Genomic DNA, 57,671 nt, shown 5'->3' on the forward strand with positions numbered 1-57,671 from the left:
TCCTTTTCTTATTTGTGTGGTTAAATAAATTTGAAATAAAGTTAAATATTCAAGAGATATTAGAGTACAAATCTACACCTATGCTGAAAAAATTTTAAATTTGTGTGATGAAGCAAAGCAGAGTGTGGCTGGGATACTAAGTCCAACGGGTACTCTGAATATTGCTACCGCTGAAACTCTCTGTGTGTTTCGATTACCAAATTTATTTAAAGAATATTGCAGTTGCTATCCAGATGTAGATGTTAAGTTGAAAATTGGTAACTGTGAAAATTTCCCGGATATCATAAGGAAAAATAAAGTAGATATTGCCTTTACTTTGGGTAAAGAAACAGTTTATTCAGATATCATATCAAAGACTTTGTTACATGAACCTTTAGTTATGGTTTGCAGTAATGATGATTTATTAGCGAAAAGAGATATGATTGAGATGTCAGAATTACAAGGAAAAAATTTAATACTTACTCAAAGTGGATGCAGTTATAGAGATACTTTTGAAGAGTACTTATCAAGTATTGATGTATGTCCAAGTTCTATTTTGGAATTGGAGAGCATAGAAGCTATAAAACAGTATGTTATCAGTGGTTTCGGAGTTTCTTTTTTACCACGCATTACGGTTAAAGAAGAAATAGAAAGTGGACAATTAGTTGAAATAAAGTATAAAGGTCCTAAATTTTATACTTCAGCTCAAGTGCTTTATCATAAGGACAAATGGTTATCACCAGCATTAAAAGCTATATTAGATATGTCATCAGAGATGTTTAAAATAGAGAATTAATATAGACAACTGGAAATACAGAGAAGAATTTCACGAAAAGGCAAAAATGATTCCTACTGAAGACGTGGAGACAGTAATCGGTCATGCCCCAGGTGGTGTGTGTCCATTTGGCATAAATGAAGGGGTAGAGGTTTATCTCGATATTTCCATAGAACGATTTTCTACAGTATATCCAGCTGCGGGAAGCGGAAACAGCGCTGTAGAATTAAATATAACGGAACTAGAGAAATATTCAAACTCAAAAAGATGGATTGATGTATGTAAAGGATGGGTTGCGAACCAATGAAAATATTTATTTACTGTTTCAGGGAATTTGATGAAAAAGAATTTTTTGATGAGCTGACAGAAAAATATGGGTGTACCTATGGCTATACGTCAGATTATTCAAAGAAGCAGGAACTGATTTTACAAAATCAGTTAAGACAACCTGTTACCTTGCAGATATGTCTGATTTTGCAGCATTTAATGCGGTGTATTCAAAATATTTTAAGGAAAAGCCGGCCAGAACCTGTGTTGCGGTAAAAACACTTCCGCTTGGCATTCTGTGTGAGGTTGAAGTAATTGTTTATTTAGGAGAATAAAGGAGGAAATTAAAATGAGACAATATGTAGTAGATGCTTTTTCGGACAAGGTATTTGGGGGGAATCCTGCAGCAGTATGTGTGATGAATGACTGGCTTCCGGATGAAACTATGATACAGATAACAAGGGAAAACCATCTATCGGAGACAGCTTTTACAGTAAAAGAAGAATCAAATTATAAATTAAGGTGGTTTACTCCTGGAGGAGAGATTGATCTATGCGGACATGCCACTCTTGCTACGGCGTATATTATAACTAAGTTTATTGAACCTGAAGCAACTGAAGTACGTTTCCAGACACTCAGCGGACTATTAACAGTTGTTAAAAAAGGCGAGCTTTTTGAAATGGACTTTCCGTCTTACGAATTAAAAAAAGTAGATGTAACAGAGGCAATGGCCGAAGCTATTGGAGTCAGACCTTTAGAAGCATATATGGGAAGGGACTTGCTCTGCATTCTTGAATCTGAAGAAGAAGTCAGGAATTTAAATCCGAACCAAGAAAAAGTAAAGGCATTGGAAGGGCTCCTTCTGCAAGTTACCGCACAAGGCAAAGAATTTGATTGTGTGTCCAGGTCATTTGCACCGAAATGTAATGTTCCAGAAGATCCAGTATGTGGTTCAGGCCATTGTCATATCATCCCATTTTGGGCTAACAGGCTAGAAAAGAAGGATTTGGTTGCCTATCAAGCTTCACCAAGAGGTGGCACATTATATTGTGAGTATAAGGGAGATAGGGTAAAACTGAGTGGTAAAGCAGCTTTATATTCCGTTGCAGATATTAATTTTAAAATGAACCCTTAACAGCTTTTGGCGTGGTTTTACCACGCCTTTTCTAACTCTATTTTGAGTAAAACATTAATACAAAAGCTTTAGCTAGTTTTCTAGTTTCATTGCAATAGTAATGCGGTTTATCAGCAATAAAATGTATTACTTCACCTTCATTAACCGTAAATCTTTTGTTTTCTAAACATACAGTTAAACTTCCAGAGCCAACTTTGGTTATGTTATTCCTGAAGGTGGTGATTTTGATGAATAAGGCAGATTTTCCGAGGCATCTATCATATTTTCTATCAAAATACCTTCCTGGACAGAAAAATGCAAGTACACATACCATAGCATCATATCGTGATACTATTAAGCTATTCTTGATGTTCTGCCAAGAAGAAAAATCAATGCGTCCTGAAACAATAAGGATGTCGGAGCTGACAAAGGAACTAATTGTAGGGTATCTTGACTGGCTTGAAGAAAAAAGAGGATGTTCAATTTCAACCCGTAACCATAGGCTAGCTGTACTACATTCGTTTTTTCAGTATGTACAAAAGGAAACACCTGAGAACCTATTTGAAATCCAAAGGATTCTCTCTATCCCAAGTAAGAAACACCCAAAAGCAATAGTTCCATATTTAACTGGTACTGAAATGAAGATTCTGTTGGAACAGCCGGATTCTTCTACGTATGAAGGATTTAGGGATATGGTGCTTCTATCGGTCTTATATGATACTGGTGCAAGAGTACAGGAGCTTACGAGCATCAAAATTAAAGACGTGAGACTGTCAGAACCTGCTGTCATCATCCTTCATGGAAAGGGCAGCAAAGTACGCCAGATTCCTCTAATGGGAAGAACTTCAGAGTTGATTACAAAGTATCTTGAAATTAAAAAATATAACTATGGACTAGCAAAGGCAGATAATTATCTTTTTGTAAATCAAAAGCAACAGAAGCTGTCTCGGTGGGGAATTTCCTATATCTTAAATAAATATGTAGAGATAGCTAAGGAAAACCCTTTGTTTTCAGTTAATTTTCCTGTAACACCTCATGTCCTTCGGCATGCCAAGGCAATGCATTTGCTTCAGTCAGGTGTTAACCTCATATATATACGTGATTTTCTAGGTCATGTAGATTGCTCTACAACCGAGGTATATGCAAGGGCAGATAGTGAAATGAAAAGAAAGGCTATTGAAAATGCCTATACTGACCTAGTTCCTAATACTGCACCCAAATGGGAGGAAGATGGTGACTTAATGAACTGGTTGAATACACTATGTGAATAAGTTAGTGTATAGGTATTATGGTGAGTGATTTTAGAGAAGTTGTTCGTCAACACAAGGAAAATACTCTACACTCCCCATAATACTTGGCTCTACATAATGTCTTAATATATGGGCTGTCACATGTTTACCTATTCCGGCTTCTTTAGTAGATAAGTGCAGAATCCTATTGACATATGATGGAGAAATACTACCTGTTCTTGTATAAAAGAACCTATTACTTTCTGTGTTACCTCTTACATGTCTTATATAGCTACTTAAAATAATTTTGAGCTTCTTACTTACAGGAATATTTCTATCTTTTTTACCCTTTCCGCATTTAACATAAATTATGTCATTTTGAAGATCAACATGATCTAGCTCAAGGTGAGTACATTCACCAATTCTTAAACCAGTGTAATATAAAGTGCTTATTAAAATTTTAAGTAGGGGAGATTTAACGTAACAAAGCAATGTAGATATTTCTGTTTCAGTTAAAAATGTTCTTTCTCTTTGCCATATTTTTATATGATCGATTTCGTTAGTAATATTGTACATGCATAGTTTTCGCTTTATACAATAGTTATAGAAACTTTTAATTGAGTTTAGAGATCTACGCCGACTATTAGGTGCATAATGCTTTTCAGACAAGATATAATAAAGAAAATCTTGAACATCATCTGAAGTGATCGATTCAAGATTAATACTTATAAAGTTGTATTTGTCCAACAAATATTGATTAAAGTATTTTAAATCCATTAAGTAACATTTAATAGTTTCATTAGATCTTTCAAGTAATAATAAGTATTTTCTAAATTGTTCAACAGCTGCTGTTAATATCATAAAATCATCTCCTAAAATAAATTTAGAATGAACTTTAAGTACATCCCTAATATGAATTCTTTCAGGAGTGTTTCTTTTTATTATTCCAGATAAAATTAATACTTAGAGTTATGTTTGCTTACTTTGAAGTTATTACTTTTATACACAGAAATATACAAAAATATGTTAAAATATAAGAAAATAAAAGCTTATTATTTTCTCTAAATATATAGTTAATTAGAAACTATAAAAGAATAGGATTTGATAAAAGTTAAGAGATAAGAGTAAAGAGCTATAATTTATAGAATGGGAGTGATAGTAATGAAATGGAATGAAGCAAGGAATATATATCCTAATAAATGGTTACTTTTTGAAGCTATAGAGGCTTATTCAGAGGAAGGAAGGAGAATTGTTGAAGAGCTTTCTGTTATAAATGTATATGACGAAGGGAAGGAAGCTCTCAAAGCTTACTCAGAGAAGCATAAGAAGGATAAAAGCAGAGAAATGTATGTTTATCATACTAAAAATGAAGAATTGTTAATAGAGCAAAGAAACTGGATTGGAGTGCGAAAAAATGGTTAAGCTTGATTTGAAATATGGACTTCCTTTTTGCACTGTTAAACTTTCTTATAATGGAAACTGTATATCTATTGATAATGTACTTTTAGATACAGGTTCAGGAGGGACTGTATTTAAAATGGATATAGTAGAAAAGATAGGGGTAACTATAGAAGACAATGATATTATTGAAACTATATCAGGTGTAGGTGGTTCAGAATTTGTATATAAGAAAAATGTAGATTCAATTATACTTGGAGATTTAGAACTTCATAACTTCAAAATAGAAGTAGGAGTAATGGATTATGGATTCGATATAAATGGGATATTAGGAATGGATTTTTTGAAAAAAGTTGGGGCAGTAATTAATTTAAATGAGATGAAAGTAACTAAAGGTAATAGGTAGATGGTTATTTAATGTACAATTCACAATTTGCAAACACTACATAATTAGAATTCTGAAGCACCGAGTGATAAAGGGAAAAAGATATAGAAAATAGAATGAATATAGGAACTGAAAGATATATCAGTTCCTTTTTTATTTGAATGTTATTGTTATGTGAACAAAAAAATAAATCTAAGCTGATTAGATGAAAGAAAAACTATCCAAAATTCTTAACGATTAATTCGTACTTTTTAATATTTAATACGGGTATAGGTATGATACCGACACAGGATTGTATTATTTGAATGCAAGATATTATAACCCTGAGATTGGTAGATTCATGAATATGGATACGAAATTGGGTAAGGATGGGAGTTTGCTATCCCATAATGCGTTTGCATATTGTCAAAACAATCCTGTAATGAATAGTGACCCAAGTGGACAGTGGTTTGAAACATTATTAGATATAGTAGGTGTTGTAATAAGTTTTGTGAATTTTATAAGCAAGCCTTCATGGGGAACAGGAGCAACTCTTGCTTACGATTGTGTTGCAGCGGTAACGCCAATAGTGCCAGCTTCAAGTACATTAAAGGTAGCTAAAAGGGCTGCAAATACTTTAAAATTTACTAAAAAAGCTTCTGCTAGTAAGAGTGTTGTGAGTAAGACTGGTAACATGAGCCGAAATGCTGCATTTAGAGCTGCTAAAAGAAAAGCGGGTATCCCTAATTCTATTCAAGGGAAAAAACCAGTAACCGTTTATGATACTGAAAATAGGATAGTACATGAATTTGAAGTATATGGGAATAAAAAATACATTATAGAGCATAGAGAAGATAAATTTGGTAGAGGGTCGCATTTTCATGCTGCAGATGATGCAAAGGGAAATCCTTTGAAAAAAGGTAGATATAACGAATTTGATGGTCGTTTTCCAGAGATTTTTAGTGGTTATACAAAATAGTTAAATTGAAATAGGTGATTAGAATGAATCAAGATAATAAAAATAGGATGGAGATTTTAAAAAGAAAATGTCGAAGAAAACAACTAATTAAAGAATTGTCTCATTTGTCAATTGTCAACTGAGTAAAGTATTACTACATAAGAAATGCACAAGGTGATATAATTGGATTATTCGATAAAACAGGAACACAAGTAGTACCATATATTTATGATACTTTGTGGCTTGGCTTTACCTGTATGGATGGAGAATACTAAATTTATAATATAATAAATTTAGGACACTAATTTTAAATTATAGTATAAAAAAGAAAGAAGGAATATTTTTGAATAATATAAAATGTGAGCGTAGAATATATAATTTTAAAATTAATACCCATGCTCATGAATATGGACAATTAATTTTGCCACTTCATGGTGTGCTTTCTATAGAAACTGATTATAAGAAATTGAAGTTAAAAGATGATTCATTATTCTTTCTTCCTCCAGATTGTAAGCATACTTTTAATGCTCATAATAATAATGAATTCTTAGTTTTAGATATACCTAATAAAATGCTCAACAAGTATGATATGGAAAAAATGTGTGGTGGAAGAGATTTTTTATTTGATGAAAAATGGAAAGCAATAAGATATTTATTATTAAATGAAACTGATATTAATCAAAATTCTAGTTCTATAAATAATTTGTTTCTCTACTTTTATAATTTTATTACTACTGAAAATTTACCCAATTCTATCAAATATATAAATGAACATTTTACTGAAGATATTGATTTAAAGAAATTAGCAGATATAGAACATTATAACGTTAGCTATTATAGTGAATGGTTTAGACATAATATGAACGTTTCCCCTATTGAATATATACAAAATTTAAGAGTAAAGAGAGCAAAAGAACTCCTTTTAAATACGAACTTAACAATTTTACAGATTTCTCAGATGGTAGGCTATGAACACAATTCATCATTTACCAAAGTATTTAAACACATAGAAAAATTATCACCAGTAGAGTTTAGAAGAAAAATCAAAAAATAGACTAAAAACTAACTATATTTTCAGCAAAGACTTATCTAATTGAAAAGATATAATAATATATGAATAACATTTTAAAAGACTGTTTAAAAATAGTCTTTTTTTCTTTAAACAGCAAAAACCTTACAATTAATAATATATTGGTAAAGGATAACTGTTAGAAAAAATATAACAACTTTTTAATTATACAAAGTTATAAAAAGAAAGGAGACGCTTTAACATGAAAGAAAAAATCACTAAAATGATACGAAACTTTGTTAAGGAATATGAGCAGAAAAATGATATTTCAACCAAATGGGGTGAGCCTTTAGTGGGCTTTGCTGATGCTAATCATCCTTACATTTTAAATTTGAAAAAACTTATTACACCAACTCATAAATTACCCACTGATGTACTTTCCGATGCATCTATTGTAATAGCATATTTTATTCCATTTACTAAAGAATTGGCTAATACAAATCGAATGGCTGGAGCTATTGCCTCTCCCGAATGGGCACTAGCTTATGAAGAAACCAATGCAATGTTTGTTAAGCTAAATGAATATATAATATTGGAACTACGGAAAATAGGGTATCATGCGGATGTTTCATCTGAAGCTTCTACCTTTGATCAAAAGATATTAAAAAGCAATTGGTCTCATCGACATTTTGCAAAAGTTGCTGGTCTTGGAACCTTTGGTATCAATAATATGCTTATAACTAAAATGGGGTGTTGTGGAAGATATAGCACTATTGTAACCAATCTAGATGTTAACGCTGATTCACCTTTAGAAGATGAATTATGCTTATATAAAAAGAATAGAAGCTGTGGTATATGTGTAAAACATTGTCCATCAGGCGCATTGACTTTAGATGGATATGATAGACATAAATGCTATGCTGTACTAAGAAAAAATGCGGAATTATATACAGAATTTGGAAGTTCTTACACCAATGAATCTGGTGATCATCCAAATAGTGTAGGTAGCGAAGTATGTGGAAAGTGCGTAGTAAATACACCATGTACCTTCTTTTATATTAATACGTTAATTTGTTATGATATACGATAATTAAAGGTAATAAAAGAATATAAAAGATTAAACGAGCCTCATGAACACTATATTAATTATTAGAGTATTATGGTCAAGTATAATGAAATATCGGTAATTTTAGCAAAGTAGAAATTATTGAAATTCCATAGTGTAGTGGTACGCGGCTTCGTCCTATAGATTGTTTCGGAAATTGAGCAGTTTTTGATTTAAAGCATAATTTTAGCTTAAAATCGAACTGCTTTCTTTCTTCGGCTCAACTTCAGAATCCAACTCTATTCATAAGGCGAAGCAAAGGTAATTAACATTTTTTGAATAGGAGGTCTGAATAGAATGAACAATATTGTATTATTAGAAAACAAATTAACTGCGGAACAGTTTTGCAATTTAGAGGAAGCGGTAGGTTTTGGAAAACCAAATACCAGGCAAAGTGAGAAGGCTATTGAAAATAGTATATATTCTGTTTCTGTAAATATAGAAGGAGAAGTTGTTGGAATGGGTAGATTAGTTGGCGATGGTGCAAGGATATTTTATATACAAGATGTTTGCATCAAGCCAGAGTTTCAAAGAAAAGGAATTGGAAAATTGATTGTTGAAAAGTTACTTGATTATATTAAAAATAATAGTATACCAAATTCAAGGGTTACAGTCGGGTTAATGGCTGCAAAAGGTAAAGAAGGATTCTACCAAAAGTTGGGGTTTAGAATCCGTCCCAATGAAAAAGAAGGTAATGGAATGATGCTAAACATACAAATATAATAGGGAAAATCAATAAGTTCTTTACTATGTATAGTTCACAATCTTCTTAAAATGCCTACTAACGCCTGAGATTTTGGAGGGATTAAATATGAGTATACCTGATGAACTTTCTCTGCTATCTCTATTTGGTTGTGAACCCAAACTTTTAGATAGTAATGTTTCTTTCTTTTATAATGAAGCAACATATGAGTTTAATAATTCTACCAGTGAAAGGTTTGTTGTAAGTATTTGTCCATCATATTCTGATATAAAAATACAGGTTTACTCTACTGATAATAATGAACTTCTTTCATTGTTAGATTTTAAGAGTGTAGTTGGAAATCCTCTCATAATAAGTAGTGGTTTAGGGGATTTTTGGGATTTATGAAAGGAATATGTTATGGTGGTCGTTAAAGAAATTATTTCACAAAGCAAACTCTATAAGGCAGAAATTATAAATAACGGGTAAGATACAAAAGTATTTATATAGTACTATATAGATATGATATAATTACTATTAGCTAAGTTGGAATAGTACAAAAAACTAAGTTAATTTAAATATTGTAAATTTTTTTGGAGGTTACTATGAATAGATTACAAGAAATATTAGATTATAATCAATCTTTTGTAGAAAATAAAGAATATGTTAAATACTTAACATCAAAAGAACCTAAAAAGAAGCTGGTAATTTTGTCCTGTATGGATACTAGGTTAACAGAGCTTCTTCCAAAAGCATTAAATCTGAAAAACGGAGATGCTAAATTTATTAAGAATGCTGGTGCTTCTATAATGCATCCATTTGGTAGTATAATAAGAAGTATTGTGGTTGCTGTTTATGAGTTTCAAGCAGATGAGGTTTTAGTAGTTGGTCATCATGGTTGTGGTATGAGTAACTTAAATGTAGATAAAACATTAGAAAAGGTAAATGAGCGAGGCATATCTCCAGATGTTATAGCAACTTTATGCAATGCAGGTATTGATATAAAGAAGTGGTTACATGGTTTTAACTCTGTAGAGGAATCTGTTAAGGAGAGTGTGACATTAATAAAAAATCATCCTTTAATCCCTAAAGACATAAAAGTCCATGGCTTAATAATAGATCCTGAAACAGGAAAATTAGAGGTAGTCGTTAACGGATACGAAGATAGCCAATCTAGTTTCTAGTTTGTAACCTTAGGCTACTATAAAATGAAAATTTTGTAGCAGCTCTTTTTTATGCTAAAAAAACAAATGACTAGTTCCACGAACCAGTCATCAGGGGATGTGTGAAAATGGCTGAAAAATCATTTTTCTAAAATTCAACTTCTCATAAAATATTTCTTTGCCAGGTGAAGCATATAATATAAAATTGCATTGAGGAATACATTTTAAAATGCCATTAACAATTGTTCTACCCACATTTTTACCTTGATATTCAGGTAATACTGCTACATCATTCCAATTAATATTTAAACAATTGTACTGAATTTTCAGCTCCATCTCTTCTCCTCCTTGAGGTGGGATGGCTAGGTTTTTATGATGAAGATAAAGACAAGGATATCTATGATAATAATATTCTCCTTTGGAATAGAGATGGCGAAATGATCTTTAGCATTAATAATTTAAAAGAGGATTATAAAAATGGGAAAAACTTAGAATACCTGTTTTTCTCCGGTTATCAGCCTAATAAAGACGGAAGTATTACAAAAAGCTGTTTAAGCCAATGGTGGAAATCAGATTTTAGAATTGATTCTAATAGCTACTCCTGCATGGAGCAATACATGATGGCAGAAAAGGCTAGGCTCTTCAATAATGATGAAGCCTTAGCAAAGATAATGAAAAGTACTAACCAATTGATAATGCAGGAATTAGGGGGGAGCCGTTAATAATTTTGATGAGAAGCTATGAGTCAAAAGAAGGTATTCCATCATCCTTAATGGCAGTTATGCAAAGTTTGTTCAAAATGATGAATTAAGACAATTTCTAATAGGAACAAAAGATAGAGTTTTAGTTTATGATAGTGCTCATGATAAGATTTGGGGAATACGCATGAATGACTTTGAAAAGAAAGAAAACCCATTTACTTGGGAAGGAGCAAATCTCTTAGGTTTTGCTTTAATGGAAGTCAGGGAGGAGATTTTAAGAGTATATAAAAATTATGACAAGCTTGATTTTGTTATGCTTAATGAACTCTTTGGATGACAAGTTTTAATTACAATTTAAAGTAAAACAAAATCTCAAAGATTTACATTCATGCAGGGAGTTATTGGATTTGATAAAAATCCAATAACTCCTTATGGAAGGAATCTTCAGATGGAATTGTAAAAGTTAAAAAAGGTTCTAAGTGGGGAATTATAGGAGCTAAAGGTACTTTAATAGTTCCAATTGACTATGATGAGATTGACTTTAATAATTTAGAATTGGCTACGATAAATCAATCACAAGCAACGATAAAGAGTATTAAAAATTTTTGAAAAAATAAAGAAGTAGATTGACGATAGTTCGATGGTAAACTATACTTATATTAACAATTAAATTATAAAAGTGAGAGTATTGCCTATGATGAATAAATATTTAGCCATATCTAAAATTTCAAAGATAAGATATGAGGTTTCTGAATACATTGCATGTGAATTAAGAAAACGTGGTATTGAGGGGCTTGTGGTATCACATGGTAATATATTAGATATACTTTATGAGAACAATGGAAAATTAACTATGAAAGAAATAAGTGAAGGAATTGATCGTTCAAAGTCTACAGTTACTAAGTTAGTGGATAGATTATTAAAAGCTGGATATGTTACTAAAGAATCGAATTCAGAAGATAAGAGGTACTCCTACATAGTATTAACTGAAAAGGGATTAAGTATAAAAAAAGACTTCAAAGAAATTTCACAAAATGTGATTAAAGAGTTCTTTAAAGATTTTAATGAAGAGGAAACTAAAATATTACTTTTATTATTAGATCGGGTAATACATAATTTTACCCAATAATTTTTACAATAATGATTCGATGGCGAACTAATTGTAATTAAATTAGAGGAAAAAATGGAATAAATCAATTAATTGTTTTTAAAATGTAAAACAAGAAATATATATTTTTAGGAGATGTTAAAATGAATGAGACTATAAGAATAATAGAAAATCTTAAAACCGTTAGAAATTTTTCAGATAGAAATATACCGAAGGAACATTTATCAGTTATATTAAAATCATGCGTAAATGCAGCTACAGCATCAGCCAGACAAACATATTCAATTATAGTTGTAGATGACAAAGAAGTTATGAAAGAAGTTGGATATGTTGGAAACAGAATGATTGTATTCTGTGTTGATTTTAATAGAGTAATAGATATGGCCGAATATTTAGAATTTCAATATAAACATGGAATACCTATTGTAGATTTTATAACTGGTAGTACTGATACAATTCTTGCTGCACAAACTGCTGCTATTACTGCGAAATCCCTTGGAATTGATTCTTTTTTCAGTAATTGTGTGCACAGAGGAAATATCAATAGAATATATGATCTTTTAAATTTGCCTGAAAAATATTGTTTTCCCTTAATTGCATTGATACTTGGTTATTCAGATGAGAAAAAATTAAAATTGACAAAGAAAGGACGATTAAGTGGATCAGGGGTTATACATTTTAATAAATACCAGAGATTAGATAAACAGGGCTTAGAAAATATAGTTTTAGAATATGATAGTCAAGATAGACACTTTTTATCATTAATTGATGATTGGAGAGAAAAAGGATACAACCATTATTTGGAATATTTTTATGAAAAGTGGTGTGGATGTTCTAGAATAGATGAAAAAAATGATAGCCAGATAAAAACTAATAATCAATACAATCAAGTAGAAAAAATGTTGATTAAAACTGGTTTTTTAGCAGATAAAATAGATTGTATTTAGAGAGAGGATATTTGTATTCACCAATTTTATAATAAATACAACATAAGTATAGGCATTTTTGTTATTCATATTTTTCATAATAGGAATAATTAAGACGGAATATTCTTATTGGACTAAACCGCTGTAACAGCGGTGGCAGTAGCCCGATTTAATCAAACTTTAGCTTGAACTATTCTGTTATATTGTGTAAAATTTAATTAGTAAAGGGAAATAAAGTTTCAATAATATATTTTATAAGAAAATATGTTCCTATATATTAATACGTTAATTTGTTATGATATACGATAATTAAAGGTAATAAAAGAATATAAAAGATTAAACGAGCCTCATGAACACTATATTAATTATTAGAGTATTATGGTCAAGTATAATGAAATATCGGTAATTTTAGCAAAGTAGAAATTATTGAAATTCCATAGTGTAGTGGTACGCGGCTTCGTCCTATAGATTGTTTCGGAAATTGAGCAGTTGCTGTAATTAAATCCTACACCAATTTATATACAATTAATGATATAATAAAGTTTTGAAAGGTGCTGATTAATTTTAGTGCCTATTATTTTTGTCTATATAGGTGTGTAATTTAATGGTATAATATTTAATAATTGTTACGCAGTGGTAAAAAATTGTGAATTAAAGATTATTTATATCAGCCTTGCTTAATTAAAAGAAGCAGGGCTCTAATTATGAAATTAGGTTTCCTGCAAGTTAACTTTTTCTACTAAGATCAACTATAAATCCATTTACGGGAAATGGGGCAACATATAAAATATTATTAGAGGTGATAGATATGAAGGAGTTAAATATAGGTAAATGTATTATTCAGAAGAGAAAAGAGAAGGGAATAACGCAGGAACATTTGGCAAATTACATTGGAGTTTCTAAAGCATCTGTTTCCAAATGGGAATCTGGATTAAGTTATCCTGATATTTTACTTCTTCCTGAGCTTGCAACTTATTTTAATATTTCAGTGGATGAGTTATTGGGATATTCTCCACAACTTACAAAGGAAGACATTAAAAAAATTTACAATAAACTTTCACATGAATTTGCTGTAAAGCCATTTGATGAAGTAATGCAACAGTGCAACCAATTAATAAAAAAATATTATTCCTGTTTTCCTTTTTTGCTTTCTATGATTCAATTATTATTAAACTATTCGACCTTGGTAAAAACTGAGGTAATAAAAAAAGAAATCTTTCAGCAATGTATATTGCTAAGTAAGAAAATAAAAGAGGAATCAGAGAACATTTCTGACATAAAAAATGCGAATACTATGGAAGCATTGGCAGAGATGGCACTGGGAAATAGCGAAGAAGTTATTCGTTTATTGGATAACAAACTAGCTCCATATAGTGGAGATGATGTAATACTGATTAATGCATATAAGATGCAGGGGAAAACTGCTCAAGCAAAGGTCGTGAATCAAATACTACTTTACAACAATGTAATAAACACGTTAACACTTCTAAACAGTTATCTTTCCTTAAACATGATGGAATCAGTTTTGTTTGAAAAGATCTATTCCCAGGGCATTCAGATTATTGATTCTTTTCAGTTGAAAGAGATTTTGACAAATGATGTTTTTGGAATCCATATCGTTGCTGCACAAGGGTATTTGATTCAACAAAAGAAAGAAAAGGCAATAGATGCATTAGAGCAATATGTGAACACTGTTTGTAGGATTCAGTTTCCATTGAGTCTTAAAGGAAATGAATATTTTAATAAGGTAGATAAATGGGTTGAGGATAATAATTGTATTGGAACAAACACTCCGATAGATGAGATAACAATCAAGAAAAGTTTTGTAAATGCAGTTACTGAAAATTCTGCATTTATACCGTTAAGAGAAGATGAGCGGTATAATTTGCTTGTTAAAAAATTGAAAGGAAAGTTAGGTGAAAAAAGTGAATGCAATAAATATAGAAAATCTTAAAAAATCCTATGATGGGCAGACTAATGCTCTGAACAATATAAGTCTAAGCATACCAAAAGGTGAGATATTTGGCTTTCTTGGCCCTAATGGTTCAGGGAAAACCACTACAGTTAGAATTCTTAATGGAATTCTTTCAGCAACATCAGGATATGCTGAAATTTTAGGGATACCTGTGGGGGAAAATGATCTTGAGATTCATAGATTATGTGGTGTTATGACGGAAAGTTCCTCCTGTTATGAAAATCTTACTGCCGAACAGAATCTAATATTCTTTGGAAAAATGCATGGAATGGATGAAAAATCGCTTAATAAACGTGCTGATTTTATATTGAAAAGGCTGGAGTTACTAGATGTAAAGAATAAAAAGGTAAAATCTTTCAGTACAGGAATGAGAAAGAGAGTTTCCTTGGCTGTAGCATTAGTTCACAATCCTCAAATTTTATTCCTTGATGAACCTACTTCTGGTTTAGACCCAGAAAATGCACTGAATGTTACAAGGCTTATAAAAGAGCTTGCAGAGGAAAACGAGGTTACAATCTTTCTTTGTACCCATCAATTAAAATATGCTGAGGATATTTGTACACTGTATGGTTTTATAAATAATGGCAATATCCTTGGCTTTGGTACATTTGATGAACTTGCTTCAAGGAAAAATGCAACCCTTCTATTAAAAATTAGAGGGAAAAATATTTCAGAGAAATTTGGATTTATCCATGAAGGTAATGATATATATAGCAAATCTATTTTAGGAGACAAAGAGGTAAATACTCTAATACAAGATATACTGACAAGTGGTGGGGAAATTTATGAGGCTGTACAGCAGAAATGGTCTTTGGAACAACTGTACTTTAAATATATAAAAGGTACATCTGATGATGTGAAATTATAAGTCTGGAGTGGTTAGAATATGAATAGAAATGAAAAAGCATTGATATATAAAGATATAAATGAAATAACAAGTTCAAGGCGGGTTATTATTCCTATGACTATTGTACCGATTATTTTGGTTGTAATCATACCCTTAGCAATATTGATAAGCGCTAACTATATTGGAAATGATTCAAGTATGTTTACAAAGATGGCTCCTCTTCTAAAAAAATTGCCTTCTGAATATACAACATATACTCCAGCCCAACTTTTAATAAAAGTAACGGTAAACTTTATGTTTCCGTCATATTTTCTTATAATTCCAATAATGTGTTCAGGAGTTATTGGAGCCAGTAGTTTTGTGGGAGAAAAGGAGCATAAAACTCTAGAGTCTCTGCTTTATACACCAATATCCATGGAACAACTGCTTAGAGCTAAGATTTTAGGCGTTTTTGTGCCGTCTTACGTCGTGACTTTGATTTCATATATAGCCTTTGGCATCATATTTAATGTAGGTGGTTTTATCTATTTTGGAAGACTTATTTTTCCAGATATAAAATGGCTCATAATCATACTTTGGATTTCACCTGCAATCAACTTGTTATCGCTAATATTTACTGTGATGGTATCGGCAAAGTCAGAAACCTTCCAAGAAGCGCAGCAGGTAAGTGGTCTTCTTGTTATTCCGATGATTCTTGTATTAGTGGCTCAAATGACAGGTGTACTTTTGATCAGTAATCTTGTAATGTTTATAGGGGGTAGTGTTCTCTTTATACTTGATTATATATTGATAAAGAGGATTTCCTCTAAGTTTATTCCTGAGAAACTGATTTAAAATACAAAAACTAAATTTCAGTACAATTAAAATGCCTACGTCATCTTTAGCAGAAGTCGTAGGCATTTTTAATTATAGCCATTCCCAAGTTTATATATTCATTTGCCTGATACTACAACGAATTCCCATGGCTGGTGGTTCATTGCTTATGGTACCCAATTAGCAGCAGCTAAATTTTTTCTGCCTACTTAGTACATAGCTGTATATATATTAAGTGAAAGGGGTTGATAAATATGGCTGCAACAGCAACAAAATTGCAGACTACTCTAATTGTAAAATACGTTGATGGGGTGGATGCACAAGGTAAAGAGGTAATTAAAAATCAGAGGTTTTCAAAGGTAAAAACAACTGCTACGGAACAGGGCATATATGATGTAGCACTAGAAATTCAAAAGCTTCTTGGAAAGAGCTTAAATGAAGTCGTAAGAGAAGATCAAAGTGGCATAACAAATGCTTAGGCACTATATGGTTTCAGTGTGGAAACTTAACTTATACTCCGGGATATGCTGCCAAACTTCAGCACGTTAAAAACTTTTAATCAGTCTAAGGTTTGTATTTTGAAAATCTAAGAACCTTAGATAAACTCGTACCTCAAACATATCTGAGGTTCTAAGATTTTCTAAAATACTTCACCAAGACTGATAAAAAAGTTTTTAAATGTGCTTTCAGTTTTGGCAACATATCTCTACGTATAAGTTAAGTTTCAAGCCAGAAACCATACAATACATGTTAATGGGTAAGTAAAATGGATTTGATTATAAGGGGGAAACAATATGAGTAAAACACTAGTTATGAATTTTTTAAATGAGGAAGGTAAGAAAACAGCCATAAGGGTTAATAATGTTAAGGAAGGTATTACTGAGGCTGAGGTTAGTGCTGCTATGGATGTGATAATTGCTAATAATATATTCACATCCACTGGAGGAGACTTAAAGTATAAGGATTCTGCTGAGATTACGGATAAAACTTCTACTGAGTTAACTGTAAAGTAGCTTGAAGCTATAGTAAGAAGGTGATGTTTATTGAATAACGACTTGTTAAACATGGTGGCCAATCTAGGGTTTCCTATAGCAGTATCTGTGTATCTGCTGGTTAGGTTAGAGGCAAAACTTGAAGTTTTAACGGTTAGTATTAATAACTTGTCTAACGCCATTAAAAGTTCTTAATAGAAAGGGGCTGCCTCATAATGCATAAATATGCATATGGGGTGGTCCTTTTTTCAATGTAAACTAGAATTTCTATTTCTAAGATTCTTACTTTTATTAAAAAAATTCTAAAAGACATTACTTTTAGATTATATTTGAGGCTGTTTCAAAACATTTTGTACAATAATTTGTTTTGAGACAGCCTATTTTTTTACAAAAAACTATTAATAACTGCTGAAATTTTTATGACATAATTTTACTTTCTCTATAAGTGTTATTTGATGGAAAAAGTATTTTTATATATTATATGGTAATAAATAGTTTGTATATACAGATGAATTTACAGCTAAAAGTAAAATAACATAGATATTTAGAAAAGTATAGGGAAATAACACGAGTAAATTTCCTAAAAAGTTGTCCGTGTTTTGGGCGGTAAACTGTCTCTATATTATATAAGAAAATTTGCACTATACCAATAATAACTTTGCAGGAGGAGTAAATTATGCCATTAACAAAACTGAATGAAAAGGAAAGAGAAAAAGTAATATATAAGGCTAAGAAAGGTGACAAGCTATGCATACAAATGATAGTTGATAGTTTTCAGGGGTTAATAAGAAATAGTTATAAAGAGCTTTCTTATGAAAAATATCATATTAGTCAAGAAGACTATACACAGGAGTGTAATGTGAGAATTATAGAGTGTATCAATAAGTCTACTAAAAAAACCTATGGTCAACTGCGGAAATTCGTTGAAACAAGTATAAGAAATATGACAATTGATTCTATAAATAAAAATTTTAATGACTTTAACATATTTATTGATGATATAAGTTATGTTCTAGATAAAAGTCACATGCTGCAGGAACATAAATTTGATGATCTTGTAGTAAGTGACATGATAGTAAATGAAAGCTATGATGCTCTTATTAAGGATAAGCTTAGTAAAGAAGAGCATAAGGTACTTTCTTCCTATATTTCAGGACAAGAATTTGAGGACTATGCCAGCAAAAAAGGAATAAAAACAGATAGTGTGAAAAGAACCTTTAGAAGGGCAGTAAACAAGATTCAAAATAAAGAGCAAATAAGAGAATTTCACTGTATAGTATTAATGATTTTTGCCTGTATTAAAAACATACGGAAATACATAGACCTTGCAGATATAACAGAGCTGGTTGGGTTAGTAGATATAGCAATGATATGAGGGGGGTTTTATTATTAATGATAAGGGTTTAATGGAGAAGGTTGTTTTAGCTAAGGCTGGCAACAATGAGGTTATGGGGGAAGTAATAAAGAGGTTTACTCCTTTTATTATAAAGACTGCTAGGGGGATATATGTAAAAGGCTATGAGCTGGAAGATTTGATCCAAATCGGACAGGTATCTATTATAAAGGCTGTAAATATGTTTGATGTTGATAAAAGCAGTGGATTTATCAGCTATGTTACAAATACTATTACCAGAAGTTTATATTATTTGATAAGAAGCAGCGTAAAAGCAGCCAGCTGCTGCAGCCTTAATAGTGTAAATGACGAGGGATATGAACTTATAGAGAGTATAGTTTCAGAAGAAAACTTAGAAGAACAAATTATACAGGATGAAGAAAAGGCAGCTTTGAATAAGGCATTAGAAAAGCTGCCTCTAAAACATAAAGAAATCATATACTGGTTTTACTTTGAAAATAAAACTTTAGAGCAGTATGCAAAAGAAAAGGGAATAGCTTACAGAACTGCTGTAGATAGAAAGAAAAAAGCACTGGAAAAACTTAGAGGCATGTTAAAAGAAGATATAATCTAGTTCCATTCTGTTTTAAGACACTAGTAAGCTCTAGTTATAAAGTGAAACCGGAATTAGCTGAAATTTCCTATAAAAATAAGGGTATTATAGCGGATAGTTATGGAATAAATGAGGGGGAGAAAATAATGGCAGTTTATAGACAAGTACAAATCACTTATTGGCACGATAGCTTTGTAATGGAGCTTACACCAGAGGAAAAATATTTTTACATATACCTTTTGACAAATTCAGAAACTACCCAAAGTGGTATATTCGAAATTCCTAAAAGAATAATTGAAATGGATCTAGGGTATAACCGAGAGACAGTAAATAAGCTTATAAAAAGGTTTCAAGACTATGGAAAGATATTATACTGTGAAGCTGCCAGTGAAATTATGATATTAAACTGGATGAAGTACAATTTTACAAATAGTAAAAACACTATGTGCTGTATAAATAAAGAGCTGAAGTCTGTTAAAAATAAAGACTTTTTAAAGATCCTTTATAAAAAATGCTTAGATAAGGGATATAACGTAGAAGCAGTTTTTAAGGGTATTGCTTTAGATATAGAGGAAACAGTGCCGCCTATAAAGGAAGCTGATGAAACAATTCAGGAGACAATAAACCAAGTACAAAGTGATAAAGCACAACAGGATAACCCAAGTGGACAACCTGTAGAGACAAGTAATGTTGAAAGCAGCTCTATGAGCAAATCTGATAATTTTATTAGTGAACAACATATGAGTGTAAATAATACTGAAGAAAATATTAATAACAATATATGCAGTGAAGCTTCAATTTCTAGGGGCTTGGAAGGGGCTTGTAAGCCCCTAGGGGAAGAAGAAACAAAAGAAAAAGAAGAAACAAAAAAAGAAGCTTCTAATAAACAAAAAGTAATAGATAATAACGAGAAAGATAAATTACAACATAAGTGTGAAGAGGAAAGTACAAGTAAGGTTCTCTTGGAATTTGATAAAAATATACGTCAGGCAACCATAAGGGATGTTGAAAAAATTAAGGCTTGGCTTAAGGTCTTTGAAGAACAGGTAATAATTCAAGCCATTTTAGAAGCTGTTAAATACCAGGCACCCCATACGGGATACGTAGAGTCAGTAATTAAAAACTGGAGATCTCTAGGTCTATTTACCATGGAAAAATTGAAAAAGTACAGGAAAAAAAGCAATAAACAAAAACGAAATAATGGCTGTAATGCAGATGCTTATAGATATTTAGATTAGGGTATATGGATAACCGTGCCCGAAATTTAACTTATACTTCGGGATATGTTGCCAAACTTCAGCACGTTAAAAACTTTTAGTCAGTCTAAAGTTCGTGTTTTTGAAAATCTAAGAACCTTATATAAACTCGTACCTCAAACATATATAAGGCTCTAAGATTTTCTAAAAACACTTCACTAAGACAGACAAAAAAAGTTTTTAAATGTGCCTTCAGTTTTGGCATCATATCCCTACGTATAAGTTAAATTTAAGTTGTGGTTATTCATATAGATAATCAACCTAGCACATAAGTCAAAACTCTAAGTTGCTTATCTAAATTCAAAAATAATTAGTCATTATGCCAGTATATTTTTTAAATATGGCTAAAGGGAGAGGTAAAAATGGATATGGATAAAATATATAACTTTAACGCAGAAGCCAATGTCATTGGGTCTATACTTATAGACAATGACAGTATATGTGAGGTTATAGGGTTTCTGGACTATGAGGACTTTTATAACGTAAAACATAAAATTATATATAAAACTTTAAAAAACATGTACGAGGAAAATATTGCTATTGATATAGTCACTCTTGCAGAAAAACTAGGTGAGAGTCTAAAGGACGTAGGTGGAATAAGCTACATAACGGAAATTTTAAATGCCAATGTGACCACCGCAAATATAAAAAAGCATGGAGAAATAGTAAAGGAGAAGGCAAATAACAGAATGGTTTTAGAAATTTTAAAGACCTCCATGGAAAAGCTTCAAAAGGGAGAGGACTCTTCTGAGTCTGTAATAAACTACACTCAAAATGCTCTGTTAGCTATAAAAAATGCAGAAGTTAACGAGGATGGCAGTATGGAAAAAATACTGCACTATTTCATGGATACGCTCCAATCTAGATACGAAAAAGGAGGGGAGGTACAGGGAATAAAAAGCGGCTACAAAACCTTAGACAGAATACTGGGAGGATTTCTAAGGGAAGACCTAATAATACTTGCAGCTAGACCTTCCATGGGGAAAAGTACTATGGCACTTAATCTGCTTTTAAATACAACGTTTAATGGACAAGCCAAAGTTGCTTTTTTTAATCTAGAAATGGGAACAACTCAGATAGTGGATAGAGCTATAGCTGCCCTGGCTAAAATACCTTTAGAAAATATAAAAAATGCATCACTTACTGAAAATCAATGGTGTGAGGTTTCTAAAATAGCATCGGAGCTAGCAGCTTCTTCCATAAAAATTTATGATAAAGTATTTACTTTAAACAGCATTTTGGCAGAGTGTAGAAAGTTAAAGATTAAACAGGGACTAGATATTGTGATAATAGATCATCTTCAGCTTGTGGAAAGCGGAGAGAAAACTGAAAACAGAGTTCAGGATATATCTAAGATTACGAGAAGGCTTAAGCTCATGGCAAAGGAGCTGGATATAAATATAGTGGTACTATCACAATTGTCCAGAGCACCGGAGGCAAGAAGTGATCACAGACCTATGCTGTCTGATCTCAGGGATTCAGGGAGTATAGAGCAAGATGCGGATGCCGTAATGTTTTTATATAGGGATGAGTACTATCATAAAGACAGCGAAAGTAAGGGGATTATAGAGTGTATTGTGGCAAAGAACAGGAATGGAGAGGTTGGAACTACTAGGTTAAGGTGGAGGCCGGAGGTTCAGAGTATAGTTTAAGGTTATATTTAAAGAAAGGTAATGCCATTCACTATTATGAGGGCATTACCTTTCCCACTACCAAAGCCTAATAAACTTCAGTAGATTAGTAAAGAATATAACAATCTACCTTGCACTACTATAGATAGCTTATTACCATGCTATAATCTTTCGACTATAACAAAGCAGGTCACAACCTATAATAATGGTTCGTTGGACTATATAAAATATCTACCCAGCCTTATGAAACCTCTCGGCTGCATAAAACCGAAAATCAATACTTTATATAATCTTCGCTCGACCTTATAGAATCAGTTGGAACCTTATTATAATCAATATAATATCGACTATAATAAAGCTTTTCCTCACCCTATAAAATCTTCCCTCCGACAATATATGAGCCAAATATATGACCCATATATTGTCTTTGGCCGGCCTATATACGCCCCTTTTTAAGAGCATATATAAGTCTTGACTCAACTGTTATGTTCCTTACGATATTAATATGTGCAGTTTTATTAATATCATACATAAAATAAAAATGAATCATTTTCAATTACATGATATAATTACCATTAATTACTCTAGAATCATATACAAGTTAAGAGGAAGTTCAAAATAAGAGAAATTGCTAGAGGCAAATTAAATTAAAACTGTATTGATTCCTATTATAGTCCTTTCAGTATAAATATAAGCTGAAGGGACTTTTAATTTTCATCTTACTAAATACAAAAGTTTCTTCTCAGTAAAAATAGTATTTTCAGGAGGGAATTTTTATGATATTTCGAAAGGCTGTTATATGTGCAACTGTAGATGGTGATACAGTAGTAGTTAAATTGGACAATGGTATTAAAGAAAGAATTAGATTCATAGGTATAAACTGTCCAGAAAGTACCATGAGGCAAGAGGCTTATGGCAAGTAAGCACGGGAATATAGAAAAGGTATTTGGAATATTAAGTAATGATAAGTTTACGAGGAATAGTTAACAAGCAACAAATTATGTTAATTAAGTCTAAAGTAAACTAATATATAATAAAATAATTTTAGAGAACGAATGTTTGTATAAAACATGGTAAAATAAACCATACTATATCTATAAAAGTCGGAAAGGGGATATAGTATGGTTTATTCCTGTATAAAAGAAAATTACTCTTTATTATTAAAAGAAGAAAACAACAACTATGGTAGTAAAGAAGAAAAGAAATTTAGCCTCCAGATGGATAAAATTTTGAAGCAATTATTTACTCTGAAAAATAAGGTTCCAATTATTGATTTTCTTAACTCAGCTTATAAGGATAACATAAGCTATGATGCTAAATTGTATTATGGAGATAAGGAAATAAACAATTTTCATAAAAAAAGCAGCAGATACATAAGCTTTTATGCTGATATGTACATAAGAGTTATAGATCAAGAAAATATTTATGAATACGAAATAGAATTTCAAACCATTTATGAAAATAACATGGCTATAAGAATGTTTAGATATGGCTTTGAAAGAGCTGTAAAAATTACAGATTATAAGAATATAAAAGAAGGTAAAGTAAAGATAAAAATTCCAGAACCATATCTTATAGTTATAGAAGAAGATAAAGATATACCTGATGAGATTTCTTTAGAAATAGAGATACCAAAACAAAATACAGTTACTTATAGTTGTAAGTTGCTAAAGTATTTTGATTATAATATCGATAAACTTTTAAAAGAAAACATGTATCTATTGCTGCCACTACAAATATTTAGGTTAAGGAAGAAAATGTATGGAATAAGCAAAAGTGACTTAGTCTTTGAAAAAAAGAAAAGTAAGATGATTGATGTATATAATGAATTGAAAATAATTATAGGAGATACTTTAAAAGCTATAGATTTATCGTATAATAAAGGTAAGATAACTCTAGTGGATTATGATGAAATGACATCTGCAATTGAAAATATAAATTCTTACTTTTTAAGTATGTACGGGAAATATACAGATTTTGATGAGGAGGTTAAAGAAATGGTAAAGAGCTTTTATGATCCTAAGGTTGAGGAAAGAGGAATACAAAAAGGGAAAATAGAAGGAAGAATAGAAGAAAAAATAGAAACAGCAACAGAAATGATTAAAGACGGAGAGCCTATAGAAAAAATTAAAAAGTATACAAAGCTAGATGAAAATAAGATTTTAGAATTGATAAAACAAATAGGAAGCAAAAAAATGCAATAGAAGTAAGTTCGGGTGGATCACTCCCATAAGGGTACCAGGTTCCACTCGTTTTTTTTGTTGAAATCTAGAAAGTTAAACTACTTTCATACGAATATTTTGAAAATTTAATGATAAAGGTAGTTACACGTCATGAGTGAAGGCAAAATTATTGAGATTTATAATCAAGGTATATCTCAAGTTATAGGTGTTTATTAAAGAACTATAATAGGAAATTTATAGGGGAAGCACGGGAAGATAGAAAAGGCATTTGGAATATTAAGTAATAATAAGTTTACGAGGAATGGTTAACAAAAAGTGCAGTATAAGGTTTACTGTGCTTTTTTGTTGTATATGATTTCAATATGTAGATAATTATACAAATTTTTTACTTTGTATGGTAAAATGTAAGAAAAGTTGGTTTCAGTATCAAAATTTGGAGTTTAATATTCCTAAAAGACAGTATGACAGTTTAAGAGGTGATAACTATGGCAGTAATGATTCCAGAAAGTATAAGTGCTTTAGATAGTGCTACAGCAGGAGAAAAACGGTTATTTAAAATATTAAAAAACAATTTACCATCAGACTACATTATATGGTATGACTTAAGAGTGAACGGCAGATATCCAGATTTTATAATTCTAGGACCAGACCTAGGTCTTGTAGTTTTGGAAGTAAAGGATTGGGCATTAAGCTCTATAGAAAGTGCAAATGCTAATACATATACACTAAGTACATTAGGTACAAAGACCAATCCACTAAAACAAGCAAGAGAATACATGTTTAATATGATTAATGAATTGAAAAAAGACAAAGGTTTGCTGCAAAACCAAGGTGAGTATAAAAGTAATTTATGCTTTACCTTTGGATGTGGAGTAGTATTCAGTAAGATAAATAGAAAAACCTTTTTATCTAGTGGGTTTTCAGGTACTATAGATGAAAAATGTGTAATATTTGCGGATGATCTGAAGGAGCTTGAAGATAACTTTATTAAAGAAAGACTGCAAGTAATGCTAAAAAATATGATCCCAGTTAAATTTGAGTTCGGAAGAATATCATTGAACTAAATCGCTAAAAGCGATAGCTTGCTACTGATTAAATTAATACTTATATGGAAAAAATAAGAAGCGAAGTTTCTTTCTCAAGGAAGCTTCGCTTCTCACATTTTACACACCTTTTAAAGGAGTGATAAAATGTATAAAAAAATTGACAAAATGATTAAAGACCTAGAAATTCGAGGGCGTAGCCAGAATACCATTAAAAATATGGTATTGACTATGAAAAGTTTCTCTAAATTTTGTAATCAACCACCCGAGTTCTTAGGCGAGCAAGATGTTATCAACTATTTAGATTATTGCATAAATGTAAAAAAATTATGCAGGGGAACTGTAAATTATATTAATAGCACTCTAAAATTCTTTTATGTTGTAACCCTTGAAGGAACATGGAGTGATTTAAGAGTTCCGAGACTAAGATATGATAAGAAACTGCCTAAATACTTAACGAAAGAAGAAGTAAGGCTTTTATTAGAGTCTACTACTTATTTAAAGCACAAAGCAATTTTATCAACTATTTATTCAGGAGGCTTACGCGTTAGCGAGGTTATAAACCTAAGAATATCTGATATTATAAGTGCTGAAATGAAAATTAGAGTTAGAAGTGGTAAGCGTAACAAAGAACGATATACCTTATTATCCCAAAAGAATTTAGAGTTACTAAGAATATACTGGAAGAAGTTTGGATATAAAAATTATTCTCCGGAGGATTATTTATTTATATCTAGACAAACAAAGAAACCACTAAGCAATCGTTGTATAGAACATGCTATGGATAAAGCATTGCTAAAGGCTGGAATAAATAAGAAGGCTTCGCCACATACTTTAAGACATTCTTTTGCAACTCATCTAATGAATAGTGGCGTTGATTTGGTAACTATTCAAGCATTACTGGGACATTCAAATATGAAAACAACTTCAATATATTTGCATGTAAGGGATTATCAAACGTTAAAAGTAACAAGTCCTTTAGATACGCTGGACTAATTTATGAATTCACTTCAAAATATCATTGAGTTGCATGGAGAGTCTTATATTAAGTCAAGAAAACTTCCATCTAATATTCTAAAAGCATTATATTCGATTAAATATTGCAGGACTGCTGCACTTGGAGGTCATGTATATGAATGTGATGAGTGTGGGGAAACTAAAATTTCATATAACTCTTGTAGAAATCGACATTGTCCAAAATGTCAGGCTTTCGCCAAGGAAATGTGGATTTATGAAAGGAGCAAGGCATTATTACCAACTCACTACTTTCATATTGTTTTTACTATACCAGAACAGTTAAATTCTTTAACATTGTTTAACCAAAAAGAAATGTACTCTATTTTGTTCACAGCTGTTTCAGAGACCTTACTAAAATTAGCGAAAGCTAAAAAATATTTAAATGCAAATATAGGCTTTACAACTATTTTGCATACGTGGGGGCAAAATTTAATGTATCATCCTCACATACATTGCATAGTTCCTGGTGGCGGTTTGAGCCTTGATAATAGCAGATGGATAAAGTCAAAGAAGAAATTTTTTATTCCAGTAAAAGTACTTTCTCAAATGTTTAGAGGGAAATATCTATTTTACTTAAATGAACTTTATAAAAGAACTAGACTTAAATTTCCTACGAAGATTAAGGAATTGCAGTTTAGGGATATATTTAATGCATTTAAAGATAGTCTATATAAAAAAGAATGGATTGTTTATAGTAAAGCACCATTTAGTAGTGCAGAATATGTATTGCAGTATTTAGGTAGATATACTCACAGAGTTGCTATTTCTAATAATAGAATTATTAAAGTTGATAATGAAAATGTTATATTTAAGTGGAGAGATTATAAAGAAAAAAGTAAAGAGAAAATAATGTCTTTAAAACCAGAGGAATTTATCAGAAGATTTTCGATGCATATATTACCCGATAGGTTTGTAAAAATAAGACATTATGGTATTTTAGGAAATAGAAATAAAAACTTAAAATTCAAACGCTGCATAGAAATCTTTAGAATTAAGCCTAAAGAGCTTGAGAATCTGTCTTCAGCGGAGCTGTTTTTTAAGTTAACTGGAATTGAAATAGGTAAGTGTAAAAAGTGTGAGAAGGGAAATTTAATAAAGCTAGGAAAAATAATGCCTCGAAGTGCTTTGCCACCATAAATATAAGCAAAAGTGAATAAGCACTTGATAATGGGGAGGGGGATGTTATATACTAAAATAGGTTATATTGTTAGTTTTTTGAATAAAAATATATTAATATCAATTAAATTTAATGTTTTAGAACTTGTAGTGAAATTTTGAATACCCATAGAAGGCTTCGCCGCTTTTAGCGATTCCGTTCTAATAATTGATTGCGATATTGAGATGCATATATTTACGCATAAACCAAGTCTAAACTACTTGTAAGTGCTTATGTATATGCTATTTTTCTACCCTCAACATCGCAATCAAGCCAACTCAAAAGATGTAATGGATAGGGTCAGAGGTAACTTATTTAAGGAGGTAAAGTTATCCAATGATAATGAAGCTGTTTTTAAGGTCATGAATTTAAATCAGGAGAAAATGGCTAAAGGATTAGGTTATGGACACAGAGTTATCAGGGGAGTAGCTGGAAGTGGAAAAACAGTTATACTAATATGCAGAGCAAGATATTTAGCAGAAGCTCATAGAGATTGGAACATATTAGTATTATGTTATAATAAAACCCTTGCAAACTATTTAAGAAACTCTATAGTTGATGATAACTTCCAAAATGCTGAGGTTATACATTTCCACGGATGGATAAATAAGATTTTCAGCTCACTAAAGTTAAGTAGTGGGTTATTTAGAGATAAAGAAATTAGTGAAAATATATTAAAAATATCAGAGGATATGTTAAAGGATATATCAAAGTATGATGCTATATTGATTGATGAAGGACAAGACTTAGAGAAAGAATGGCTGGAGTTTATAGTTAGGATGTTGAGAAATCCAGAACATAGTCACCTTATGTTAGCATCTGATGGAGCACAGAACTTATATAACAGAAAATATACCCTTAAATCTGTAGGAATAAAAGCAGCTGGTAGAACAACCATAATGCGTGAAAACTATAGAAACACAAAACAAATACTAAACTTTGCTCATACTTTCTTATCTGACGGATTATTAAAAGAAAGTATAAATGAAGAAGACAATAACTTTATAATTACACCTGACAACAGCTTAAGAGAAGGTGTACAACCTGATTTAATATATTGTGAGGATTTCTATGGAGAGATAAATAAAATTGCAATGAATATTATAAGGCTAAAACAATCGGGTGTAGATTATGGTGATATTTGTGTGGCCTATATTCACAGCAGTTATAAGAATATGAACTATTTAAATATTCTAGAGGAAGTTTTCAAAAGCAAAGGTATACCTTATTTTGTTATTAGCAAGAGCGGCAACACTAAATCAAAATTTAAACTAGATAACGGCACAGTAAATATATCTACAATTCATAGTATAAAGGGCTTAGATTTTAAGTATGTGTTTATTTGTGGTATTAATGACAGATTGCTGGATAGTATAGAGGAGTCTAAAAAGCTGCTATATGTTGGGATGACTAGGGCTAGGGATGTTTTAAAGGTTACTTATAGTGTTAACAATAGTATCGTTGAGGATTTGATAAAGGCTAAGATAAAGATATCTGCGGATGAAGAAAGTAGCAAGGAAGTAAGGGATATGGTGGCTGCGGCGAGAGAGGAAAGTAGTGAGAGGAAGAGTCAGGGGGGATTGTTTTCTAAGATAAAGAATTTGTTTGGGATATAGATGTGATGAGTAGTTTAATTGTATAGAGGAATGTAAATGGTATGTCTAAAATTGGGTATGATTTTTATTTATTGTTGTTAGAGCTGTATACTATAGCTTTAAAATATATATAACTAGTTAATATGTGATGTGTCTGATGTTTATTAGGTATAGTTAATTATGTCTATAATGCGCAGTTGAAAAAGTGAATATGAATACTTGTTTTAAGAGTTTCAGAAATACCGTAGTTATATGACAACTATACCTATTACATAATGGACGTTTATATGAGCAGATGTTTTTATCATTATTGTAGCTTAGATACATTTATAGCTATAATTTCAAATAAAAGTTTAAGATTGTGTGATTTAAGTAAAACAAATGATTATATGGAACGAAAATGGATACTTAATATTTTAGAAGATTCACTTATTAAAGCATTTGAGAAAAATGAAATTTCTATTAATTTAAAAGAAGATTATTGGTATGATAAGGGAATACATAATCACCTTGCGTTTATCCTTGATATGCTTAAACATTATGTTGAGAGTTCAAGTTATATTACGTGTTTTTCAAGAAATGGAGATTTATTAAGTCAGTGGAGAGCATATGGAAATAATGGAAAAGGGGTTTCAATTGGGTTTAATTCAAAGTTAATTTCTAAAGCTATAAGCAGAAAGAATAAAGTTTATTTTGAAGATGTTTTATATGAATTAGATGAACAGGTAGAGGAAATAGAATTTGCTGTTGAAAACGCAATTAACTACATGAAAAACATTTTTGAATGTGACAAGGTTAGAATGAGTGATGATTTTAACCAGTATTTTGTTGAAGAATTTGATGCTTTCTGCGAAGTTGTTTGTGATGATTTAGCTGAGATTAGTTGCTACATGAAAAATCCGTCTTTTAAAGAAGAAGATGAAGTAAGAATTATATATTCTCCGGATATGACTACTGAATCTTTTGACGGTGACTTAAAAGAAATTTTTACTCAGAAAAAAAGATTTAATAACTACGTTTTGAATCCACTTAATTATTTTGCTAGAGATGATCAGATAATTGGTTATGCTGATTTAGCGTTTGATAAGTTGATTATCAAAGATATTATAACAGAGATTAATATTGGGCCTAGTTCACGAGTAACCGAAGAAGATATTTTCTTCTTGTTGAGTAAATATGGTTATAATGCACGTAATATTCGTTTTAATAATTCAAAATCATCATATAGGTTAAAGTAATGAATAGGGTACTTAGTGCAAAGTTTCCGGTATAGTCGTCGTATAACAATGCACTCAAGTTCGTTTTAGCTAGTAGCAAGCTCGAGGTAAACTCTCGCAATAGGGTCTGACACTATTGCAGAAACTGGAAGTTTCTGCTTGCTATAGAGGAATGTTAATGGTATGTCTAAAATTGGGTATGATTTTTAGTGTTGTTGTTAGAGCTGTATACTATAGCTTTAAAATATATACAACTAGTTAATATGTGACGTGTCTAATATTTGTTAGGTATAATTAATTATGTCTATAATGGGAAGTTAAGATGATAAGGATAGCTAGTTCAATGCTTAGCAAAGTTTAGAATAGCTTATGGTGAACTGTACTGTAAATAAATGCGAAAGTAGCCTTAGTTATTAAACTTACTTGTCTGGCGTTAATTTCATAAGCTAACATAAGGAAGATATTGTTATAACGTAAGCGTCAAATAACTCGTCACCTAGTGCAATTAGAAAAATGATGGGATAATACTCCTATGAAGATAGGAGGTAATTTGGATGAGAAATAGGAAATCTCAAGAACAATGGATGGTGTTAGTAAAAGAGTATAAAGCAAGTGGTCTTAATTTAACAGCTTGGTGTAAGGAAAAAGGCATTAGCAAAAGCTCCATCTATCCATATCTAAAAAAATTTAGCAGCGAAGCTGAATCTTCAGAACAAAAGTGGGGACTAATAACAATTTCTAAAAGCATTGAAACATCACCAATTTCATTGAAAATAGGAGCTGTTACTTTAGATATTAAAAGTGGATTTGATAAAGAAACATTAGGTGATATTTTAAGCGTGGTAATGAAGCTGTGCTAAGCTTTTCTAATTCTGGTCAAGTATATCTCGCCTGCGGATCGACAGATATGAGAAAATCTATTGATGGATTAGCTGCCATTGTTCAAATGAGATTCAAGCTAGATCCATTTTCAAATAGTTTATTTATATTTTGTAACAAGAATAAAGATAAAATCAAAATACTGCATTGGGAGTATTCTGGCTTTTGGTTATATTATAAGCGCTTAGAAAAAGGTAAATTTAAATGGCCTTCAAATGAAAATGAGGTCAAAAGTATTACTGAAAGAGAACTAAGATGGCTTCTTGATGGTTTATCAATAGATCAACCTAAAGCCCATAAAGAAGTTAACGAAAGATTATTGATTTAGGTTCTTAATTTTCATATGAAAGTAGGCGAGAGCCGGTTTCAAAGGATTTCAGTTTTTTACTTGCCTTATTATGTCTTTTTAGGTTGAAATATGGTATAATTTACACATGATGAATGTAGAGAATAATAAGGAAAATCAAACTGAATATATTAAGAACTTAGAAGAAACTTGTAAGTCACAAGAAGCTCAAATTAAACTCTTAGAAAATAAGATAGCCTGGATGATGGAGCAGATAACACTATCGAAACATAAGAAATTTGGAGCATCAAGTGAAAAAAGTGAGTATGATCAGCTAAGTGTATTTAACGAATTCGAAAAAGAATCAGATGATCGCATTTCAGAGACTGAACTTGAAGAAATCAAGTATAAGAGAAAGAAACGAGTTGGTAAGAAGGATGAAATGTTATCTGACTTACCTGTAGAAGTTGTGGAATACTATCTCTCTGATAAAGAACAAGTCTGCCCCGAATGTGGTAGCAATATGCACATTATGGGTAAAAATGTGAGAAGAGAACTAAAAATAATTCCAGCTGAAGTAAAGGTAGTAGAGCATGTAAGCTATGTTTATTCCTGTAGGGATTGCGAAAAGTATAGCGATGGAACTCCTATCATTAAAGCAGCATCAGCAGAACCTGTTATCAAAGGAAGTATCGCTTCCCCATCAACAGTGGCATATATTATGTCTCAAAAATATGTTAATGCAATGCCATTGTATCGTCAAGAAAAGGAATTCGAAAGACTTGGTATAGAGATTTCCAGGCAAACTATGGCTAACTGGGTTATAAGATGTGCAAGTGACTGGCTAGCGCCATTATACTCTGCAATGAGAGAAATTCTTATAAGTGGAGATGTTATTTATGCAGATGAAACTGTGCTTCAAGTTCTAAAAGAACCTGGCAAAACTCCACAGTCTAACTCATATATGTGGCTTTATAGAACTAGTGGAGATACTGAAAAACCAATAGTCCTATATGAATATCAGCCCGATAGGACTGGCAAAAGGCCTAAAGAATTCTTAGAAGGCTTTAAGGGATATCTACATACAGACGGATATGGTGCATATCACAGTCTTTCAAAGAACATCACAGTATGTGGATGCTGGAGCCATGCTAGGCGCAAATTTGATGAAGCTCTTAAATCCATGAGGCCTTCAGAGCAAATAGGTTCTAAAGCCTTAGCCGGCAAGAACTATTGCGATAAGCTTTTTGCCATAGAAAGAGACCTTGCTAACCTTACAGCTGAAGAAAGGTATAAAAAACGTCAAAAACTTTCAAAACCTATTTTGGAAGACTTTTTGTCATGGTTAAAAGAGTGCAAGGTACTTCCAAAGACAGCTCTAGGAAAGGCGGTAAACTACACACTAGACCAATGGAAGTACTTACAAAACTATCTCCTAGATGGAAGATGTGAAATAAGCAATAACAGAGCTGAAAGAAGCATTAAGCCTTTTGTTATTGGTCGTAAAAACTTTTTGTTTGCTGACACTGTTCGTGGAGCTAAATCAAGTGCAATAATATATAGCATTATGGAAACAGCAAAGGAAAATGGGCTAAACCCTTTCAACTATCTTACATATTTATTTGAAAAAATGCCTAACTCAGATTTCGAAAATAATCCAGATGTATTTGAATTTCTTTTTCCTTGGGGAAATCTCCCTAAGGAATGTTACTTAAAGAAGAAAGATTGAAAAATAAGCGGTTAACAATTGTCAATGTGATTAGTTGTTAACCGCTTACTGTTCAAATGTAATTACCTTACAATCAGAACCGACGATTACCCAAGCATAATTGTTCTTATCTTCCAAATAACATTTGTATTTCATGCCTGATACAGTGATATTAACACTTTCGCTATTTCTTTCATCCTTCAAGGTAATAATTTCGTCATGCTTGTCTATCCATAGATTTTTCAGTTTTTCAAACATACCGGGTTCAATCTTATCTAAAAATGCTTTGGCAGCTGCTTTTGTTTCCTCTTTACTTGGAAGCTCATCTGTTGACAAACTTTGATCCATCCATGTAAATCCAAGTATTTTATTGTTGCTTTTTTCAACAACAAAAGAAAAATGTTCACCATCTAAACCATTATTTTCTCCTGAACTTTTTTCATATCGGAAAACCCAAATATCTACTCCATTTTGTTTTTGATTTTGAACATCTTTTAATTTATATCCTTCTGGAACTGACAACAATTCCAACACTCGTTCCAACGATTCACTATATTCTTGTTCCTTGCTAGCTTTATCTAAATTCATATTAATTGTAGGTATATTATTTTCCATGTTACTAATCACCTCATTATTTTTACTTTATTTAACTTTTAAAAGTTTACATATGACATCCCGAACTATATAAGTCTAATATAATCTAAAATTATAAAATTTCTTCTATAAATTTTTATTAAATACATTTACAAGAGTTATTTTTCGTTTATTCTTACAATAAAAGATAAAAAGAAACCAATACACAAAATAGCAGCTAATATCTCAAATGTTAAGATGTAACTGCCTGTTTTAAGTAGATTTAATGCCACTATCGGTCCGAGAGTTGCTCCAATGAATAAAATAAATGTGTATAATGACACAGCTACTCCACGAGATTCTCCACCTAGGTTTCCAATCAAAGAAATAAGTGTTGGTACAGTAACCGAAATTCCTCCAACAAAAATAACACTCATAGTAACAAGAAAAGGAAGACTAGAACTTGTACCAATAAGGCCAATCCCAACAGTTGCTAGCATTAAACCTCCTTGCAGAACCATCCTTACTCCAAACCTTGCTACTAATTTTCCAGCAAGAGGTGATAGTAGCATTCCAATAATCCCTGTAGTTCTAACCACAAGAATTTGATTGCTATTCAATCCAAATGGAGATCGGCTTAAATAACTTCCCAAGGCTGTGTACATACCAACAAACGAAAGTAATAGCGTAATAGTTATAAAATAACAAAAGAAAAAATTTCTCTTAAAAAGTAAAGTTCCCATTTGCTTAAATTGAGCCAGTACACTTACTTTTTTTTGTAGAATCTCATCTTTCGGGACCAATCCTGTTAATAAGACTGCACTCAACAGATAAATAACCCCAAGGAAGTAGAAAACGCTTGACCAACCTAGGTTTTGACTCACTATACTACTAAAAACCTGCCCCACAATCCCTGCCATTAAAAATCCTGTGCTGACAAACCCTATAGTTGTTACTCTTTTTTCAATTGGAAACATTTCTACAACATAAGAAAGCACAGCAGGTCCAAAGGTCGAAGCCGCTAATCCTTGAATAGCACGTAATATTACAATTAAAGAAAGTTGGTTAACAAACCCTAATATTGGTGTTATAACAAACAAAGCAATCAATCCAACTAACATCATTTGCTTCCTACCATATTTTTCAGATAAAGGTGCAAAAAGTAAGAATCCAACTGCATATGCAAATGAAAAAGCGCTAGTGGTCCATGAAGCTTGGGATGGTACTACTCTAAACATATTTGAAAAAATTGATACCATTGGAATAGTGATATACAAACTTGAGACAACAACCAATCCACACCATACAAGTATTGATGTCATCAAATTATAATTTTTTTCTGTATTAGTAATTTGTTCTACTTTATAAGCTAGTTTTGCCAAATCTGAAACCCCCTCTTTATTCCATAAAAAAATTTGAAAGAAAAAATATACTTTTTGCTCTGCACACAAAATTATAAAGGATATTTTTTAGTTCATCAGTAAAACCCTATTAATAATCGACGTTTATTAATATGCATAAAACCACTCCTTATATTTTAGGTGAATGTTAAATTATGTATTGTAACTTAACTACATATATTGTAACATACTTACAAAACATGTCAATATATTTTTTGTGTTGTAAAAAAATTTTAAATATCGTAGAATATTTTCAAGGAAAACTATAAATAGAAGGTGGTTATTTTATGAACGGAAACGAACAATTAGAAGACATCTTATTAGATTTTGATTTATTAGGTAAATTGGTTGTTGGAATCGGGGAAGTGTCAGATATTACAGGAGTTCCACAAAGACAAATTCGATACTGGGAGGAAAAAGGTATCATTCAATCTTCCAAAGAAGGGGAAGGGACAACAAGGAAGTACAACTACCTTAACATCAAAAAAATTCTTTTGGTAAAAGAACTTATAGATGATGGTTTTACCTTGGACGCAGCAGCGAAGAAAGTTGAGGAACGAATGAGAACAATAAACGAGGTGTTTGTAAAACTTGCCAATCGCAATACAGAAAAAAAATAATAAAATAGAAATAGCAACTCATGCTTGAGCTGCTATTTCTATTTTATTGGAAATTAATTTTTATGAAGTATACTTCAACAAATATCAAGATATTGTATATTATTTTTTCTCGTTCTTTGCATTTTGTTCAAGTCTTGAGGAGATATAACATAGAAGTTACAATATAATATTATTTATTTACCTTCACTTCCTTTCAATTGTTCTATTAACGCTTCATTTTCTATCTTTATCATTTACTTCTCCATTTGGTGACTTTAGTTTTATAGAACTAAACCGCATAAGCGGTGGCGGATTCTACTTACTTTTTTAGTTAGTGATAAAATCAAAGATAAAATAATACAAAGAGGTATTTACTGAAAAGTAAGTACCTCTTATATATGACAAACACTTCATTTATTATTTTGTGCAAAAAAATACATAATGAGGAGTGTTAATCATGTCAGAATTAAGAAACAGAATGAAAGTTGAAATGGAGCTTAGGGGATACAGTCCAAAGACTATAAAAAATTATATCCTCCATGTTAGTAACTTTGCTAAATTCCATAATAAATCACCTGAATTATTAGGTGAAAATGAAATACGAGATTACTTACATTATTGTATCACTAAAAAGAAATTAAGTGAAGGTACTGTAAATTATTGTAATGCAAGCTTAAGATTTTTTTATACTAAAGTTCTTAATAGACAATGGAACATTGAAAAGTTATCTAGAGTCAAAGAACGTAGAAGAATGCCTGTAGTACTATCTCCACAGGAAATTAAAGATATCTTTGGACGGGAGTAGATGGATAAATTCTAAGGATGGTTTTTTTATACCAGTTAAAGTGTTATCACGAAAGTTCCGTGGAAAATTCTTGCACTATTTAAAAAAAGATTACTATAGCAATAATTTAAAATTTAATGATGAAATGGAAGATTTGAGACGAAAAGATATTTTTCGGGGCTTTGTCGATAGAGTTTATAATAAAGAATGGGTTGTATATTGTAAACCACCTTTTGGTAGTGCAGAGCATGTATTGGAGTATTTAGGCAGGTATACTCACAGAGCAGCCATTTCTAATAATAAGATAGTAGCATTTGAAAATGGGCTGGTTGTATTCAAATAGAGAGATTATAGAGATAACAACAAAGAAAAATATATGACAGTTACTGCTGAGGAGTTTATTCGTAGGTTTCTGATGCATATTTTACCAAGTAAGTTTGTGAAAATAAGACATTATGGGATTTTAAGCAATAGAAATAGACTAACCAAGCTGAAAAAATGTAAGAAGATCCTTAAAGTTTCCACTATCAAAATTGATAGTCAGAAGAAATTAAATTCAGCGGAGCTGTTGTTTAAATTAACTGGTGTAGATATTAACATTTGCCCTTGCTGCAGTGGAAAAATGGTAACAAAGAAAAAGTTGAATCCTACAATTAGTGAACCACCAGAATAAGCAAAAGCTAAAACTATATAAAAATAGAAATAGTTTATGTGGCTATGGGGAGGGGGAAGTGTATCAATAATTAAGTAAAACCTTAAAATTTTCAGGAATACTTTATAATATTGTACTAAATATTGTGATAAAATTAAACTTGTAAGGTTTATCGTAGGAAAATGGGGATTATTGAAATCCCATAGTACCTGCGGCGGTTTCGTTCTATAATTTGTTTCTGAAATTGAGCAGCTTTATAATAAAATCAAAAAAAGATTCTAAAATTAAGCTGTTTATTTTTGCGGCTCAACTTCAGAATCCAAATCTATTCAAATGATGGCACTTTTTTATATTTTAGTGATTCTGTAATTATGCTAGAGTTTAATAAGGTAAACCGGAAAATTAGGATATTATTATAAGATGATGCAAAAAAGAGAAATATATCTAATTGCAAAAGCAACATTTCTCTTTTAGTTTATGACAGATACATTTCTCCCCACTTGCCATTAAATAATTCCAAGGATTTTCGAACTGGGCAGTTATTGCTTGGTTCAGATGCAGTAAGTACCTGTAAATATTGTTCATAAGTCATATTTTTTATCATGGAGCACCTACAGTAATTATTGTAAGCGGTAAGAAAGAAGATATGACAGTTGGTGTTCCATACTGTAATGCTTCCTATGTTGTAGAAAATATGATAAAATCATTGAAATGGGTATGGTGCCGAATTTACCATAGACAAGAGTCATTATTTGATCATACTTTATCGTAAAGGTGGTGTTAAAAGTGAAAAAAGTTTTTACATTAATTAGTATAGGTTTGCTGCTTGTTTTACTTTCTGGTTGTGTAGGTCCAAATAAAGATAATAGTAGTAATGTTAATAATCAAAGTAATGCCCCTACATCTCAATTATTAGAAATTAAGGATTACTTTCCAATTAAGAATAATGTGAGATACACATACCAGGGGAAGGGAAATGAATATGCATCTTATAATGTGTATATAGACTATACTTCAGAAGGTAAAGTCCAACAAAGAGTGGATAACGGCGGTACAGTGACAGCTAAGGTTATGGAATTAAAGGATGGTAAGCTTACAAAGTTGTTATCAAGAGAAGAAGCATATTATAGAGAAAACCTTTTAGGGGCAAAGGGAGATGAAGAAGAAATTCTTTTGATGGAACCACTGGCAAAAGGTACAACTTGGACTCTTAAGGATTCAAGAGTAAGAACAATAACTAGTACTTCAGTTGATATAACAACTCCATCAGGTAGCTATAAAGCCATCGAAGTTGAGACTAAAGGTCCAAAGGATAAAACTATTGATTATTATGCAAAAAATGTTGGTTTAATAAAATCAGTATTTATCTCTGGAGAATCTGAAATAATATCTTCACTAAGTAAAATTGAGGAAAATGCTTCATTAGTACAAAGAATTAGTTTTTTCTACCCTAATATTAATGATGATAAAATTTACTATAAAAATAAAGATATAAGTTTTAAAACTAATGATATAACTAAGCAAGTTTTAGAGACAGCTTACAAAGAGCCAGTAAACAATAATTTAGGAAAAGTATTTTCTAAGAATACAAAAATTAACAGCCTATATTTAAATAAAGACAATGCAGTTTATATAGATCTAAATAGTGCATTCTTAAATGATATGAATGGCGGATCGGGATATGAACAAATGATTCTTAAAAGTATTGCGAACACTTTTGGTAAGTATTACAACTCACAAAAGGTCATTTTGACAATAGATAATAAATTATATCAATCTGGTCATATAGCTATGAAAAAAGGTGAATGTATTAAAGTAAAGTATGAAGATGCCATTGAGATTAAATAGATTGAGCTTAAAATTTAATCAAAAGCTGGAGAATAAATGATGGATATTCTTCAGCTTTTCTAATTTTATATAAATAAGGTTTAATAACAAAAACTGTGCTTAACAATTGATTAACTAATAAACCTTAGTCCCTAATGACATCTTATACCAGATTACTCGTGCATTATCTTGTAGGCGACCAATCAAGGCTATAAAAGGTGAACCCACTTAATAGATTAATTGGGACTAACTTTATTATATCTATACTCCAAACTTCAACAGGACGGTATTCATCTCTGCACCCTGATAAGTAAGCAATCTTTCTACTGTCAGGAGACCAAGTTACAGGTGTAGAATAACAGCTGGAAATCGCCACGGTAGAGTCACCTTCACCTTTTACTCCAGATAACCTAATTAATGAATAATATTTCCCGTTTATAAATTGGGTTGAACTGTAAGCTATTTTACTTGAATCTGGAGACCAGGTTGGATAGTAATTTTTTGCTTCAGGACCACCAGGAATTTTATATATGTTCCTTGTAGAAAGTTCCAGTGTATAAATTTCTGATATACTGACACCAGGTGTAGTATATAAAACAAATTTACCATTTGGAGATAGTCTTACATTGTTTAAAGGCCAATTATCGTTATTTGTGATTTGCATTTCATTAGTTCCATCTAAATTATTTCTGTAAAGCTGACTAATATTTGATTTATCCTTTGCCTCATATAGCAGTTCAGTACCATTTGGGAACCATTGAACGTATGAAGTTTCTGGGCGATTGATTGTTTTGAATGTATTGTTTAAAACGTCATAGATTCTAATGATTTTGTTATCAGAGTAAACGATCCTTCTGCTATCTGGAGCCCAATCAATAAACCCTGGAACAGTGGTTTGATCAATTTTCGAAACTCTCATTGTTGTAAAGTCTATGATAGAGATAATGCCAGAGTTTCCTATATATGCAGTTCGAGTCTGATCTGGGGACCAAAATATCCGTGATGTTTCACCTGCTTCGTCTATAGGCATAGTACTTAGTTTACCGGTATTTGGTTCATACAGTCCCAAGTAAGATTTAATATCGTCATTTAATATTACAGCCAATCTTCCTGTACCACCAGGTGGTGGATATGGAATTCCAATGATCATACCTGGTATTATAGAGGAAGTAAGACCAGGGTTTGCTTTTATTATAAGATCAGGCCTTGGTTGTCCGTTAAGTATAACATTATATTTTGCTGCAATTTTATAAAGAGTGTCACCTGGTCTAATAATATAGTAGGGTACTCCTTGAGGAATAATCAGAATTTGTCCGGGTACTATGGTATATGGGGGGGCAATTCCATTTGCTTCTATGATTATTCTGGCGGGCACACCATAAATTTGTGATATAAGGAAAATAGATTCACCAGGTTTTACAACATAAGTAGTTACACCAGGAGGCATTGATAACTGTTGTCCTATATAGATTATATAGGGTGCTGTAAGATTGTTTGAATTTATAAGGGAAATGAGTGGAATATTAAAGCGTCTGGCTATACTATTAAGTGTGTCACCTGAACGAACGGTATAAAATATTTGCATAGGATTCTCCAAAAACAATTAATATTGATATATATAATATGATTTTTTAAAAGATTGGTGAATTTAAAAAGTTTCATGCTGATGTATATAATCAACTATCTATTGTTTATGTACCACTTAGGCTAATAATGGGTACGGGCGGCAAAAGAGGCAAAGGCGTAGTGGCTTGAATAAAGTGAAAGCCAGCGTCTTTAGGCGCTGGCCGGTAACAGAGGCTTATAGCCTCAGAGCAAGCCACCAGTTGGACGGGTGGTGCTGACTTTATATTTCCATTCGATAAATCCAAGAAAGGGATTTATCTGGTATTAAGTCGAATTTTATAGTTATGAATCATGGAACAATTTCAAAAACAGTACCTTGGTTAAAATCAGTCACATTCATAGAGCCATAAACCCCTAAATATAGTCTGGTTTGATTCAGATTCGTTCCCAAACTAACATAAAAAGCTGATTGAGACCCAAAATTATAATCGGTTTCAATAACACTAAAATCATTTAGTCTACAATCTGTTCTTACCCTGGTATAAGCTAAAACCCCTCTAACGGTCGGTTGAGATTCTTCATCCCGAGCAAAATCGGTAAGCACAACGCTTCCCGTTAAATCAGGAATTCCATTTCCCATATATGACTGGACTCCTGTAAGTGCAGTTCCTCCAAACTTATCGGGTCGGGGATCTTTATGAAAATAACAAGTTAGAGGCTGAAGACGCCGCACTGAAGTTTTTACTGCTTCATTATAATAAGCAATTGTTTTCTCATCCAAAGTCGGATTTGCAGAGCAGCCCCTTATAATCGAAGCAGGAAAAGCACCTTCCCACCCTCGCCAGCCAAAGTTAATAAATCCTTCTTGGTCAGGTTCAGATTTCATTAAAGAAGCTTGAATAAGCTGAGTAACTGGTATTGGTTTATAATGAACGAATGAAAAAATCGACTCTACCAGATCCTGTCCAACATTTCCCACATATTTAATATACTGATTATGAAACCTTTGAAATGAAATGCCAGGTATATTGCGAACCCCTTTGGCAATTACCGTAAGCGTTTCCTGAATAGGTGCGGGAAGTTCATTAAAACGTGTGACTACGGGTGGATTATTGATAAATGTATTCTTAACTACATCAATTTCAATTATTTTACCGGCGATTTCCATATCATCCTGGCTTAAATTAAATGGATCATAGCCTGATCCACCATCTCCGGTTGTTAAAACAAGTTTTCCTGTTTCAGGTGAAAAGTTTAAGCTATTGACACCATTATGATTAAAAAATGGTCTTCTTAAATTAAGTAATGTCCGCCGTTTTTGAGGTTGACCATTCGATTGTAAAATCCATTCTTCAACTGTATCAATATGATCATATTGAATTTCTCTATTTATCCACTTTAGGTTTAAGGTTCTGGGGTCACACGGGTTAGGCTTAAAAAATTCAGAAAGAGCACCTGGACCTTGTGTTCCAGCTACTGAATAATGAAGATAAAACAGACCGTTATAATAAAATTCGGGATGAAACGCTAGCCCTAGCAATCCCCGTTCATCATATCCACCACCAGAAGCACCTAGTTTTATGATTCGCGGGCGAATATCTAAAAAAGTTCCTATAACTCCGTTTCCAATGTAATAGATCTCTCCTACCTGGGTTGCAATAAATAATCTTTCCATTGAGTCACCCGGAAGTATAGTTGTTTTCAAAACAGTGGGTAAATTTATCTTACTAACAATGGGCCGTAAACTAACTTTAACTTTTATCAACTAACTTTACACTCCTTCTTATTGTTTTCTTTTATAAGAGTATGATTAAAACTGTTCTATTAGTACCAAATTGGGGCCGGGGAATCTGATGAGAGTAGGAGAGGCTATTGTTGGTTTCAAATAAAGTTATATCAAAATAGATCCTATAAATGTGATAAAAACGTAGATTTATAAAATATCATTTAAAACAAAGTTTAATCAAAACTTTAAGTTTCAATAATAATCTTATTTTATTTTTAAAATAAAGTTTGATCAAAAGAACTCTATTTTTTAAATATCTTAAGCTTTTCTATATTCTTTAATCTAATTCATTTAATATATATTCCCATATGGCAAATGCTGAGTTTTTATTACCATATTGTGACTAAATATTAATATTAAGTATAGACAGCCTTTATTTATTACTGTAAATTATATTCATCAGTATACCTTGATGATCTAATCATAGTATACAATAAGAAAAAGTTTATAAGAAAGGATATCACTATGAATTATTATATTAAACTTATTAAAGAATCTATAAATTATATAGAAGAAAATTTGTTTAAAGAAATGTCTTTGGAGATAGTCTCGAGGGAATTTAATTTGTCTCAGTATTACTTTGATAGATTATTTAACATTATAGTAGGTACAAGCTTTAAACAATATGTATTGGGAAGAAAACTAACATTAGCAGCAGAAACATTACTTAACTCAACAGATGCCATTATAGACATAGCTTTAGATTTTGGATTTCAGTATCCAGAGGTTTTTAGCAGAGCATTTAAAAAACAGTTTGGTATTTCACCTAAAGTATTTAGAGAAGAAAAAACGCAAATAAAAAAGGTAGATAAAGCAGTTGTTATCCCTCGAAGTTTAGTAAATTATAATGGCAAAATTACTTTAAAAGCAACATATGTACATCTAGATGCACTAAAACTTCAAGGAGTATCAAAAATAGTAGATGTTTATGATCATGAATTTGAAAGTAAGCTTCGGAAAACAGGAAGAAGGTTTTTAGTTAAAACGAATAAGTATAAACATTTAAGGCAGGATACATTGTACAATTTAGTTAATTGTCATGGTAAAGGGAGCAGTACATATACTTTTTATTTTGGAAAAGAAACTCTTGAAGATAAAGAAGTTACTGGCATGACTGAAAGATTGATTCCTAAAAGCTGCTACGCAAGTTTTCTTTATGAAGGTAAGATTTCTAAGATAAGAAAAACATTTGAGAATGATCTATTTAGGTGGATAGCTTTAAAAGAAATCAAATTGAATCCCATAGGCGTTGGAATGATTATAATTTATGATAGACAATATTATGAGAAAGAAATACTTAGAATATTAATTCCAGTAAGCGACTCACTAACATAGCAAGAAAAATCATGAAACCTAAGAATTTATAAACTAATATAGATATAAATATTAGTTTAAAGGAGAGACATTGATATGCTAAGTAATGAAGCTAAAATGGTTAAAAAATTCTTAAGGAGTGTTGACATTTGGGATAATCCTCTGAATGAAATTAGAAAATCACTTAAAGATATGACCAGTGAAGCTAAATTTCCAGAAGATACAGCCGCTTATATTATAAATGCTTATGGTGTGAATTGTGAATTATTCATTCCTCTAGGAGCGGCAGATGATAAAATTATTGTCTATTTTCATGGGGGAGGATACTGTTTGGGAATTTGGGATGCTAATAGAAAATTTGTTGCTAACATTGCCAAGGAAAGTGGTTATAAAACATTATTAGTAGATTACAGGTTAGCACCTGAAAATCCATATCCTGCGGCCCATGAAGATGCTCTATCAGTATACAAATGGCTTTTAAGAGAAAACTTTAAACCAGCAAACATAGTTCTTATGGGTGATTCCTCAGGATGCGGACTGATTCTAGCAACACTTTTTAAGCTTAAGGAACTCCAGATGCAAATGCCGGCTGCACTTATATTCATTTCTCCTGTAGTAGATTATACTGGTAGTGGAGAATCGTTGATAACAGCAAAGGAAGCTGATCCTTTCCAGTACGAAGATCCTTTCAGTATTGCAAATAATTTTTTATGCGATAATGATGTGAAAGATCCTTTTATTTCTCCACTTTACGGAGATTTACGTTGTTTACCTCCAATACTTATACATGCCAGTGAACACGATGTTTTTCTCAGTGATTCAATCAATCTAGCCGATAAGGCAAAGGATAGCGGAATTGATGTACACATTAAGATATGGGAGGAGCTATGGCATGTATTCCATATAAATGTAGGTACAATTCCTGAAAGCAAAGAAGCTCTTGAAGAAATATGTGAATTTATTGATAATAGGATGAATAATTTTTAAATAGTATTGCCTTATTATTCTAGTCTAAACAGTAAGTCTATATCAAGCACATTTTCAAAATTAAGATATATATATGTAGGAATTTCTTAAAACGAATGTGTGGTTCTATAATAAAATGATACATTCAAAACAAAAAACACGAACATTAAAGAGGTTATTTACATGGATTTGCATGGTAAATTTTAAATAGAAATGATGTTTTTTATGAATGAAAGTAATAATCTAATTAATCATATCATAACTTCGAGTGTAAAATCTAATATACTTATAAATTTAAAGTGGTAGTTATTTAAGTTAACTACCACTTTTTATCATGAACACTTCTTTTTATTCCTTATATTGTCAAGAATATAAGGACAAACCAAACCCAAAATAAAAAAGAGTGTTAACATGTCAGAATTAAGAAACAAAATGAAAATGTATATGGAGCTAAAAGGTTATAGCTCGGTAACAACAACGTATTATCTTACTCATATTAGCAACTTCGCTAAGTTTTATAACAAGTCTCCTCACTTATTATTAAATATTATACTTTCTTTGCTCGAATGCCCAGAATAACGATCTCAAGATACTCGGAAAAGTCAGTTATAAAATCAGGTTTCTTATAGAGTAACCAAGCTGCTACTGATTCCTTATGCTGATTTTCATCAAGCACAGTCTTAGGATACAAAGTTAAAGCATAATGAATTTGATATCGTATAAACAGACTAATCTGTTCGTCTGATAAATCCGGAAGGAACTTTGAACTAATTAACTTCAAACGGTTGAAAACATTATGTAAATCTTGTTTAAATGTTTCTAATGCTGTTGCTTTCACGTTCTTATCAATTACTGCATTTAGAATAGGCAGTAATCGAATGATTCGTTGGTTTTGATATAGCTGTTCTGCAAACAAGCGGCAAAAGGTTTTAAGATCTAATTGATCATATTCTTCAAGTCGTTCATAGATTTGGTCCACCCACTTATTTAAATCAGAATTCAGAATCCACAGGAAAATTTCTTCCTTGGTAGTAACGTATTTATACAAGTTTGCTCTCGAAAAATTTAACTCACTGGCAATTGAGGCAAGGGTGATTTTCTCTAACGGCTCTGTTTCATAGAGTTTCAGGGTAGCTTCTATGATTTGATCACGCCGAATACTTTTTTGTTTTTCATTACGAGCACGTTGAAATTCCATTTTGGCACCTCCAAGCTAATTGACAATTATATAATACCAGAAGAATTGTCAACTGCCAAGTTACATGCTTTAATACTATTTTCAAACAAGATTAGAACCATGAAATCTGATGGTCAGATAAAGAGTGACAGCATGATATTCTGAGTTTAATTAGAAAAGTTATTGACAAGTTACACTGTGTAACTTATACTAAAATAAATTACACTGTGTAATTTATTTTTATGGAGTTATCGTCATAAGTACGCTAACCCACAGTATCCTTATTAGAGGAGGTGGAGACAGTTACTAAGAATCAAATATTAGCTCGTCAGGAAATGAATAACCTACCAGATACCAGTGTAGATCAATCCTTGGTTAGGGCTCCAATTGATGGCATCATCGTTAAGAAACAGGGGACTGTAGGGGAAATTTGGTCAACTGGTCAAAACATGTTCACTTTAGTGGACCCCAATAAACTTTATATATCTGCAGATGTAGAAGAAACAAAAATTGGTAGAGTGAAAATAGGACAGCTTGTAGAAATAAATATTGATCAATTTGGAGCAGAAAAATTTACTGGAAAGGTTAAATCAGTAGGAGAGGCAGCAAACTCAGCTTTATCTATTTTTTCAGCATCAACTAGTGGTACTTTTACAAAAGTAGTACAAAGGATACCAGTAAAAATTCAGCTAGATAAGTTTAATAATAAAATACTTCCAGGAACTAATGCTGTTATTAAAATTCATGTTAAGTAATGGGGTGAGGTGTAATGGAAGAGAATAATAATGAGTCTTCAAATGCTTGGTTAGTCTTAGTTGTAGTTATAATTGGTACTTTTATGTCTATATTGGATAGTAGTATAGTTAACATTGCCATTCCTAAGATTATGTCTGTTTTTGGAATGCCAATGGATGATGCAAAGTGGGTGATAACAGCTTATACACTAACACTTGGAGCTATTATACCACTAACAGGATATTTTAGGAACTAAGAAAGTATATATTTTTGCTTTGGGAATGTTTTCTATAGGATCATTATTATGCGGATTATCATGGAGCGGTGCAACAATGATTACTTTTCGTATACTTCAAGCCCTTGGTGGTGGTATGATAATGCCAGTAGGAATGACAATAATATATCAAGTATTTCCTAAAAAAAATATAGGAGTAGCTATTGGCTTCTGGGGAATAGCTGCTATGGCAGCTCCTACTATAGGACCAACTTTAGGTGGATTTATCATTGAAAATATGGATTGGAGACTTATTTTTAACATTAATGTTCCTATAGGGATAATAGGTGTGCTTCTAGCTGTAATTTTATTAAAAGATAATGAGAAAAAGCCATTTAAGTCCTTTGACATAATAGGATTTATATCTTCTACAATTGGAATTGTAAGTCTTTTATATGTGCTTGGTGAAGGTTCTTCAATTGATTGGGGAAAGGTAGAAAATCCAATTTTAATAACTTTAGGTATTTTAAGTTTTGCATTATTTGTAGTAAATGAGCTTACACATCCAAATCCTTTATTAGAATTGAGAATTTTTAAGTACTTTGACTTTAGTATAAGTTTAATTATAAATAGTATTTTAACCTTGGCGGTTATGGGGGGAGCTTACATTTTACCAATATTTTTGCAAAGTGTTAGAGGTTATACTGCTATGGAAACAGGACTAATTATGCTGCCTTCTGCATTGGTAATGGGAATTTTGATGCCTATAAGTGGTAGGATATTTGATAAGTTTGGTGCAAAACCACTTATAATGCCTGGACTTATAATATTGGGTATTGGCTCCTATCAACTTGCAAATGCTGTAAATATGAATTCAAGCAAATCATATATAATTTTGATGATGAAGGTGAAAAAAATTAATTTAGTAATTTAAAATGTAAATTATAGGAATAAAGTGTTTGTTTGCTATAAGGAGGTAAAATATGAATTCGTGTCCAACTGTTGTAATTACTGGTGCCACTAGCGGACTTGGTCAATTAGTGGCAATTGAGTTAGCAAAACAAGGTGCTCATCTTGTTCTGCCAGCGAGAAGCAAGACCCGAGCAGAAACAACTAGGAAAATGTTAGAGAGTATTGCACCAAAAACTAAAGTAGACTTTTTTTGGGGAGATCTATCCTTGATGGAGGATGTGAGGAGAATTGGAGAGGAAATTAAAGCGGCATATTCTAAGATTGATGTACTTGTAAATAATGCAGGATTACATGCATTTCAGCAGCGTATAACCTCAGAGGGTTTTTCAGAAATGATAGCAGTGAACTATTTGGCTCCATGGTTATTGACACATACTTTACTACAAGCTTTAGTGAAATCAGAAAATGCTCGAATTGTAAACGTGGCATCTGAAGCATCACGTAATCATGGTGAACTTAAGCTGCCAGATGATTTAACGAATACATCTAATTTTAACACTAGAGGTTCATCTTTACTTTATGGAAAAACTAAACTATTGAATATTATGTTTACTGCAGAATTGGCACGTCAGCTTTCTGAAACTAGAATTACTGTTAATGCACTTAATCCAGGTTTTAATGTTACTGGTCTTGGACGTGAGCTCCGATTTGCTTCAGTACTTGAACGTATATTGAAATTTTTTCATATTGGAGATCCACGTAAAGGAGCTGATATAATTATTCGTTTAGCTGTTGGGCATCAATACCATGGTGTAACTGGGGGATATTTCAATGTTGGAACTGGTAAGCCTATTACTCCTATATATCCTGGTGCTGATATGATTATGCAAAATAGATTATGGAATGATACTAAGGAATTGTTACAGCGAAGAGGTTTTATAGAATGAAGAGAGAATAGGTATTGTATTTCAATATATAGTTCACCTGTTAAGGATAATTCTAAAACTGTCATAGATTTTATAATTGCTGGCTGATGGTATGTACCGATCTGAGGTAAAGTTAATTCGTAATCTTCTTTTATTGTTCAGTAATAACTAAATAAATAGTTAATGTAAAAAGGTATGCTAAATTCATTAAAGGCATACCTTTTTTATTATTTCAAAAACTGTTGTAAGAATGGATGTGATTTTTAGATTTGTATCTCTAAAGTAAAATCATTACTATATTTGAATAATTTTTTATATGTGATTTTATGGGGATGGTATGGTTTTATTTGGTTAAGTTTAAGATGTAAATAGTTTACTGGAGTTTATGTAAAATTGAATTTAAGCAATGATTTCACTAGGGTAAAGTGAAATAGATAATAGGTACAGTAGATAGGGAAGCAGCGAGAGAAACATTTATAAAAGTAAAAGGTATACATAATATAAAATTCAATTACAAGCCTTATTGAAATAGGTTGTAATTACTAATTTTATATACATAGGTGAATGGGTATAGGTAGCAATTTTAAAAATCCAACCTTCAGCAGGCTATACTGTAATAAAAAATTGAATGTTATTTATAAAGAAGAGATAGCGTTATAGTATTAGCACATGGTATAATATTACATATTTATTTTGTAAAGTATTTAATTTATACTTGTAAGTTATTGAGGCACATATCTCATAAATAATTCCTTAGGAAGGAGTATAGGCTAATGAGTGAAGTAAATTATACTGAAATAATTAAAGATCAAACAAAACCTGCTCTTTGGAGCATCAATAATGTTATGGACTGTGTACCTGATGAATACTGGAATAAAAGTTATTGCGAAATGCCTTTATGGAAACATATCTATCATACATTACATTCCTTGGATATGTGGTATATCAATATGGAGGTATATTGTAGGTTGTGAATAAAGATACTGCCCCTAAGCATTGGAAACTAGGACTTTTTTATTATAATCCAGATAACCCTTCTGAATTTGTTGATAAGAGAAAAGGTACAGGAGTCACTATTAATTTTGCAAGTACGTATGGTAGACGTATATTTCTATTTATACTTATACCTGCTGTTGTAATGTTAACATTATGTGCTATGATTCAATTCTTGAAATAGGTAATATATTTGAAACATAAAAAGTGATATTTAAGACGGAATGGTAGAATATTGTTCATTAACTAGAGTAAAAATGCTCTAGTTTTACTTCTTTACAAACATAAATAATAAATGTATTATATGTTTATTATAAATATTAAATATGTTTAAAGAGGTAGAAAATGAGAAAGACTTTTACAACAACTATAGAAGAATCTATACAAAAAGATTTTAAAATTTCTTGTAACAATAACAATGTTAAAATGAACGATATTCTTGAAGCATTTATGAAAGCTTATAGCAATAATGAATTTGTAGTTGAAACAAAGTTTGAGATTAAAAAGAAATAGATATGGGATAGAGAGATATAATAAAAATCAAGATTTATTAGAAGTAAAAAACATGAAGTTACATAAACTAGACAACTAAATCATCTTATATAAGGAAGTGACGTTATGCCAAAAGATAGACTAAACAAAGTTAGTTGTAGTAATTATAGATGTGAAATTGAAGTTACTTTGGAAATCCTAAGTGGTAAATGGAAAGCTCTTATTATTTGGAATCTTAGTATATATAAAGTTATAAGATATAATGAATTTAAAAGATTAATTCCAGGAATAACTCAAAAAATGTTAAGTCAACAGCTAAAAGATTTAGAACAAAATGGGTTAGTTAATAGAACTGTTTATCATGAAGTACCTCCTATGGTTGAATATTCACTTACTAAAATGGCGGAAGATTTAATTCCTATTTTAGAAGCAATGGACAAATGGGGAAAATATTTTGTAGATAATTATAAATCCTCAAATCATACGTCTTAAAATCTATTTTCTTTTATAAATAATTAAAGTTATAGCTAGTTATTAGCTAGCTATAACTTTTGTATGAACTTAGAAGTTTACTTCTGTTCCATAATAAGTAGCTTCAAATAGTCTCTTCATTTGTTCTACAGATATTTCTCTTGGGTTAGTGCCTGTACAAGCATCAGCTACTGCACCCTCAGAAATTTTATCTAAGTTAGACTTAAAGTCTTCTTCTGATACTCCAAATTCTTTTAAAGTAGAAGGCATATTCATAGCAATTCTAAAATCTTTAACTAGTTGAATTAATGATTGAACTAATTCATCTGTTGTTTCTCCTTTTAGCCCTAATCTTTTAGCTATATCAGCATAAATAGTTCCAGCTGCTTTAGCATTAAACTGTATAGCATATGGTAAATATATTGCATTTGCACGTCCATGAGGAATGTTGAATATCTTTCCGGTTTTATGAGCCATTGAATGAACTATTCCTAGTATTGCATTTGAGAAGGCCATTCCAGCTAAACATTGAGCTATATGCATTTCTTTTCTAGCTTGTTCTTCTCCTTTAAAGGAATTAAGTAAATTATCAACAGTCATTTCTATTGATTTCATAGCTATAGCATCAGTTATTGGATTTCTAACTGTTGAAACATAAGCTTCAAAGGCGTGAGTTAAAGCATCCATTCCTGTATTAGCAACTAATGTTGGAGTCATACTTTGTACTAAATTAGTATCAACTATAGCAACATCTGGAGTTATGTTATAGTCAGCTACTGGATATTTAATACCTGTTTCATCATCAGTTATTATTGAGAATGCAGTAACTTCTGAACCAGTACCACTTGTAGTTGGTATAGCTATAAATCTAGCTTTTTGTCTTAATTCTGGTAAGTTAAATGGCTTAGCAGCTTCCTCAAAAGTAAATTCTGGATGTTCATAAAATATCCACATTGCTTTAGCAGCATCTATTGGTGAGCCACCACCTATACCAATTATTAAATCAGGATTGAGTTCTTTCATAGCTTCAACCCCTTTCATAACCGTTGCAACTGAAGGGTCATTTTCAATTCCTGAAAATATTGAAGTTTGAATATTAGCTTCTTTCAATAATTCTTGTATCTTTGGAACTGTTCCATCCTTTATTAATCTTTGGGAACCAATAACTAGCATTGCCTTAGTTCCTTTTATAGATTTTAAATGCTCTAGAGCATTCTCTCCAAAATAAACATCTCTTGGTATAGTAAATCTTTGCATTTATATTTCCTCCCTTTAATTAATTGCTTTTAATTATTATCAAATTTGTTATTTGGTTTTTGTTTTTTCTTTGTGCCCTGGCACGAGTATTAGTATAAATCTATTAACTTGAGAAAAAAAGTAGGCACTTTTCGGTAGGGCAGTTTCGAAAAGGTAGGAAATATAGTTATTTGGATAAAATATTTATTAGCGGCTTTTATGGCTTGATTGAAAGCCTTAAAATCGTATTTTTCGATTTCTCGCTTCATAATTTATTTCACCCTACTACATTCTACGTTCACATATCGTTTTAGATATGAGGTTATCCATACAGCTTGTGCTTCTGCTTCTGTGTAAAACCATTCTTCTGCATCTGTTTTATCATAATATACCCCACCACCTGGAACATGATAAATCTTTTCACCTTTAGAGTTTATGTTTCCTTTTATTAGGCCATGCTGTATTGATGTGTTCGGAGTTGTCTGTGTAGGTGTTGTATCTGTTTTTGAACTATTGCTTGAACCAGCTCCATTAAAACTACCTGGATTTGTATTAAATGTTACTGTATTTCCATCAGTTGTAGCTATTATAACGCCACATTCATCTGTTCTATAAACTGTTACTCCTGCATTTTTAAGCTTGTCTAAAGTTGTTTGTGCTGGATGTCCGTAGTCATTACCTTTTCCAACACTTATAACTGCATATTGAGGAGCTACTGCGGATAAGAATTCACTTGTAGTAGATGAAGTGCTTCCATGATGTCCTACTTTTAAAACATCAGCTTTTAAAGAATATCCTTTACTTAGCATTTCTTTTTCAGAAATATTTTCTGCATCTCCTGTAAATAAGAAAGATTTACTGCCATAAGTAAGTTTAAATACTATAGAATAATTATTTAAATTATCATAAGAACTACTATTAGGGGCAAGTATTTCTAATTTTACAGCAGGATCTAAATCTACAGTAGTACCAGGTACAGGTGTAGTTATACTTAGCCCTTTATTCTTTATTGCATTAATTACATCTTTGTATTGGCTTCTTTGCTTACCTATTTAAGAGAACTAAATAGAACATTGACAACTGATAAAAATTAAAGTACAATTAGAATGAACATTCGATTTAATGATTTTTGCAAAAGTTCTAATACGGAGGAGTATCATGTTTGAGAATTATAATAAAGTTCAGGCAGCTGTGCTAGAGACTACACTTCGACTAATAAGTGAAAAAGAATTGCAAGCTACCTCTATGTCTCTGATTTCTAAAGAATCAGGAATATCAACTGGAAGTATTTATCACTATTTTGATAGCAAAGAAGCTATTATAAATGAGCTTTATAAAGGAATTGTTAAATTTCATTCTGAGCAAATACTAAAAGGTTTTTATTCCAATGAAACAATTAAAGAACGATTTCAACGAATTTGGGAAAATTTTATTCAGTTTGGTATAAATTATCCTAAGGGTTTTCAGTTTATAGAGCAATATTCATTTTCACCATATATTACTGATGAGGTAAAAAAGGAAATATATGATGGAGTTTGGTGCGGAAAAGTTGCAATGCTTTATTCAGAAGCCATAGAACAAAAGCTATTTATTGAATTAGACCCTAAATTAATGGTTCAAATGCATTATGGGTCTATGGTTTACTTATTAAAGTCATATTTTCAGGGTAATACGGATCTTACAGGGGATATTATTCAAACAGCGATATATGCATGCTGGAATGCTGCAATCAAAAAAGAGAAAAACTTATAAGTTTCACAAGCATATACATTGGAGATTTAGCAAGAATTAAATTATAAATTTCTTGATTTCCTTTATAAGTGGATCAAGAAATTTAAATTGATCGCATTAGAATGAATGTTCAGTTTAAAAATTTAATTATAGACGTAGGTACATTTAATAAGAACACAAACAATAGAAGATCAATCCTTAACAGAAGTAATATAATAAATTACTTTTCAATGTAAAGTATTAGGAGGAATAAACATGGAAACAAAGGAAATTAAAAATTGGCACAATGAAACAATTGGGAAAAAAGTAGTGGAAGCTTTAATAAAAAACGATTTTGATGCAATGTATGTATCAACTACTGAGGAAGCTGCTAATTTTATTATGAAGCACGTTACACCGGAGTCTACAGTAGGTTTTCCAGGGTCAATGACCATATATAATATGGGGATGCAAGATAAAGTTAGGGCTGCTGGTGGTAAAGTTTTAGACCATTCTATATCAGGACTAACTATTGAGGAAAGAGCTGCTATAGCAAAAGAAGAAATGCTAAGTGATTTATACTTATGTAGTAGCAACGCTATTACTTTGGATGGTATGCTTGTAAATGTAGATGCTTGGGGAAATAGGATAGCCGCTATGAACTTTGGTCCAAAAAAAGTGATAATAGTAGTGAGTGTTGATAAGATTTGTAAAGATGAAGCTGCAGCCTTTGAAAGATTAAAAACTGTAGCAGCACCTATGAATAATAAGAGACTTAGCACTACAAATCCATGCACCAAAACAGGTGTGTGTGTTAATTGCCAAGTTGACACTAGAATTTGCAGATCATATTCTGTAATAAGAAAAAAGCCAGGTATGTCTGATATTACTGTAGTAGTTGTAGGCGAGAGCAGTGGATTTTAAGTTAGTATAAAATATAGGAGATCTACAAAGATTAAATTGAAAATCAGGCATTATTATAGATATGCAATTTGTAAGAAGAAATTTATTATCAAGCTATTAGAATGAACATTCAATTTAATAATTGGTTTATAAATTAAGGAGGTTTTTTATGAAGAATAAAGTAGCATTAGTGACAGGAGCAACAAGTGGCATTGTATGGCTTTTATCAAATGAAGCTTCTTTTGTCACTGGTTCAACATTAGTTATGGATGGTGGTTTTATTTCTTAATGAAAAAACTATTTGTACTTAATTACTATAAAAAATAATAAGAATAAAAATAAATGAAGTGAAACATCTTATGTAAAAGATAGAGTTTGTTGCAATAAGGTAGTATTGTATTTGATGTTCCAAGAAACTTTTAAATCAGAAAAATTGATTTATTTGTTGCATTTTTAAAGTAAGTATGATACAGTTTAAACAAATACGATGATTGGAGTTGAAAAGATGATTAATTTTTCTTGCTAGTTTTACAAAGCATAATAAAATTGTGGGTTCGTATAATGTCACTTTTTTTGTTGTGCTTATGCAAGAAAGTTAATTGTTTTTTCACTCAGAAAATATATACTCTTCGTGCCCCTAATAGAGGGTTGGATTTGATATATTTATGAGCTGTAAGAATAATAATTTCTTGCGGCTCTTATTTTTTTATAAATCATGAGAATAAGTAGGAGGGATTATATAATGGATAATAAAGATACTTCGCTAACGCATGATAATCTCCATATAGAGCCGGATACTTCAGGCGACATTTATATGGAGTAATATCAGTCGCCTATGGTTCCGACTTTGTTATTTGTACTTTTAATTACAAAGGAGGATAAAAATATGTCTTTAATAAATGTAACAAACCTGACTTTCGCTTATGAAGGCAGTTATGATAATATTTTTGAAAATGTAAGCTTTCAAATTGATACCGATTGGAAATTAGGCTTTACCGGAAGAAATGGACGAGGAAAAACTACTTTTCTGAATCTTTTACTTAGTAAATATGAATATACTGGAAATATTTCAGCGAATGTAACCTTTGAATATTTTCCTTATGAGGTGCAGGAACAAGAAAATTTCACTATAGATATCATAAGGGAAATCAGTCCAAATTCAATGGATTGGGAAATAATGAAAGAATTATCGCTTTTAGATATAGACGATGGTGTTTTATACAGACAGTTTTATACACTATCAAAAGGAGAACAGACCAAGGCATTGCTTGCTGCTATGTTTTTGAAGGAGAACTCCTTCTTACTTATTGATGAACCTACAAATCATTTGGATGCTGAAGCTAGAAAAAGACTAAGTAATTACCTTAGAAAAAAGAAAGGATTTATTCTGATTTCACATGATAGGTATTTTTTAGATAATTGTATTGACCATGTTCTTTCAATAAATAAGACAAATATAGAAATACAAAAAGGTAATTTTTCTAGCTGGTGGGAAAATAAACAAAGACAGGATAACTTTGAACTTGCAGAAAACGAGAAGCTTAGAAAAGATATTAATCGCTTATCGGAGTCTGCTAAACGAACAGGTAATTGGTCCCATGAAGTAGAAAAATCCAAGAAAGGAACAACAAACTCTGGCTCTAAGCTGGATAAAGGTTATGTTGGACATAAAGCTGCTAAAATGATGAAACGTTCTAAGTCAATTGAAAGCAGACAGCAAGCTGCTATTGAAGAAAAGTCTAAGCTGCTCAAAAATATTGAAAACTCCGACAGCTTGAAGATTTCCCAACTTGTTTATCATAAAAACAAACTTGTGGAACTTGAGAATGTTTCAATTTTTTATGACAACACCATGGTTTGTAAAGATGTTAGCTTTAGTATTGAGCAAGGTGACCGAATTGCACTTAAAGGTAAAAATGGTTCAGGAAAGTCCAGTCTTATCAAGCTTATTTGTGGTGAGGATATAAACTACACAGGTAATTTCAACAAAGGAAGTCAGCTTAAAATATCCTATGTCTCCCAGGACACATCGCATCTTAAGGGCAACTTAACTGACTACGCTTCAAATAACAATATTGATGAAAGTCTTTTTAAAGCTATTTTAAGAAAGCTTGATTTTTCCAGAGATCAATTTGAAAAAGATATGTCATCTTTCAGCGGCGGCCAAAAGAAAAAAGTGCTGATTGCAAAGAGTCTTTGCGAAAAAGTTCATTTGCATATCTGGGATGAACCACTTAATTTTATTGATATTATCTCTCGTATGCAGATAGAAGAGCTACTGCTTGAATATTCACCAACCTTATTATTTGTGGAGCATGACAGTGAATTTTGCAAAAATATTGCAACAAAGATTTTTGAGCTTTAGTTTATCAATCAGAGTATGTTAAAGGGGTAGTGACAGGACTACCCTTTTTATTTGTGTAAAGTGCAATGGCAATGAACGGAGGAAGTTGTATGGAACAAAAACAAAGAGCAATAATTGTAGGCTGTAATCTCAAGAATGATAAGGAATTTTTAAATATGATGAAGGAGCTGTCTAGTCTAGCTGATGCATGTGATATTGAGGTAGTTGGTGAAATTATTCAAAAATTAGAGCGAGTGTATCCGTCACATTATATAGGTAAGGGAAAAATTCAAGAATTAATTACATTAATCCATGAGAAAGAAGTAGACATGGTTATTTTTAATGATGCGTTGTCTCCTTCACAAATTCGTAATTTGGATACAGCTTTAAAATGCAAAGTAATAGATAGAACACTTCTGATTTTAGATATTTTGGCTAAGAGGTCTAAAAGCAAAGAAGCACAGCTGCAGGTAGAAATAGCAAAATTACAATATATTCTGCCGAGGTTAACTGGCCTTGGAGAATCATTGGGTCGTCAGGCAGGCGGTGTCGGGTTTATAAACAGAGGTTCAGGAGAAACAAAACTTGAACTTGATCACATAAGGATTAAGGATAGAATCAGTGGACTGCACGCAGAACTGGAAACACTGGTAGTTCAACGTCAGAACCAAAGAAAACAGCGTAAAAAATCAGGAATGCCTGCAGTTGCTTTGGTAGGATATACAAACGCAGGTAAGTCAAGCATTATGAATTCCATGATTGATTTGTA

63 protein-coding genes and 4 pseudogenes (1 of these 67 running past the window's edge) are annotated in these 57,671 nt (G+C 31.5%); 56 read left to right on the top strand and 11 right to left on the bottom strand.

The window, feature by feature from the left end:
- Positions 1-100 precede the first annotated feature (100 nt).
- From HGI79_RS01760 to HGI79_RS01775, 4 genes and pseudogenes are all read left to right on the top strand, one after another.
- Entirely contained in the window at positions 101-775 is a 675-nt protein-coding gene (locus HGI79_RS01760) for a LysR family transcriptional regulator substrate-binding protein (RefSeq protein WP_185649011.1), read from the top strand.
- Positions 776-821: 46 nt separating this feature from the next.
- Entirely contained in the window at positions 822-1,061 is a 240-nt protein-coding gene (locus HGI79_RS01765; RefSeq protein ID WP_185649012.1) for a YbaK/EbsC family protein, read from the top strand.
- A gap of 94 nt (positions 1,062-1,155) precedes the next feature.
- A pseudogene (locus tag HGI79_RS01770) lies at positions 1,156-1,356 on the top strand (RidA family protein); the annotation flags it as partial.
- Positions 1,357-1,370: 14 nt separating this feature from the next.
- Complete coding sequence (locus HGI79_RS01775) at positions 1,371-2,156, top strand: PhzF family phenazine biosynthesis protein (RefSeq protein ID WP_185649013.1); 786 nt, start codon at positions 1,371-1,373, stop codon at positions 2,154-2,156.
- A gap of 37 nt (positions 2,157-2,193) precedes the next feature.
- Here HGI79_RS01775 and HGI79_RS01780 read toward each other — a convergent pair whose 3' ends face one another.
- Positions 2,194-2,469: a cupin domain-containing protein gene (locus HGI79_RS01780; RefSeq protein ID WP_185649167.1), complete on the bottom strand. Its 276-nt coding sequence runs from the start codon at positions 2,467-2,469 to the stop codon at positions 2,194-2,196.
- On the opposite strand from HGI79_RS01780, the gene HGI79_RS01785 reads away from it, so the two are divergent.
- A complete protein-coding gene (locus HGI79_RS01785) occupies positions 2,384-3,406 on the top strand; it encodes a site-specific integrase (protein ID WP_185649014.1) in 1,023 nt (340 codons plus the stop codon). The genes HGI79_RS01780 and HGI79_RS01785 overlap by 86 nt on opposite strands.
- A gap of 30 nt (positions 3,407-3,436) precedes the next feature.
- Here the strand turns inward: HGI79_RS01785 and HGI79_RS01790 are convergent, their stop codons facing one another.
- Positions 3,437-4,225 (bottom strand): tyrosine-type recombinase/integrase, encoded by a 789-nt coding sequence (locus HGI79_RS01790; RefSeq protein ID WP_185649015.1) that lies wholly within the window; start codon positions 4,223-4,225, stop codon positions 3,437-3,439.
- A 300-nt stretch (positions 4,226-4,525) separates the two neighbouring features.
- Between HGI79_RS01790 and HGI79_RS01795 the strand changes: the two genes are divergently transcribed.
- The 8 genes from HGI79_RS01795 to HGI79_RS01830 all read left to right on the top strand — a co-directional run bounded on the left by HGI79_RS01795 (position 4,526) and on the right by HGI79_RS01830 (position 10,064).
- Entirely contained in the window at positions 4,526-4,786 is a 261-nt protein-coding gene (locus HGI79_RS01795) for a hypothetical protein (RefSeq protein ID WP_185649016.1), read from the top strand.
- On the top strand, positions 4,779-5,168 hold the full coding sequence (locus tag HGI79_RS01800) for a retropepsin-like aspartic protease (protein ID WP_185649017.1): 390 nt from the start codon (positions 4,779-4,781) through the stop codon (positions 5,166-5,168). Before HGI79_RS01795 ends, HGI79_RS01800 begins: the two co-directional genes overlap by 8 nt.
- Before the next feature lie 280 nt (positions 5,169-5,448).
- Entirely contained in the window at positions 5,449-6,105 is a 657-nt protein-coding gene (locus tag HGI79_RS23605) for an RHS repeat-associated core domain-containing protein (RefSeq protein ID WP_241428113.1), read from the top strand.
- A gap of 322 nt (positions 6,106-6,427) precedes the next feature.
- Complete coding sequence (locus HGI79_RS01810) at positions 6,428-7,138, top strand: AraC family transcriptional regulator (RefSeq protein WP_185649018.1); 711 nt, start codon at positions 6,428-6,430, stop codon at positions 7,136-7,138.
- A gap of 217 nt (positions 7,139-7,355) precedes the next feature.
- Positions 7,356-8,183, top strand: coding sequence for an epoxyqueuosine reductase (locus HGI79_RS01815; protein ID WP_185649019.1), 828 nt, complete (start codon positions 7,356-7,358; stop codon positions 8,181-8,183).
- A gap of 312 nt (positions 8,184-8,495) precedes the next feature.
- Entirely contained in the window at positions 8,496-8,921 is a 426-nt protein-coding gene (locus tag HGI79_RS01820; protein ID WP_185649020.1) for a GNAT family N-acetyltransferase, read from the top strand.
- Between the two features lie 88 nt (positions 8,922-9,009).
- The gene (locus HGI79_RS01825; RefSeq protein WP_185649021.1) at positions 9,010-9,288 is read left to right on the top strand and encodes a hypothetical protein; all 279 of its coding nucleotides are present in this window, start codon (positions 9,010-9,012) and stop codon (positions 9,286-9,288) included.
- Between the two features lie 197 nt (positions 9,289-9,485).
- The gene (locus HGI79_RS01830) at positions 9,486-10,064 is read left to right on the top strand and encodes a carbonic anhydrase (RefSeq protein WP_185649022.1); all 579 of its coding nucleotides are present in this window, start codon (positions 9,486-9,488) and stop codon (positions 10,062-10,064) included.
- A 90-nt stretch (positions 10,065-10,154) separates the two neighbouring features.
- On the opposite strand, the gene HGI79_RS01835 is transcribed toward HGI79_RS01830, so the two are convergent.
- Positions 10,155-10,379 carry a GNAT family N-acetyltransferase gene (locus tag HGI79_RS01835; RefSeq protein WP_185649023.1) on the bottom strand — a complete coding sequence of 75 codons (225 nt, stop codon included), beginning with the start codon at positions 10,377-10,379 and terminating at the stop codon, positions 10,155-10,157.
- A 17-nt stretch (positions 10,380-10,396) separates the two neighbouring features.
- Here HGI79_RS01835 and HGI79_RS23105 point away from each other — a divergent pair, with 17 nt between their 5' ends.
- The 24 genes from HGI79_RS23105 (at position 10,397) to tnpC (ending at position 33,343) form a co-directional block, all read left to right on the top strand.
- A complete protein-coding gene (locus HGI79_RS23105; RefSeq protein ID WP_313885169.1) occupies positions 10,397-10,765 on the top strand; it encodes an NADAR family protein in 369 nt (122 codons plus the stop codon).
- 43 nt (positions 10,766-10,808) lie between these two features.
- Complete coding sequence (locus HGI79_RS23110; protein ID WP_313885173.1) at positions 10,809-11,081, top strand: NADAR domain-containing protein; 273 nt, start codon at positions 10,809-10,811, stop codon at positions 11,079-11,081.
- Positions 11,082-11,438: 357 nt separating this feature from the next.
- Complete coding sequence (locus HGI79_RS01845; RefSeq protein WP_185649024.1) at positions 11,439-11,873, top strand: MarR family winged helix-turn-helix transcriptional regulator; 435 nt, start codon at positions 11,439-11,441, stop codon at positions 11,871-11,873.
- Positions 11,874-11,995: 122 nt separating this feature from the next.
- Positions 11,996-12,799 (top strand): nitroreductase family protein, encoded by an 804-nt coding sequence (locus HGI79_RS01850; protein ID WP_185649025.1) that lies wholly within the window; start codon positions 11,996-11,998, stop codon positions 12,797-12,799.
- A gap of 787 nt (positions 12,800-13,586) precedes the next feature.
- Positions 13,587-14,732, top strand: a complete 1,146-nt coding sequence (locus HGI79_RS01855) for a helix-turn-helix transcriptional regulator (protein WP_185649026.1) — start codon at positions 13,587-13,589, stop codon at positions 14,730-14,732.
- Positions 14,704-15,621, top strand: coding sequence for an ABC transporter ATP-binding protein (locus HGI79_RS01860; protein WP_185649153.1), 918 nt, complete (start codon positions 14,704-14,706; stop codon positions 15,619-15,621). The genes HGI79_RS01855 and HGI79_RS01860 overlap by 29 nt, the downstream gene beginning before the upstream one ends.
- Positions 15,622-15,639: 18 nt before the next feature.
- A complete protein-coding gene (locus HGI79_RS01865) occupies positions 15,640-16,434 on the top strand; it encodes an ABC transporter permease subunit (protein WP_185649027.1) in 795 nt (264 codons plus the stop codon).
- 233 nt (positions 16,435-16,667) lie between these two features.
- Complete coding sequence (locus HGI79_RS01870; protein ID WP_185649028.1) at positions 16,668-16,892, top strand: DUF1659 domain-containing protein; 225 nt, start codon at positions 16,668-16,670, stop codon at positions 16,890-16,892.
- A gap of 315 nt (positions 16,893-17,207) precedes the next feature.
- Positions 17,208-17,426, top strand: a complete 219-nt coding sequence (locus tag HGI79_RS01875) for a DUF2922 domain-containing protein (protein ID WP_185649029.1) — start codon at positions 17,208-17,210, stop codon at positions 17,424-17,426.
- Between the two features lie 51 nt (positions 17,427-17,477).
- Positions 17,478-17,600: a YvrJ family protein gene (locus HGI79_RS01880; RefSeq protein WP_185649154.1), complete on the top strand. Its 123-nt coding sequence runs from the start codon at positions 17,478-17,480 to the stop codon at positions 17,598-17,600.
- A 481-nt stretch (positions 17,601-18,081) separates the two neighbouring features.
- The gene (locus HGI79_RS01885; RefSeq protein WP_185649030.1) at positions 18,082-18,780 is read left to right on the top strand and encodes a helix-turn-helix domain-containing protein; all 699 of its coding nucleotides are present in this window, start codon (positions 18,082-18,084) and stop codon (positions 18,778-18,780) included.
- A 31-nt stretch (positions 18,781-18,811) separates the two neighbouring features.
- Complete coding sequence (locus tag HGI79_RS01890; protein ID WP_185649031.1) at positions 18,812-19,372, top strand: sigma-70 family RNA polymerase sigma factor; 561 nt, start codon at positions 18,812-18,814, stop codon at positions 19,370-19,372.
- 125 nt (positions 19,373-19,497) lie between these two features.
- The gene (locus HGI79_RS01895; RefSeq protein ID WP_185649032.1) at positions 19,498-20,589 is read left to right on the top strand and encodes a DnaD domain protein; all 1,092 of its coding nucleotides are present in this window, start codon (positions 19,498-19,500) and stop codon (positions 20,587-20,589) included.
- Between the two features lie 380 nt (positions 20,590-20,969).
- A complete protein-coding gene (gene dnaB, locus HGI79_RS01900; RefSeq protein WP_185649033.1) occupies positions 20,970-22,259 on the top strand; it encodes a replicative DNA helicase in 1,290 nt (429 codons plus the stop codon).
- A gap of 755 nt (positions 22,260-23,014) precedes the next feature.
- Positions 23,015-23,161 carry a hypothetical protein gene (locus tag HGI79_RS01905; protein ID WP_185649034.1) on the top strand — a complete coding sequence of 49 codons (147 nt, stop codon included), beginning with the start codon at positions 23,015-23,017 and terminating at the stop codon, positions 23,159-23,161.
- A 198-nt stretch (positions 23,162-23,359) separates the two neighbouring features.
- On the top strand, positions 23,360-24,442 hold the full coding sequence (locus HGI79_RS22630) for a hypothetical protein (RefSeq protein ID WP_241428114.1): 1,083 nt from the start codon (positions 23,360-23,362) through the stop codon (positions 24,440-24,442).
- Between the two features lie 464 nt (positions 24,443-24,906).
- On the top strand, positions 24,907-25,485 hold the full coding sequence (locus HGI79_RS01915) for a nuclease-related domain-containing protein (protein WP_185649035.1): 579 nt from the start codon (positions 24,907-24,909) through the stop codon (positions 25,483-25,485).
- Positions 25,486-25,611: 126 nt separating this feature from the next.
- A complete protein-coding gene (locus HGI79_RS01920) occupies positions 25,612-26,460 on the top strand; it encodes a tyrosine-type recombinase/integrase (RefSeq protein WP_185649036.1) in 849 nt (282 codons plus the stop codon).
- A 3-nt stretch (positions 26,461-26,463) separates the two neighbouring features.
- Entirely contained in the window at positions 26,464-27,618 is a 1,155-nt protein-coding gene (locus HGI79_RS01925) for an IS91 family transposase (protein WP_185649037.1), read from the top strand.
- Positions 27,619-27,927: 309 nt separating this feature from the next.
- Positions 27,928-29,253 carry a DEAD/DEAH box helicase gene (locus HGI79_RS01930; RefSeq protein WP_241428115.1) on the top strand — a complete coding sequence of 442 codons (1,326 nt, stop codon included), beginning with the start codon at positions 27,928-27,930 and terminating at the stop codon, positions 29,251-29,253.
- Positions 29,254-29,519: 266 nt separating this feature from the next.
- Positions 29,520-30,470 (top strand): DUF2971 domain-containing protein, encoded by a 951-nt coding sequence (locus HGI79_RS01935; RefSeq protein ID WP_185649039.1) that lies wholly within the window; start codon positions 29,520-29,522, stop codon positions 30,468-30,470.
- Positions 30,471-31,003: 533 nt separating this feature from the next.
- On the top strand, positions 31,004-31,309 hold the full coding sequence (gene tnpA, locus HGI79_RS01940; RefSeq protein WP_185649040.1) for an IS66 family insertion sequence element accessory protein TnpA: 306 nt from the start codon (positions 31,004-31,006) through the stop codon (positions 31,307-31,309).
- On the top strand, positions 31,303-31,656 hold the full coding sequence (gene tnpB / locus HGI79_RS01945) for an IS66 family insertion sequence element accessory protein TnpB (RefSeq protein WP_313885170.1): 354 nt from the start codon (positions 31,303-31,305) through the stop codon (positions 31,654-31,656). Before tnpA ends, tnpB begins: the two co-directional genes overlap by 7 nt.
- A 109-nt stretch (positions 31,657-31,765) precedes the next feature.
- A complete protein-coding gene (gene tnpC / locus HGI79_RS01950; RefSeq protein ID WP_395939494.1) occupies positions 31,766-33,343 on the top strand; it encodes an IS66 family transposase in 1,578 nt (525 codons plus the stop codon).
- Between the two features lie 45 nt (positions 33,344-33,388).
- On the opposite strand, the gene HGI79_RS01955 is transcribed toward tnpC, so the two are convergent.
- Both HGI79_RS01955 and HGI79_RS01960 read right to left on the bottom strand, forming a co-directional pair.
- Complete coding sequence (locus HGI79_RS01955; RefSeq protein ID WP_185649042.1) at positions 33,389-33,949, bottom strand: YcdB/YcdC domain-containing protein; 561 nt, start codon at positions 33,947-33,949, stop codon at positions 33,389-33,391.
- A 125-nt stretch (positions 33,950-34,074) separates the two neighbouring features.
- Complete coding sequence (locus tag HGI79_RS01960; protein WP_241428117.1) at positions 34,075-35,277, bottom strand: MFS transporter; 1,203 nt, start codon at positions 35,275-35,277, stop codon at positions 34,075-34,077.
- Between the two features lie 305 nt (positions 35,278-35,582).
- Between HGI79_RS01960 and HGI79_RS01965 the strand changes: the two genes are divergently transcribed.
- The 4 genes and pseudogenes from HGI79_RS01965 (at position 35,583) to HGI79_RS01980 (ending at position 37,351) form a co-directional block, all read left to right on the top strand.
- Positions 35,583-35,915, top strand: coding sequence for a MerR family transcriptional regulator (locus HGI79_RS01965; protein WP_185649043.1), 333 nt, complete (start codon positions 35,583-35,585; stop codon positions 35,913-35,915).
- 436 nt (positions 35,916-36,351) lie between these two features.
- Positions 36,352-36,699 carry a site-specific integrase gene (locus HGI79_RS01970; RefSeq protein WP_185649044.1) on the top strand — a complete coding sequence of 116 codons (348 nt, stop codon included), beginning with the start codon at positions 36,352-36,354 and terminating at the stop codon, positions 36,697-36,699.
- Positions 36,700-36,739: 40 nt separating this feature from the next.
- Positions 36,740-37,093 (top strand): annotated as a pseudogene (locus HGI79_RS01975) (transposase); the annotation flags it as partial.
- Positions 37,094-37,351 carry a hypothetical protein gene (locus HGI79_RS01980; protein ID WP_241428128.1) on the top strand — a complete coding sequence of 86 codons (258 nt, stop codon included), beginning with the start codon at positions 37,094-37,096 and terminating at the stop codon, positions 37,349-37,351.
- Between the two features lie 454 nt (positions 37,352-37,805).
- Here HGI79_RS01980 and HGI79_RS23115 read toward each other — a convergent pair whose 3' ends face one another.
- Positions 37,806-37,934 (bottom strand): hypothetical protein, encoded by a 129-nt coding sequence (locus HGI79_RS23115; protein WP_278046672.1) that lies wholly within the window; start codon positions 37,932-37,934, stop codon positions 37,806-37,808.
- A 182-nt stretch (positions 37,935-38,116) separates the two neighbouring features.
- On the opposite strand from HGI79_RS23115, the gene HGI79_RS01985 reads away from it, so the two are divergent.
- Positions 38,117-39,178, top strand: a complete 1,062-nt coding sequence (locus tag HGI79_RS01985; RefSeq protein ID WP_185649047.1) for a GerMN domain-containing protein — start codon at positions 38,117-38,119, stop codon at positions 39,176-39,178.
- A 163-nt stretch (positions 39,179-39,341) separates the two neighbouring features.
- On the opposite strand, the gene HGI79_RS01990 is transcribed toward HGI79_RS01985, so the two are convergent.
- On the bottom strand, positions 39,342-40,742 hold the full coding sequence (locus tag HGI79_RS01990; protein WP_185649048.1) for a LysM peptidoglycan-binding domain-containing protein: 1,401 nt from the start codon (positions 40,740-40,742) through the stop codon (positions 39,342-39,344).
- Between the two features lie 330 nt (positions 40,743-41,072).
- The gene (locus HGI79_RS01995; protein WP_185649049.1) at positions 41,073-42,488 is read right to left on the bottom strand and encodes a sorbosone dehydrogenase family protein; all 1,416 of its coding nucleotides are present in this window, start codon (positions 42,486-42,488) and stop codon (positions 41,073-41,075) included.
- Positions 42,489-42,974: 486 nt separating this feature from the next.
- On the opposite strand from HGI79_RS01995, the gene HGI79_RS02000 reads away from it, so the two are divergent.
- Positions 42,975-43,844, top strand: a complete 870-nt coding sequence (locus HGI79_RS02000) for an AraC family transcriptional regulator (RefSeq protein ID WP_185649050.1) — start codon at positions 42,975-42,977, stop codon at positions 43,842-43,844.
- Positions 43,845-43,919: 75 nt separating this feature from the next.
- Positions 43,920-44,810 (top strand): alpha/beta hydrolase, encoded by an 891-nt coding sequence (locus HGI79_RS02005; protein ID WP_185649051.1) that lies wholly within the window; start codon positions 43,920-43,922, stop codon positions 44,808-44,810.
- A gap of 526 nt (positions 44,811-45,336) precedes the next feature.
- Here the strand turns inward: HGI79_RS02005 and HGI79_RS02010 are convergent.
- Positions 45,337-45,987 carry a TetR/AcrR family transcriptional regulator gene (locus HGI79_RS02010; RefSeq protein ID WP_185649052.1) on the bottom strand — a complete coding sequence of 217 codons (651 nt, stop codon included), beginning with the start codon at positions 45,985-45,987 and terminating at the stop codon, positions 45,337-45,339.
- A 263-nt stretch (positions 45,988-46,250) separates the two neighbouring features.
- Between HGI79_RS02010 and HGI79_RS02015 the strand changes: the two are divergent.
- The 7 genes and pseudogenes from HGI79_RS02015 to HGI79_RS02045 all read left to right on the top strand — a co-directional run.
- Positions 46,251-46,721: pseudogene (locus HGI79_RS02015) on the top strand (HlyD family secretion protein); the annotation flags it as partial.
- 14 nt (positions 46,722-46,735) lie between these two features.
- A pseudogene (locus tag HGI79_RS02020) lies at positions 46,736-47,840 on the top strand (DHA2 family efflux MFS transporter permease subunit); the annotation flags it as partial.
- 58 nt (positions 47,841-47,898) lie between these two features.
- Entirely contained in the window at positions 47,899-48,774 is an 876-nt protein-coding gene (locus HGI79_RS02025; protein ID WP_185649053.1) for an SDR family NAD(P)-dependent oxidoreductase, read from the top strand.
- A 752-nt stretch (positions 48,775-49,526) separates the two neighbouring features.
- Positions 49,527-49,727, top strand: coding sequence for a hypothetical protein (locus HGI79_RS02030; protein WP_185649168.1), 201 nt, complete (start codon positions 49,527-49,529; stop codon positions 49,725-49,727).
- Positions 49,724-49,930, top strand: a complete 207-nt coding sequence (locus HGI79_RS02035) for a DUF5808 domain-containing protein (protein WP_185649054.1) — start codon at positions 49,724-49,726, stop codon at positions 49,928-49,930. Before HGI79_RS02030 ends, HGI79_RS02035 begins: the two co-directional genes overlap by 4 nt.
- A gap of 161 nt (positions 49,931-50,091) precedes the next feature.
- Complete coding sequence (locus tag HGI79_RS02040) at positions 50,092-50,259, top strand: hypothetical protein (RefSeq protein WP_185649055.1); 168 nt, start codon at positions 50,092-50,094, stop codon at positions 50,257-50,259.
- Positions 50,260-50,364: 105 nt separating this feature from the next.
- Entirely contained in the window at positions 50,365-50,730 is a 366-nt protein-coding gene (locus HGI79_RS02045; RefSeq protein ID WP_185649056.1) for a helix-turn-helix domain-containing protein, read from the top strand.
- A gap of 69 nt (positions 50,731-50,799) precedes the next feature.
- Here the strand turns inward: HGI79_RS02045 and HGI79_RS02050 are convergent, their stop codons facing one another.
- Both HGI79_RS02050 and HGI79_RS02055 read right to left on the bottom strand, forming a co-directional pair.
- A complete protein-coding gene (locus HGI79_RS02050; RefSeq protein WP_185649057.1) occupies positions 50,800-51,966 on the bottom strand; it encodes an iron-containing alcohol dehydrogenase in 1,167 nt (388 codons plus the stop codon).
- A gap of 251 nt (positions 51,967-52,217) precedes the next feature.
- On the bottom strand, positions 52,218-52,997 hold the full coding sequence (locus HGI79_RS02055; RefSeq protein WP_185649159.1) for an MBL fold metallo-hydrolase: 780 nt from the start codon (positions 52,995-52,997) through the stop codon (positions 52,218-52,220).
- 106 nt (positions 52,998-53,103) lie between these two features.
- Between HGI79_RS02055 and HGI79_RS02060 the strand changes: the two genes are divergently transcribed.
- The 5 genes from HGI79_RS02060 to hflX all read left to right on the top strand — a co-directional run.
- Positions 53,104-53,697 carry a TetR/AcrR family transcriptional regulator gene (locus HGI79_RS02060; RefSeq protein ID WP_185649058.1) on the top strand — a complete coding sequence of 198 codons (594 nt, stop codon included), beginning with the start codon at positions 53,104-53,106 and terminating at the stop codon, positions 53,695-53,697.
- A 234-nt stretch (positions 53,698-53,931) separates the two neighbouring features.
- The gene (locus HGI79_RS02065; protein WP_185649059.1) at positions 53,932-54,579 is read left to right on the top strand and encodes a lactate utilization protein; all 648 of its coding nucleotides are present in this window, start codon (positions 53,932-53,934) and stop codon (positions 54,577-54,579) included.
- A gap of 148 nt (positions 54,580-54,727) precedes the next feature.
- Positions 54,728-54,847 (top strand): SDR family NAD(P)-dependent oxidoreductase, encoded by a 120-nt coding sequence (locus HGI79_RS22635; protein WP_241428119.1) that lies wholly within the window; start codon positions 54,728-54,730, stop codon positions 54,845-54,847.
- 597 nt (positions 54,848-55,444) lie between these two features.
- A complete protein-coding gene (locus HGI79_RS02070; protein WP_185649060.1) occupies positions 55,445-56,923 on the top strand; it encodes an Lsa family ABC-F type ribosomal protection protein in 1,479 nt (492 codons plus the stop codon).
- Positions 56,924-57,012: 89 nt separating this feature from the next.
- Positions 57,013-57,671 carry the 5' portion of a GTPase HflX gene (gene hflX, locus HGI79_RS02075; RefSeq protein ID WP_185649061.1) on the top strand. Its footprint extends 610 nt past the window's final position, so only the first 659 of its 1,269 coding nucleotides appear in the window; the start codon lies at positions 57,013-57,015; the stop codon falls past the right edge of the window.

It is taken from the genome of Clostridium sp. DJ247 (genome assembly GCF_014231265.1).

Bases quoted from the DNA above. Each gene is read 5' to 3' on its own strand.
- HGI79_RS01965 (WP_185649043.1), top strand. From the start codon at position 35,583: ATGAACGGAAACGAACAATTAGAAGACATCTTATTAGATTTTGATTTA.
- HGI79_RS01920 (WP_185649036.1), top strand. From the start codon at position 25,612: ATGTATAAAAAAATTGACAAAATGATTAAAGACCTAGAAATTCGAGGG.
- HGI79_RS01925 (WP_185649037.1), top strand. From the start codon at position 26,464: ATGAATTCACTTCAAAATATCATTGAGTTGCATGGAGAGTCTTATATT.
- HGI79_RS01895 (WP_185649032.1), top strand. From the start codon at position 19,498: ATGGCAGTTTATAGACAAGTACAAATCACTTATTGGCACGATAGCTTT.
- HGI79_RS01880 (WP_185649154.1), top strand. From the start codon at position 17,478: ATGGTGGCCAATCTAGGGTTTCCTATAGCAGTATCTGTGTATCTGCTG.
- HGI79_RS01990 (WP_185649048.1), bottom strand. From the start codon at position 40,742: ATGCAAATATTTTATACCGTTCGTTCAGGTGACACACTTAATAGTATA.
- HGI79_RS01865 (WP_185649027.1), top strand. From the start codon at position 15,640: ATGAATAGAAATGAAAAAGCATTGATATATAAAGATATAAATGAAATA.
- HGI79_RS01790 (WP_185649015.1), bottom strand. From the start codon at position 4,225: ATGATATTAACAGCAGCTGTTGAACAATTTAGAAAATACTTATTATTA.
- HGI79_RS02010 (WP_185649052.1), bottom strand. From the start codon at position 45,987: ATGGAATTTCAACGTGCTCGTAATGAAAAACAAAAAAGTATTCGGCGT.
- HGI79_RS02065 (WP_185649059.1), top strand. From the start codon at position 53,932: ATGGAAACAAAGGAAATTAAAAATTGGCACAATGAAACAATTGGGAAA.
- HGI79_RS01915 (WP_185649035.1), top strand. From the start codon at position 24,907: ATGGCAGTAATGATTCCAGAAAGTATAAGTGCTTTAGATAGTGCTACA.
- HGI79_RS01765 (WP_185649012.1), top strand. From the start codon at position 822: ATGATTCCTACTGAAGACGTGGAGACAGTAATCGGTCATGCCCCAGGT.
- HGI79_RS02040 (WP_185649055.1), top strand. From the start codon at position 50,092: ATGAGAAAGACTTTTACAACAACTATAGAAGAATCTATACAAAAAGAT.
- HGI79_RS02025 (WP_185649053.1), top strand. From the start codon at position 47,899: ATGAATTCGTGTCCAACTGTTGTAATTACTGGTGCCACTAGCGGACTT.
- HGI79_RS01870 (WP_185649028.1), top strand. From the start codon at position 16,668: ATGGCTGCAACAGCAACAAAATTGCAGACTACTCTAATTGTAAAATAC.
- HGI79_RS02050 (WP_185649057.1), bottom strand. From the start codon at position 51,966: ATGCAAAGATTTACTATACCAAGAGATGTTTATTTTGGAGAGAATGCT.
- HGI79_RS01785 (WP_185649014.1), top strand. From the start codon at position 2,384: ATGAATAAGGCAGATTTTCCGAGGCATCTATCATATTTTCTATCAAAA.
- HGI79_RS02000 (WP_185649050.1), top strand. From the start codon at position 42,975: ATGAATTATTATATTAAACTTATTAAAGAATCTATAAATTATATAGAA.
- tnpC (WP_395939494.1), top strand. From the start codon at position 31,766: ATGAATGTAGAGAATAATAAGGAAAATCAAACTGAATATATTAAGAAC.
- HGI79_RS01775 (WP_185649013.1), top strand. From the start codon at position 1,371: ATGAGACAATATGTAGTAGATGCTTTTTCGGACAAGGTATTTGGGGGG.
- HGI79_RS02030 (WP_185649168.1), top strand. From the start codon at position 49,527: ATGAGTGAAGTAAATTATACTGAAATAATTAAAGATCAAACAAAACCT.
- HGI79_RS01980 (WP_241428128.1), top strand. From the start codon at position 37,094: ATGCATATTTTACCAAGTAAGTTTGTGAAAATAAGACATTATGGGATT.
- HGI79_RS01825 (WP_185649021.1), top strand. From the start codon at position 9,010: ATGAGTATACCTGATGAACTTTCTCTGCTATCTCTATTTGGTTGTGAA.
- HGI79_RS01820 (WP_185649020.1), top strand. From the start codon at position 8,496: ATGAACAATATTGTATTATTAGAAAACAAATTAACTGCGGAACAGTTT.
- dnaB (WP_185649033.1), top strand. From the start codon at position 20,970: ATGGATATGGATAAAATATATAACTTTAACGCAGAAGCCAATGTCATT.
- HGI79_RS01780 (WP_185649167.1), bottom strand. From the start codon at position 2,469: ATGGTATGTGTACTTGCATTTTTCTGTCCAGGAAGGTATTTTGATAGA.
- HGI79_RS02045 (WP_185649056.1), top strand. From the start codon at position 50,365: ATGCCAAAAGATAGACTAAACAAAGTTAGTTGTAGTAATTATAGATGT.
- HGI79_RS01875 (WP_185649029.1), top strand. From the start codon at position 17,208: ATGAGTAAAACACTAGTTATGAATTTTTTAAATGAGGAAGGTAAGAAA.
- HGI79_RS01800 (WP_185649017.1), top strand. From the start codon at position 4,779: ATGGTTAAGCTTGATTTGAAATATGGACTTCCTTTTTGCACTGTTAAA.
- HGI79_RS02070 (WP_185649060.1), top strand. From the start codon at position 55,445: ATGTCTTTAATAAATGTAACAAACCTGACTTTCGCTTATGAAGGCAGT.
- HGI79_RS01970 (WP_185649044.1), top strand. From the start codon at position 36,352: ATGTCAGAATTAAGAAACAGAATGAAAGTTGAAATGGAGCTTAGGGGA.
- HGI79_RS01815 (WP_185649019.1), top strand. From the start codon at position 7,356: ATGAAAGAAAAAATCACTAAAATGATACGAAACTTTGTTAAGGAATAT.
- HGI79_RS22630 (WP_241428114.1), top strand. From the start codon at position 23,360: ATGGTTTATTCCTGTATAAAAGAAAATTACTCTTTATTATTAAAAGAA.
- HGI79_RS01830 (WP_185649022.1), top strand. From the start codon at position 9,486: ATGAATAGATTACAAGAAATATTAGATTATAATCAATCTTTTGTAGAA.
- HGI79_RS01935 (WP_185649039.1), top strand. From the start codon at position 29,520: ATGAGCAGATGTTTTTATCATTATTGTAGCTTAGATACATTTATAGCT.
- HGI79_RS01905 (WP_185649034.1), top strand. From the start codon at position 23,015: ATGATATTTCGAAAGGCTGTTATATGTGCAACTGTAGATGGTGATACA.
- HGI79_RS01855 (WP_185649026.1), top strand. From the start codon at position 13,587: ATGAAGGAGTTAAATATAGGTAAATGTATTATTCAGAAGAGAAAAGAG.
- tnpA (WP_185649040.1), top strand. From the start codon at position 31,004: ATGAGAAATAGGAAATCTCAAGAACAATGGATGGTGTTAGTAAAAGAG.
- HGI79_RS01930 (WP_241428115.1), top strand. From the start codon at position 27,928: ATGGATAGGGTCAGAGGTAACTTATTTAAGGAGGTAAAGTTATCCAAT.
- HGI79_RS02060 (WP_185649058.1), top strand. From the start codon at position 53,104: ATGTTTGAGAATTATAATAAAGTTCAGGCAGCTGTGCTAGAGACTACA.
- HGI79_RS01845 (WP_185649024.1), top strand. From the start codon at position 11,439: ATGATGAATAAATATTTAGCCATATCTAAAATTTCAAAGATAAGATAT.
- HGI79_RS01850 (WP_185649025.1), top strand. From the start codon at position 11,996: ATGAATGAGACTATAAGAATAATAGAAAATCTTAAAACCGTTAGAAAT.
- HGI79_RS01890 (WP_185649031.1), top strand. From the start codon at position 18,812: ATGGAGAAGGTTGTTTTAGCTAAGGCTGGCAACAATGAGGTTATGGGG.
- HGI79_RS01885 (WP_185649030.1), top strand. From the start codon at position 18,082: ATGCCATTAACAAAACTGAATGAAAAGGAAAGAGAAAAAGTAATATAT.
- HGI79_RS01835 (WP_185649023.1), bottom strand. From the start codon at position 10,379: ATGGAGCTGAAAATTCAGTACAATTGTTTAAATATTAATTGGAATGAT.
- HGI79_RS22635 (WP_241428119.1), top strand. From the start codon at position 54,728: ATGAAGAATAAAGTAGCATTAGTGACAGGAGCAACAAGTGGCATTGTA.
- HGI79_RS23115 (WP_278046672.1), bottom strand. From the start codon at position 37,934: ATGATAAAAAATATGACTTATGAACAATATTTACAGGTACTTACTGCA.
- HGI79_RS02005 (WP_185649051.1), top strand. From the start codon at position 43,920: ATGCTAAGTAATGAAGCTAAAATGGTTAAAAAATTCTTAAGGAGTGTT.
- HGI79_RS01795 (WP_185649016.1), top strand. From the start codon at position 4,526: ATGAAATGGAATGAAGCAAGGAATATATATCCTAATAAATGGTTACTT.